The organism is Bacteroidota bacterium, assembly GCA_016718825.1.
Taxonomy (GTDB): Bacteria; Bacteroidota; Bacteroidia; order J057; family JADKCL01; genus JADKCL01.
The window spans coordinates 1-57,671 of sequence record JADKCL010000011.1; the positions used below are offsets into that span (position 1 = coordinate 1).

47 protein-coding genes and 2 pseudogenes (1 of these 49 running past the window's edge) are annotated in these 57,671 nt (G+C 54.1%); 27 read left to right on the forward strand and 22 right to left on the reverse strand.

Annotation, left to right across the window (positions count from 1 at the left end):
* A partial coding sequence (locus IPN95_13975) for a YegP family protein (GenBank protein MBK9450482.1) occupies positions 1-331 on the reverse strand: 331 nt, incomplete at its 3' end.
* A 239-nt stretch (positions 332-570) separates the two neighbouring features.
* On the opposite strand from IPN95_13975, the gene IPN95_13980 reads away from it, so the two are divergent.
* Complete coding sequence (locus tag IPN95_13980; protein MBK9450483.1) at positions 571-1,182, forward strand: NAD(P)-binding domain-containing protein; 612 nt, start codon at positions 571-573, stop codon at positions 1,180-1,182.
* Between the two features lie 9 nt (positions 1,183-1,191).
* On the opposite strand, the gene IPN95_13985 is transcribed toward IPN95_13980, so the two are convergent.
* Positions 1,192-1,884, reverse strand: a complete 693-nt coding sequence (locus IPN95_13985) for a hypothetical protein (GenBank protein ID MBK9450484.1) — start codon at positions 1,882-1,884, stop codon at positions 1,192-1,194.
* 140 nt (positions 1,885-2,024) lie between these two features.
* Between IPN95_13985 and IPN95_13990 the strand changes: the two genes are divergently transcribed.
* Positions 2,025-2,267, forward strand: coding sequence for a hypothetical protein (locus tag IPN95_13990; GenBank protein MBK9450485.1), 243 nt, complete (start codon positions 2,025-2,027; stop codon positions 2,265-2,267).
* Positions 2,268-4,869: 2,602 nt separating this feature from the next.
* Positions 4,870-9,330, forward strand: a complete 4,461-nt coding sequence (locus IPN95_13995; GenBank protein ID MBK9450486.1) for a DEAD/DEAH box helicase — start codon at positions 4,870-4,872, stop codon at positions 9,328-9,330.
* Between the two features lie 177 nt (positions 9,331-9,507).
* Here IPN95_13995 and IPN95_14000 read toward each other — a convergent pair whose 3' ends face one another.
* The 3 genes from IPN95_14000 to IPN95_14010 all read right to left on the reverse strand — a co-directional run bounded on the left by IPN95_14000 (position 9,508) and on the right by IPN95_14010 (position 11,876).
* Positions 9,508-9,771: a hypothetical protein gene (locus IPN95_14000; GenBank protein ID MBK9450487.1), complete on the reverse strand. Its 264-nt coding sequence runs from the start codon at positions 9,769-9,771 to the stop codon at positions 9,508-9,510.
* A gap of 345 nt (positions 9,772-10,116) precedes the next feature.
* Positions 10,117-11,175: a saccharopine dehydrogenase NADP-binding domain-containing protein gene (locus tag IPN95_14005; GenBank protein MBK9450488.1), complete on the reverse strand. Its 1,059-nt coding sequence runs from the start codon at positions 11,173-11,175 to the stop codon at positions 10,117-10,119.
* A gap of 74 nt (positions 11,176-11,249) precedes the next feature.
* Positions 11,250-11,876, reverse strand: coding sequence for a hypothetical protein (locus IPN95_14010; GenBank protein ID MBK9450489.1), 627 nt, complete (start codon positions 11,874-11,876; stop codon positions 11,250-11,252).
* Positions 11,877-12,065: 189 nt separating this feature from the next.
* Here IPN95_14010 and IPN95_14015 point away from each other — a divergent pair, with 189 nt between their 5' ends.
* Positions 12,066-12,884, forward strand: a complete 819-nt coding sequence (locus tag IPN95_14015; protein MBK9450490.1) for an SDR family oxidoreductase — start codon at positions 12,066-12,068, stop codon at positions 12,882-12,884.
* Between the two features lie 9 nt (positions 12,885-12,893).
* On the opposite strand, the gene IPN95_14020 is transcribed toward IPN95_14015, so the two are convergent.
* Positions 12,894-15,392, reverse strand: coding sequence for a T9SS type A sorting domain-containing protein (locus tag IPN95_14020; GenBank protein ID MBK9450491.1), 2,499 nt, complete (start codon positions 15,390-15,392; stop codon positions 12,894-12,896).
* Positions 15,325-16,206 carry a hypothetical protein gene (locus IPN95_14025; protein MBK9450492.1) on the reverse strand — a complete coding sequence of 294 codons (882 nt, stop codon included), beginning with the start codon at positions 16,204-16,206 and terminating at the stop codon, positions 15,325-15,327. The genes IPN95_14020 and IPN95_14025 overlap by 68 nt, the downstream gene beginning before the upstream one ends.
* A 171-nt stretch (positions 16,207-16,377) precedes the next feature.
* Between IPN95_14025 and IPN95_14030 the strand changes: the two genes are divergently transcribed.
* The 3 genes from IPN95_14030 (at position 16,378) to IPN95_14040 (ending at position 21,006) form a co-directional block, all read left to right on the forward strand.
* Positions 16,378-17,808 (forward strand): hypothetical protein, encoded by a 1,431-nt coding sequence (locus IPN95_14030; protein ID MBK9450493.1) that lies wholly within the window; start codon positions 16,378-16,380, stop codon positions 17,806-17,808.
* Positions 17,809-17,938: 130 nt separating this feature from the next.
* The gene (locus tag IPN95_14035; protein ID MBK9450494.1) at positions 17,939-18,334 is read left to right on the forward strand and encodes a hypothetical protein; all 396 of its coding nucleotides are present in this window, start codon (positions 17,939-17,941) and stop codon (positions 18,332-18,334) included.
* A 221-nt stretch (positions 18,335-18,555) separates the two neighbouring features.
* Positions 18,556-21,006: a TonB-dependent receptor gene (locus IPN95_14040; GenBank protein MBK9450495.1), complete on the forward strand. Its 2,451-nt coding sequence runs from the start codon at positions 18,556-18,558 to the stop codon at positions 21,004-21,006.
* A gap of 51 nt (positions 21,007-21,057) precedes the next feature.
* On the opposite strand, the gene IPN95_14045 is transcribed toward IPN95_14040, so the two are convergent.
* Both IPN95_14045 and IPN95_14050 read right to left on the reverse strand, forming a co-directional pair.
* Entirely contained in the window at positions 21,058-22,062 is a 1,005-nt protein-coding gene (locus tag IPN95_14045; GenBank protein ID MBK9450496.1) for a glycosyltransferase family 9 protein, read from the reverse strand.
* Positions 22,055-23,248, reverse strand: coding sequence for an amidohydrolase (locus IPN95_14050; protein ID MBK9450497.1), 1,194 nt, complete (start codon positions 23,246-23,248; stop codon positions 22,055-22,057). The genes IPN95_14045 and IPN95_14050 overlap by 8 nt, the downstream gene beginning before the upstream one ends.
* 67 nt (positions 23,249-23,315) lie before the next feature.
* Here IPN95_14050 and IPN95_14055 point away from each other — a divergent pair, with 67 nt between their 5' ends.
* The 8 genes from IPN95_14055 to IPN95_14090 all read left to right on the forward strand — a co-directional run bounded on the left by IPN95_14055 (position 23,316) and on the right by IPN95_14090 (position 33,873).
* On the forward strand, positions 23,316-23,909 hold the full coding sequence (locus tag IPN95_14055) for a hypothetical protein (protein ID MBK9450498.1): 594 nt from the start codon (positions 23,316-23,318) through the stop codon (positions 23,907-23,909).
* A gap of 28 nt (positions 23,910-23,937) precedes the next feature.
* Positions 23,938-24,513 (forward strand): LPS export ABC transporter periplasmic protein LptC, encoded by a 576-nt coding sequence (gene lptC, locus IPN95_14060; protein MBK9450499.1) that lies wholly within the window; start codon positions 23,938-23,940, stop codon positions 24,511-24,513.
* Between the two features lie 9 nt (positions 24,514-24,522).
* Positions 24,523-25,848 carry an HlyC/CorC family transporter gene (locus IPN95_14065; protein MBK9450500.1) on the forward strand — a complete coding sequence of 442 codons (1,326 nt, stop codon included), beginning with the start codon at positions 24,523-24,525 and terminating at the stop codon, positions 25,846-25,848.
* Positions 25,849-25,963: 115 nt separating this feature from the next.
* Positions 25,964-28,099 (forward strand): SurA N-terminal domain-containing protein, encoded by a 2,136-nt coding sequence (locus tag IPN95_14070; protein MBK9450501.1) that lies wholly within the window; start codon positions 25,964-25,966, stop codon positions 28,097-28,099.
* 126 nt (positions 28,100-28,225) lie between these two features.
* Entirely contained in the window at positions 28,226-29,764 is a 1,539-nt protein-coding gene (locus IPN95_14075) for a hypothetical protein (protein MBK9450502.1), read from the forward strand.
* 151 nt (positions 29,765-29,915) lie between these two features.
* Positions 29,916-30,596 carry a phosphoribosylformylglycinamidine synthase subunit PurQ gene (purQ, locus tag IPN95_14080; protein MBK9450503.1) on the forward strand — a complete coding sequence of 227 codons (681 nt, stop codon included), beginning with the start codon at positions 29,916-29,918 and terminating at the stop codon, positions 30,594-30,596.
* Positions 30,597-30,629: 33 nt separating this feature from the next.
* Complete coding sequence (locus tag IPN95_14085) at positions 30,630-31,121, forward strand: hypothetical protein (protein MBK9450504.1); 492 nt, start codon at positions 30,630-30,632, stop codon at positions 31,119-31,121.
* Positions 31,122-31,140: 19 nt separating this feature from the next.
* On the forward strand, positions 31,141-33,873 hold the full coding sequence (locus tag IPN95_14090) for a thioredoxin family protein (GenBank protein MBK9450505.1): 2,733 nt from the start codon (positions 31,141-31,143) through the stop codon (positions 33,871-33,873).
* Between the two features lie 191 nt (positions 33,874-34,064).
* Here IPN95_14090 and IPN95_14095 read toward each other — a convergent pair whose 3' ends face one another.
* On the reverse strand, positions 34,065-34,334 hold the full coding sequence (locus IPN95_14095) for a hypothetical protein (protein MBK9450506.1): 270 nt from the start codon (positions 34,332-34,334) through the stop codon (positions 34,065-34,067).
* Between the two features lie 99 nt (positions 34,335-34,433).
* On the opposite strand from IPN95_14095, the gene selD reads away from it, so the two are divergent.
* The 7 genes from selD to IPN95_14130 all read left to right on the forward strand — a co-directional run bounded on the left by selD (position 34,434) and on the right by IPN95_14130 (position 40,834).
* A complete protein-coding gene (selD, locus tag IPN95_14100) occupies positions 34,434-35,474 on the forward strand; it encodes a selenide, water dikinase SelD (GenBank protein MBK9450507.1) in 1,041 nt (346 codons plus the stop codon).
* Positions 35,475-35,536: 62 nt separating this feature from the next.
* Entirely contained in the window at positions 35,537-36,277 is a 741-nt protein-coding gene (locus IPN95_14105; GenBank protein MBK9450508.1) for a glycosyltransferase family 2 protein, read from the forward strand.
* A gap of 463 nt (positions 36,278-36,740) precedes the next feature.
* A complete protein-coding gene (locus tag IPN95_14110; protein ID MBK9450509.1) occupies positions 36,741-37,223 on the forward strand; it encodes a methylated-DNA--[protein]-cysteine S-methyltransferase in 483 nt (160 codons plus the stop codon).
* A gap of 195 nt (positions 37,224-37,418) precedes the next feature.
* A complete protein-coding gene (locus IPN95_14115; GenBank protein MBK9450510.1) occupies positions 37,419-37,565 on the forward strand; it encodes a hypothetical protein in 147 nt (48 codons plus the stop codon).
* A gap of 264 nt (positions 37,566-37,829) precedes the next feature.
* Complete coding sequence (locus IPN95_14120; GenBank protein MBK9450511.1) at positions 37,830-38,723, forward strand: endonuclease/exonuclease/phosphatase family protein; 894 nt, start codon at positions 37,830-37,832, stop codon at positions 38,721-38,723.
* A gap of 118 nt (positions 38,724-38,841) precedes the next feature.
* On the forward strand, positions 38,842-39,744 hold the full coding sequence (locus IPN95_14125) for an alpha/beta hydrolase (GenBank protein ID MBK9450512.1): 903 nt from the start codon (positions 38,842-38,844) through the stop codon (positions 39,742-39,744).
* Between the two features lie 283 nt (positions 39,745-40,027).
* Positions 40,028-40,834: a class I SAM-dependent methyltransferase gene (locus IPN95_14130; protein MBK9450513.1), complete on the forward strand. Its 807-nt coding sequence runs from the start codon at positions 40,028-40,030 to the stop codon at positions 40,832-40,834.
* Here the strand turns inward: IPN95_14130 and IPN95_14135 are convergent.
* The 4 genes from IPN95_14135 to IPN95_14150 form a co-directional block, all read right to left on the reverse strand.
* Positions 40,831-41,700 (reverse strand): hypothetical protein, encoded by an 870-nt coding sequence (locus IPN95_14135; protein ID MBK9450514.1) that lies wholly within the window; start codon positions 41,698-41,700, stop codon positions 40,831-40,833. The genes IPN95_14130 and IPN95_14135 overlap by 4 nt on opposite strands.
* Positions 41,701-41,746: 46 nt before the next feature.
* A complete protein-coding gene (locus tag IPN95_14140; protein ID MBK9450515.1) occupies positions 41,747-42,232 on the reverse strand; it encodes a hypothetical protein in 486 nt (161 codons plus the stop codon).
* A 66-nt stretch (positions 42,233-42,298) separates the two neighbouring features.
* Positions 42,299-43,345 (reverse strand): hypothetical protein, encoded by a 1,047-nt coding sequence (locus tag IPN95_14145; GenBank protein ID MBK9450516.1) that lies wholly within the window; start codon positions 43,343-43,345, stop codon positions 42,299-42,301.
* A gap of 63 nt (positions 43,346-43,408) precedes the next feature.
* Complete coding sequence (locus IPN95_14150; protein MBK9450517.1) at positions 43,409-43,909, reverse strand: acetyl-CoA carboxylase biotin carboxyl carrier protein subunit; 501 nt, start codon at positions 43,907-43,909, stop codon at positions 43,409-43,411.
* An 82-nt stretch (positions 43,910-43,991) separates the two neighbouring features.
* Here IPN95_14150 and IPN95_14155 point away from each other — a divergent pair, with 82 nt between their 5' ends.
* Positions 43,992-46,574 (forward strand): M1 family metallopeptidase, encoded by a 2,583-nt coding sequence (locus tag IPN95_14155; GenBank protein MBK9450518.1) that lies wholly within the window; start codon positions 43,992-43,994, stop codon positions 46,572-46,574.
* Between the two features lie 10 nt (positions 46,575-46,584).
* Here the strand turns inward: IPN95_14155 and IPN95_14160 are convergent, their stop codons facing one another.
* Positions 46,585-47,238, reverse strand: a complete 654-nt coding sequence (locus IPN95_14160) for a hypothetical protein (protein MBK9450519.1) — start codon at positions 47,236-47,238, stop codon at positions 46,585-46,587.
* Between the two features lie 233 nt (positions 47,239-47,471).
* Here IPN95_14160 and IPN95_14165 point away from each other — a divergent pair, with 233 nt between their 5' ends.
* Complete coding sequence (locus tag IPN95_14165) at positions 47,472-47,855, forward strand: hypothetical protein (GenBank protein MBK9450520.1); 384 nt, start codon at positions 47,472-47,474, stop codon at positions 47,853-47,855.
* A gap of 6 nt (positions 47,856-47,861) precedes the next feature.
* On the opposite strand, the gene IPN95_14170 is transcribed toward IPN95_14165, so the two are convergent.
* Together IPN95_14170 and IPN95_14175 are read right to left on the reverse strand one after the other, a co-directional pair.
* Entirely contained in the window at positions 47,862-48,707 is an 846-nt protein-coding gene (locus tag IPN95_14170; GenBank protein ID MBK9450521.1) for a ZIP family metal transporter, read from the reverse strand.
* 108 nt (positions 48,708-48,815) lie between these two features.
* Positions 48,816-49,430 carry a thioredoxin family protein gene (locus IPN95_14175; protein MBK9450522.1) on the reverse strand — a complete coding sequence of 205 codons (615 nt, stop codon included), beginning with the start codon at positions 49,428-49,430 and terminating at the stop codon, positions 48,816-48,818.
* A gap of 148 nt (positions 49,431-49,578) precedes the next feature.
* Between IPN95_14175 and IPN95_14180 the strand changes: the two are divergent.
* The 3 genes and pseudogenes from IPN95_14180 to IPN95_14190 all read left to right on the forward strand — a co-directional run bounded on the left by IPN95_14180 (position 49,579) and on the right by IPN95_14190 (position 53,267).
* Positions 49,579-50,017, forward strand: a pseudogene (locus tag IPN95_14180) (peptidylprolyl isomerase).
* Between the two features lie 243 nt (positions 50,018-50,260).
* Positions 50,261-52,471, forward strand: coding sequence for a M1 family metallopeptidase (locus IPN95_14185; protein ID MBK9450523.1), 2,211 nt, complete (start codon positions 50,261-50,263; stop codon positions 52,469-52,471).
* Between the two features lie 189 nt (positions 52,472-52,660).
* Positions 52,661-53,267: pseudogene (locus tag IPN95_14190) on the forward strand (M15 family metallopeptidase).
* On the opposite strand, the gene IPN95_14195 reads toward IPN95_14190, so the two are convergent.
* The 5 genes from IPN95_14195 to IPN95_14215 all read right to left on the reverse strand — a co-directional run.
* Positions 53,268-54,692: a hypothetical protein gene (locus IPN95_14195; GenBank protein ID MBK9450524.1), complete on the reverse strand. Its 1,425-nt coding sequence runs from the start codon at positions 54,690-54,692 to the stop codon at positions 53,268-53,270. It lies immediately after the preceding pseudogene.
* A gap of 108 nt (positions 54,693-54,800) precedes the next feature.
* Positions 54,801-55,955 (reverse strand): DUF4272 domain-containing protein, encoded by a 1,155-nt coding sequence (locus IPN95_14200; protein ID MBK9450525.1) that lies wholly within the window; start codon positions 55,953-55,955, stop codon positions 54,801-54,803.
* 57 nt (positions 55,956-56,012) lie between these two features.
* A complete protein-coding gene (locus tag IPN95_14205; protein MBK9450526.1) occupies positions 56,013-56,678 on the reverse strand; it encodes a hypothetical protein in 666 nt (221 codons plus the stop codon).
* Positions 56,675-56,932 (reverse strand): WG repeat-containing protein, encoded by a 258-nt coding sequence (locus tag IPN95_14210; GenBank protein MBK9450527.1) that lies wholly within the window; start codon positions 56,930-56,932, stop codon positions 56,675-56,677. Before IPN95_14210 ends, IPN95_14205 begins: the two co-directional genes overlap by 4 nt.
* Before the next feature lie 32 nt (positions 56,933-56,964).
* On the reverse strand, positions 56,965-57,671 hold the 3' portion of the coding sequence (locus tag IPN95_14215) for a WG repeat-containing protein (protein MBK9450528.1). 364 nt of this gene lie beyond the right edge of the window; the window shows 707 of its 1,071 coding nt (coding positions 365-1,071); the start codon falls outside the window, past its right edge — the gene reads right to left on this strand; it ends in the stop codon at positions 56,965-56,967.

Below are 57,671 nucleotides of genomic sequence, written 5' to 3' on the forward strand. Positions count from 1 at the left end.
TCAAGTCAAAGACACGGCCATACGAAACGGCGCGTTTGACAGCCAGGATTCCCAAGTCTCTGTTTTGACGGGAAATGTACATTTCGCTCCAACCCAGGATGCGGCCGCTCGGGGATTTGATCTGAAAGAAAAACTGGCCATTGGCACTTTCGCGCCGAACGATGCAGCTTTCGAGTTGGCCGTAGCGCATCACGGAGGCGATCGCATGAATCGTTTCCGACTTGGTTTTGAAGCCGCGACCGGCCAAGATGATCTCGCCGTTGGCAGCTTTGAGGTGGAAATAAATCTTGCCGTCCTTGCCGGCAAGGATTTCGAATTTTGGTTTACGCATAAGACTCTCTTGATTTTTTTGGCGGGGAACAGCCCCCATTTCCTATACTCAAATGTACGTTTGGCCTTTGACATCTCGTGTCAATCCGGCAGGGGTATTTTGGGGTATTTTATTGCATTTCCTGCGAATCAAGGCCGTTTTTCATTCTCCAATTAGGCAACGAAAATGTACATTCGAAGGCGACTTTTTCATGTGTACATCCGCCCATTTTCCTATCTTGGCAGTAAATATCACTCAGGATGAAAATCGCGGTTATTGGAAACGGAAATGTCGGAAATGCCCTCGCCATGCGCTTTGGAAATGCCGGCCATACAGTCACCCTCGGCGTGCGGAAACCCGACGATCCCGAGATCAAAAAAATCGAAGTCTTCCCCAACATCCGCGTCGCCGACATCCGCACGGCGGCCGATCGCTCGGATGTGATCGTGGTCGCCACGCCCGCACACGTCGCCATTTCGGTTGCCGAACAACTCGGCCCGCTCACAGGCAAGGTGCTCATCGACGCCACCAATGCCGTGAGGCAACGGCCCGAACCCTATGCGACGGCCTTCGACGCCTTCAAAGCGCTCACCCAAGCCGAATGCATGAAATGCTTCAACACCACCGGCGTCGAAAACATGCAAAATCCCTTCTACAACAATGTCCCGATCGACCTCTTCATGTCTGGCAGCAGCGCCAAAGGCAAACAAGTGACCCGCGAACTCGCCCTTAGCGCCGGCTTCGGCGAATGTTACGACTTCGGCGGCGACGACAAGGTGGCCCTGCAGGAGCAATTTGCCCTTGCCTGGATCAACCTCGCGATCATGCAAGGGCATGGGCGCAACATTGCGTTTAAGTTGTTGAAGCGGTAGGGGGAGGTTTTACCAAAATTTCCACCAGGGCTTTGGTGGTGTTTGGGGAGGATCGCCAACAGGCGACAACTTTGGATTTGTCCCATCTTGCGCTGGCGCGGGTCCAAATTGCTGGAGCTTCGTTTCAAACATCAATTCATCCGCAGTGTTCAAAGGTTCATCGAAAAAACGCGCGGTCAAAGCAAAGACAAACTCCTCACCCACTTGGTCTTCGGTCATCGGCTCTTCCGGATCATAGTCGTCAGGGTAAAGTCGGCTTCCATCGGGTTGCAGGATGGACTTTGAAAGCAGCGACATTTCCTGCGACAACGGCGCCCCATGGTCAAGGAATGTCCCGTCATCTGAGCTCCCTGCGCGCGCACGGATTTTTTGGCCATCGGCGAGCAAGGCATAACCCCAAAAATTGACCGTGCTTTGCAAGACAAAAACCCCGATTTCCGTATTGGGAAAGGTCTTCATCAGGAACGCCTCCTCGGGCGAAACCTCCTCCGAGAGGCAAGCGCTTGAGAGCATCACATCACAGATGAGGAGGCAATCACCGAATTGACCAATGTACACGGCATCATCGTCAGGGTAAATTGCCCGCTCAAAGGGGGCCTCGCCAACGGGGACAAGGTCGCCGTAGCCCAAGCCCTCCAACAAAGCCACACGATCAAATTCGACGACCGGCTTCACAACGATGAAAAATGATTTCCAACCCATAGTGCAAAATCTAGATGGTTTTGAGGAGAAGCCTCCAGTGCCTCATTGCAGGTGGTGAAGATAAAGCGAATCAAGGCTTGGGCCAAACCTATCCTGCCACCCCATTGAAAAACCCAAACTTTCCCCCGAATTTGGTTCCCATGAATGCCCTCACTCCTTTCAAGCAAAACCTTCTGATCCTTGGCTTCCTCCTCGGTCTGTCGAGTTGCGCACCCAAACCCGCGATCTTCCGCGCATTTTCTGATGGAACCATGTCTTGGTGGTCCCTGAACCTGTACGCGGATAGCAGCTTTGACATGCACCTCGGCGGCGGAGACTTCGAAGGCCAATACCGGATTCTTGGCGACACGATCTTGTTGGGGTATCCTGAAGGAGCCGGATAATGGCCCTCGGCCTTTTTTTATCGACCAAGAGGGGGGGGGGGGGGGGGGGGGGGGGGGGGGGGGGGGGGGGGGGGGGGGGGGGGGGGGGGGGGGGGGGGAGGGGGGCGAGGGGGGCCCCGGGGGGGGGGGAGAAAAGGGAAAAAAGTACTTTGGGAAGGCCGGAATTTGGGGGGGTAGGGGAAGGGGGGGGGGGGGGTAATTAAAAAAAAAAAGGAAAAAGAAGCCAAAAAAGGGGGGGGGGCGGGCGCGGGAAAGGGGCGGGCGGGGGGGGGGGGGGGGGGGGGGGGTCCGGGGTCGGGGGGAAAGGGGGGGGGGGGGGGCCTGGAGGGAGGGGGCGGGGGGGGGGGGGGGGGGGGGGGGGGGGGGGGGGGGGGGGCCTCCCGCGCGGGGGGGGGGGGGGGCGGGGGGGCCGGGCGAGGGAGAGACGGGAGGGAAGGAGGGGGAAGAAGGGGGGGGGGGGGAGGGGGGCGGGGGGGGGGGGGGGGGGGGGGGGGGGGGGGGGGCCGGGCGGCGGGCCTCCCGGGGGGGGAGGGGGGGGGGGCCAGGGGCACGGGGGCAGGGGCGCGGGGGGACAGAAGGGGAGAAGAGAAAAAGGGGGGGGGTAGGGAGAAGGGGGGGGGGAGAGAGAAGAGGGGCCGGGGGGGGGGGGGAGAAGGCCCCGCCCCGCCCCGCCCCCCCAGGCCGGGCCCGGGGGGGGGGGGGGGAGGGGAGGGGGGGGGAAAGGGAGAGGAGAAAGGGGGGGCGTACGCCGGGGGGGGGGCCGTCCCCCCCAGGGCGGTTCCCGAGAGGAAGGCAATTTTGCCACGGCCACGCGAGCCAGAAGCAGAGAGCCGGAAGGAGAGGCGGAGAGCACGACGAAACCGCCCCCCGGCGGGAGGGTGTCTCCGGGGGGGCCGGGGGCGGGGGGGGTTGGCCCCGGACGCCGGGGGGGGGGGAGGGGGGGGCGCGCAGGAGGGGGGGGGGGCCGGAAGCCCAAAAAGGAAAAAAAGGAAGACCAAAAAAACCCCAAAGGGGAGCCCGGGAAGAGACCCCTTGAGCGGCCCGGGGGGGGGAAGGGCCCGGGGCCCTGGGGGGCCGGGGGGGGGGCGCGCGGGGGGGCCGCGGCGGGGGGGCGCGGCGGGGGACAAGGCCCGGCGGGCCGGGGGGGGAGGAGCGGGCCGGGGGGGGGGGGGGAGAAGAGGCGCGGCGGGGGGGCCCGGGGGGAAGGGCCCGTGGAAAGGCCAGCGGGGGGGGGGGGGGGGGCGCGGGGGGGGAGGCGGGCGGGCGGGGGCGGGGGGCGGCAACCGCCGGGGGGGGGGGGGGGGGGGCGGGGGGGGGAAGAGGGGGATGTTTGGGGCGGGGGGGGAGTGGCGCGGGGGGGGGGGGCACGCCCGGCCCCAAAGGAGGGGGCCGCGCGACCCAACCGTCCCCGCCGCCGGGGGGGAAGAGGAGGGGCCCCCGGGCGGCCCGGCCGGCGGGGGGGCGGGAGGAGTGGGGGGCGGGGCCAGAAAATAACCGGGGGGGCCCGCTTTTGTGCCCCCCCGGCCGCCGGGGGGGCGGGGGGTTTCACCCCCCGGGGAGGGGGGGGGGAAGGGGGGGGGGCTTTTTTGGTGGGGGGGCGGTGGTTTGGGTTTTTTCGTTGTCCGCCGGGCCGCGGCGCGGGGGCGCCCCGCCCCGCCCCCCGGCCCCCCCACGAGGAACACGGGAGGGCCGGGGGGGGAAAAAAAGGAGGGGGGGGGGGCGGGGGGGAAGGGGAGGAAGGGGAGGAGGCCCGCCCGGGGCCCCCCGGGGGGGCTCCGGGCGGGTCCCGGGGGGGGGGGGGGGGGCAGGGCCGGCGCGGGGGGCGAGGGGGGGGGGGCGCCGGGGGGGGGGGGGGGCGGCGCGCTTCCCCGGAAGGAGAGCGGAGCGACGGAGACGGGAAAAGGGAAAAGAGGGGGGGGGGGGAAGGGGGGGGGGGGGGGGGGGGAGGGGGAGTGCAGCGCAGAAAAAACAGAGGCGGGGCAAGCGGCGGGGAGAGGGGGGGGGGGGTAGCCCCGCCGATTCGGAGGGCCCCCGGGGGGCCGCAACCACGGGCCGACCCAGGGGGGCGGACCGAACCCGGAAGGGTTGATCCCACCTTCCCCCCCGGGGGGGGGGGGGGGGGGGGGCGGGGGGGGGGGGGGGGGGCGGCCCGGGCGGGGGCGGGCGCCGGCGGCGACCGCGGCGAAAGGGCCGGCCCCCCCCAACACCCAGCACCAAGGAGCGGCCGGCGGGGGGGGGGGGGCGGGGGGGGGGGGGGGGGGGGGGGGGGCGGCAAGGAGCGGGGGGGGGCGGGGGGGCGGGCCCAAAACCGCGGCCCCCCCCGGGCGCGGCCCGAGGGGAGCGAAGCGGGCAGGCGGCACGGAAGGCGGCCCGCCGCCGGGGCCCGGGCGGGAGAAGGGGGGGGGGGGAGGGCGGGGGGAGGAGGGGGGGGGGGGGGGGAAAAAAGGGGGGGGAGAAGGGCGGGGGGGAAGAGGGGAAGGAACCCGGGGAAGGGCGCCGGAAAGAGGGGCGAAGGAGAACGGCTTCCTCCCCACGGGGCAACAGGGGGGGGCACAACTCCCCGCATTTTCCCTAAATTCGCCCAACAAGGTCGCGAATAAAAATGCCCCTCCGCCACTTCCATCCCGCCACGCGCCAATGGTTCGAAGCCGCATTCGAATCCCCGACCGACATCCAACTCGGCGCATGGCCGGCCATTCAAGCGCATGAGCATACCCTCATCGCCGCGCCCACGGGCTCGGGCAAGACCTTGGCAGCCTTCCTCTCCGCCATCGACGAACTCGTCCAACTCAGCCTTGAAGGCCGGCTCGAAGACCGCACCTACGTGGTCTATGTCTCGCCGCTCAAGGCGCTGAGCAATGACATTCACCGGAATCTGCACCGCCCGCTCGACGGCATCGACCAGGTGCTCCAAGCCTCCGGCTTGGCGCGGCACGGGATTCGGGCAAGGGTGCGGACCGGGGACACGACTGCGAATGAGCGCGCGTCCATGACCCGCACCGCGCCGCATATCCTCGTCACCACGCCCGAAAGCCTGTACCTCCTGCTCACAAGCACCGGCGGACGCAAGATGCTCTCCGGCACCCGCACCCTGATCGTGGACGAAATCCATGCCATGGTCGGCAGCAAACGCGGTTCGCATTTTGCCATCAGCGTCGAGCGCCTCCGCAATCTCGTCGGTCGGCCCATCCAACGCATCGGCCTCTCCGCCACACAAAAACCCATCGACTTGGTCGCCCGATTCCTCGTCGGCAATGCGGAGGTGACCCCCGATGGCCAACCCCTCTGCCGCATCATCGACACCGGCCACCGCCGCCACCTCGATCTGGGCATCGAGATTCCGCCGTCGCCCCTCAGCGCGGTCTTGGCCAATGACCAATGGGAGGAAATTTACAATATCCTCGAGCAGCGCATCCTGGAGCATGCCACGACGCTGATCTTCGTGAATACGCGCCGCCTCGCCGAGCGCCTTTCCCACCATCTCAAGGAACGGCTCGGCAAACAGGCCATCAGCGCGCACCATGGGAGCCTGAGCAAGGAGCAGCGGCACGATGCCGAACAACGCCTGAAAAACGGGCAGCTTCGCGCACTCGTGGCCACGGCGAGCATGGAGCTGGGCATCGACGTCGGGGAAATTGACTTGGTCTGTCAAATTGCTTCGCCCAAGACCATTTCGGCATTTTTGCAGCGCGTCGGGCGTTCGGGACACTTTGTCGGCGGCACGCCCAAGGGCCGGCTGTTTCCCCTTACGCGCGACGACTTGGTGGAATGCACCGCGATTTTGGATGCCGTGCGCCGCGGCGAACTCGACCGCATCATCATGCCGGAGCAACCGCTCGATGTCTTGTCGCAGCAGATCGTGGCCGAGGTCGCCAATCAGGAATATTCGGAGGATGCACTTTTTGCCCTGATGCGCCGCCCGTATCCGTTTCGCAACTTGACCCGCGAAACGTTTGACGAACTCATCGCGATGCTCTCGGAGGGATTCACCCTGCGCAATGGCCGTAGCGCGGCTTACCTGCACCGCGACGCTGTGAATGGGATTCTCCGAGCTCGGAAAGGGGCACAACTCGCGGCCCTCACAAACGGCGGCGCGATCCCCGACAATTTCAATTACGACGTGATCCTGCAACCGAGCGGCACCTTCATCGGCACGGTCGAGGAGGATTTTGCCATCGAAAGCATGGCCGGCGACGTCTTCCAACTCGGGAATGGATTCTGGAAAATCGAGAAGCTGGAGACGGGGAAATTGCTGGTGCAGGATGCCCACGGACAGACGCCGTCGATCCCGTTCTGGTTTGGCGAGGCGCCCGGGCGCAGCGACGAACTTTCGTTGGCGGTTTCGCGGTTGCGGGAAGAAGTCGCCTTTCGGATTCGGGAGGAGCTGATTTTTCCGGGGACGAATGCGGAGGAAAACGTCGCCGAATGGGGCGCGGAGGCCATGGCCTTCTTGCAGGAGACCTTGGGTTTGCAGACTTCGGCGGCGATGCAGATACTATTATATGTGGCCGCAGCGAAGATGGCTTTGGGAACATTGCCCGGGCCGAAGACCATCGTGATGGAGCGGTTCTTTGACGAGGCGGGCGACATGCATTTGGTGATCCATTCTCCATTTGGGAGCCGCGTGAACAAAGGCTGGGGACTGGCGCTGCGAAAACGGTTTTGCCGGAATTTCAACTTCGAATTGCAAGCTGCGGCGACCGAGGATGCGATCATCCTTTCGTTGGGGGCCACGCATAGTTTTGTGCTCGACGAGGTTTTCCATTATCTGCAGGCGGATTCGGTACGCGACATCCTGGTGCAAGCCCTGCTCGATGCGCCGATGTTTGGCGTCCGGTGGCGGTGGAATGCAACCCGCGCCTTGGCGATCCAGCGGCGAAGGGCAAGCGGTCGGGTCGCGCCGCATTTGCAAAGGATGGCTTCGGAGGATTTGATTTCGCTGGTATTTCCCGACCAACTCGCCTGCCTGGAAAACATTGTGGGCGAACGCGAAGTGCCCGACCATCCGTTGGTGCGGCAGACGATCGAGGATTGCCTGACCGAGGCCATGGACATTGTGCATCTCGAGGAAATCATCGGGCAGATCAACCGCGGCGAATTCAAACTCGTGGCCCTCGACTTGCGGGAGGCCTCGCCCTTGGCGCAGGAGATCATCAATGCGCGGCCTTATGCTTTTCTCGATCCCGCAGGCCTGGAAGACCGCCGCACCCACGCGATCAAAAACCGCCGTTGGATGGATCCGGCTGAGGCCGCCGAACTCGGGAAACTCGATCCGCTGGCCATCGAACAGGTGCGCTTGGAGGCTTGGCCGACCGTGCGCAGCGTCGATGAATTGCACGAAGCGCTGATGTTGCTCGGCTTTCTCACAGAGGAAGAAGGCCAATTGGGCGACGGCGAATCCGGTTGGGAGGGTTACTTTGAAACGCTTACAAACCTTCGACGGGCAGCTAGGCTCCTTCGTGGAAAGGACAAACCCGTGCTTTGGGTCGCTGCGGAAAGGCTGCCGGAATTTGAGGCGCTGTTTGGCGAATTGCAGCTCGAACCCAAGATTGTTTTTCCGGAAAGGCTGATCCGCAAGGAATACGAAGACACCGTGGCCCGCAAGGAAATCCTGCGCGGACGCATGGAGGCGCTTGGGCCCGTGACCTGCGCGACCTTGGGTGAATCGTTGGGCATTTCGGCAAATGAAGCGGAATACGCCATGATGGCCTTGGAAGCCGAAGGCTTTGTGTTTCGGGGAAGGTATTCTGGCGTCGAGGACGAGGAATGGTGCGAACGGCGGTTGCTGGCGCGGATTCACCGCTATACGGTCAAGACTTTGCGGGCCGAGATTCAGCCCGTTTCTGCGCAGACTTATATGCGTTTCCTGATCGACTGGCAAAAGGTCGGCCCGGAACATGACTTGCAGGGGCCGGAATCTTTGCTCGAAGTCGTCTCGCAAATGGAAGGTTACGAAGCCCCCGCCGTGGCTTGGGAAGGCGAAATCCTGCCGCTGCGGATGCGGCATTATGATCCGCTTTGGTTGGATATGCTCTGCATGTCCGGGCGACTTACATGGGGAAGATTGAGACCATCCAACGCAGATGGATTGGCAAAGTCAGGGCCGATCCGTTCGTCGCCGATCACATTGCTGAGCCGGGAGCGCTTCAGCACTTGGCGAAAGGCCGCAGGCCAACCGGAGTCCCCGGCCATTCTCTCCCACCGTGCGAGCGAAGTGGTGGCCTACCTGCAAAAACACGGCGCGAGCTTTTTCCACGACCTGCAACGTGCATTGAACTTGCTGCCGAGCTACTTGGAAATGGCCCTCGGCGAATTGGTAACGGCGGGCATGGTGAGTTCGGATAGTTTCACGGGCCTGCGGGCCTTGTTGCTGCCTGCGGATCAGCGGGCGAAAAGCGAGAAACAAGGCTTGGTGTTTGGGATGGAGCAGGCGGGGAGGTGGACGCTGAGAGCATCGTCTGAATCACAATTTTCAGACCCGATAGCTATCGGGTTCGCAGAATTTCCAGAATCTGGGTTGGTTGTGAATTCGAAAGGTGGTCGTCCTATGGGGCCTGATATTTCGGATGAAAACTCGCTTACGGACGAGGAGCGGGAGGCGATTGCGATGACTTTGTTGCGGCGGTATGGGGTGGTGTTTCGGAGATTGGCGGAGCGGGAGGCGAATATGCCGCATTGGCGGGAGATGGTGCGGGTTTTTCGGCGGCTGGAAGCGCGGGGCTTGATCCGTGGCGGACGCTTTGTGGATGGGATGTGGGGCGAGCAATATGCCTTGCCGGAGGCATTGGGGCTTTTGCGGAAATTTCGCTTGAAGCCATTGGATGGGCAGTTGGTATCGATCTCGGCGGCCGATCCTTTGAATTTGCTCGGCGTATTTTCATTGGGGCATCGGTTGTCGGCGATTTCGGGGAATCGGGTGCTCTATCGGGATGGGGAACCGATTGCGATTCTGGAGGGGAAGGATGTGCGGTTTATCGTGGACGTGCCGCAAGTGGAGCGATGGGAATTGCAAAAGGTCCTCGTTCAGCGGATGATTCCGCCGAAGGTTAGGGGGTATGTGTAGCAGTGCGGGTGAGGAGTGTGAGTGAGGAAGGCCCTTTAGAGTTTTCAAAATCTAAGTTACCGGACTTATTATTCAAAATTGACTGCGATGCCTACGTACCTTTTGCAGGATGAATCGTGATCGCACAATCCACAAGGTCAATGCAAAACTTCGTCCCGGCCAAGAAATCGAGTCCAATCACGCCGCGAAAGGTGGATTCTGGATCGTCGAAAGATAGGATGTCACTTCGAAGTTTTGCTTTTGGATCCCTAGCGCCGCGAGCAGCGCGACATCAAATCGATTCGCATGGATAATCCCGTTTGCCGTTTCCACGGGAACAAGCCCCTTGGTGTCTCCGAGCCGATAGCCCTCCTTGATCAAAATCCCAAAGTCGATAAATGTGTGTGAGGCTCCAGAATCCAGCACCAAATCGACGATGCTGTTCCCAATCCTTGCGCTCACAAGAATCAGATCGTCTTCGTTGTTCTGGTAAACGCGTAGCTTTGAGCCATTTGCGGTTAGAATTGGTCTGGCCTGTAAACAAGATGGTTGTCAATGTATTCTTTGGTGATTCGCTGCCTTTGAGGCAAAGCTCTAGATAGTCTTTTCCGTCTTGAATTTGCCGCACGTATCTCCCAGGAGGGCTTGGCAGCCTTGTCGTCAATCCGCATCAAGACCCATCCATCTGGCCTCGAATGATATTTTGTCAATTCTTCCATCGTCGCAATCGTTTAATCAAAAATACATCCTTTTTTAGATTTTGAATCTGCGAAGTTTGTAAGTGCATTTGCCATTTGTCAATCCCCCTCAGCAATCCTCCAAAACCGTCCCCTCCACTTCCAAGATCAGTCCCTTCCCGTAACAAGCCGCTGGGGTCTGGAACCCCGTTTTGAAGTCCCCTTTCAGGATGCGCTCGGTGATGTTGGCGCAGGTGAAGGCCGTGAGGGTATAGCCTTCGCGCGTCTTCAGGCGGGCGCGGGCGACTTTGCCGGCGGCATTTTTGACTTCGCCGATGAGGTAGGATTTTGCTTTCTCGCGGACCTCGGCATTCGGACCCGACATGAAGGCGCGGATGAGGCCGTGAATGGCTTTGGGGATGAGGTTTAGAACGGGGATTTTCTCCAGGCCGCCGATTACTTTGGAGAAGCCGCCGCTGCTTTTGGGCAAAACGGTGTACACGACAATGTTGGGAATGCCCGTGGTAAAGTAGGCCGTTGAGACGTCGCCCCAAGGAATGGCCGTGCAGATTTTTTTCTTCCCAAAGAATTCGAGCTCCTTGGTGCTGTAATTCATGGGGACAGGCATGATCTTGCCGTCCTTGCGAATGGCGCCTCCCTTGCCGATGCCGCGAACCATCGTTAGCGCGGTGCCGCGTGAAACGCCGCCGGTTCCGTAAAATGCCAGTTCCAAGGAAGTCGCGTCGGCCATGCGTTCTTTCAAATGCAACGCCAGGCAATCCGAAGGGACCACGTCAAAGCCGGTGCCCGGCATGAGCAAAATTCCGGCATCGCTTGCCTTTGCGTCCCAGGCGCACGCCTTTTCAAAAACTTCAATTTCGCCGGTGATGTCGATGTAATGCGCTTTGTGGGCGATGCAGGCAGATGCGACGCCTTCGAAGGTGTCCACAAATGGCCCCGCGCAATTCACCACCAATTTGATATCGGGATGCTGCCCCAAGACCGCCGCCACATCTTCCGCCTTGCCAGCAACAAATTCCAGACCATGCTCGGTTGCAACTTCCTTCAGCTTTCCCGCATTGCGTCCGCCCAACAGCGGACGGATGCCTTTTGAGAGGAGCTCAATGATGAGCAGTTTGGCCGTGTAGCCATAGGCACCGTAAAGAAAAACCGTTGTTGCTGAATCCATCCGGCAAAGTTAGCAGTTTTGGATACCGCCACCGGCGTCAAATAAACTGCTAACTGCTACTTTCTAACTGCTCACTATTTCTCCCTTTTCGTCTTGTCCTTCATCCGGTGCATGGTTTGTTTGAAAACTTTTCGGCTGAGGCGGGGAAGTTTGACCACGACACCGAGCTTTACAGAAAGATAATTCGGCACAAAATCTTCCAAGGTATCATCGACCCATGCCTTGTTTTGCTGCATCCGCAGGCCAATTCCGAAGGCGAATGCGGTGTTGTTGGTGAGCGGCACGCGACCACCCAGAGTCGGATTGATCAAAAATCCGCCGCGCTGCAGCGTGTCGAGGCTCAGGGCGTAACCGAGGTCGAGTGTCACGTAAGGCGTCCATTTCTTCTGCGGAAAATGCAACCGCGCGTCCACGAACATGGGGAGCAACAGCATTTCATCCGGCCCGTAGCCATGGATTCCTACGCCGACACCCAGCGTAAAAAGTTTGTTGATCTGATAACCGCCGATCAAATTGCCCCCGAGCGACAGCGGATATTTGAGTCCGCTGCCAGCCGGCAACCCAAAGTCAAAATCGGCAATCCCCACCAAGCTCGCATAAGGCGAACGCAACGTCTGCGAATCGGACTGCGCACCAGCGATCGTCGGGGACAACAGGAGCAGTGGCAGCACAAGGGCGAAGAATTTTCTCAGTTTTTGCATGGGCGGATCAGCGATCAATCGGTTTTCCCGCGAATCTGCATTCGAAGGTAGCCGCAAACTTATTCCCAAAGATATTTTAGAAGGGGCAGAATGCAATGCGTCGATTTCATCCGGACCGCATCCGCTGGAATCCAAGGTTTTCTTTCCGACATTCGCAGCCACTGTCCCCAAATGGCAGTTCGGAAGTCCATGAATTCATTTCAATCCAAAGTGGTCGTCGTCACAGGAGCCGGTTCAGGTATCGGACGGGCCTTGGCAATGGCATTTGCAGGGCAGGGTGCGCGGCTCGCTTTGAACGACTTCAACGAACAGACCTTGCAAGAAACGGTCGCTGCATTGCCTGCCGGGACGGGAGTTTTTGCTGCGACATTCGATGTTTCCAAAAAGGAATTGATGTTTCAGTTTGCAGACGACGTCCTGGAGAAATACGGCAAGGTCGATGTCGTCGTCAACAATGCGGGGGTGGCCATTGCAGGTTTCCGGACGGATGAGGTTTCCATTGAGGACTACGAATGGATCATGGGCATCAACCTTTGGGGCATGATTTATGGCTCCTTGGCATTTTTGCCACACCTTCGAAAGCAACAAGAATCGGCCTTGGTCAATGTCTCGAGCATCTTCGGCCTACATGGCATCCCCGTCCAAGCACCCTACGTGACGACCAAGTTTGCCATCCGCGGATTCACGGAATCGCTGGCGCTGGAGGAGCAAGTGCATGGGACCGGCGTGACAGTGTCAAGCGTGCATCCCGGTGGCATCAAAACCAACATTGCCCGCGCCTCCAAGGGTGCCGAAGTCGATCCGCAAGCCATCGCAGAATTTGAAAAGCAATTCAGAACGACGCCCGAACGCGCGGCCGCGATCATTTTGCGCGGCATCCGCAAAAAGAAGTCGAGGATCTTGGTCGGAACCGACGCGCACATTTTTCACTTTGCTGCCCATCGGATGCGGTTTCTGCTGCGCTATTTTCTGAAGCGGGGGCTGAAGAAGACGGTGGGGAAGGCCTAGGATGATTACTTAATCCACCTTCGTGACCTTGACTTGGAATTCTCCGGCTGCATTCGTCACTTTCAGGATGTAAACCCCTGCACGCAATGCTCCCAAATGGAGGCGCTTGTGCGCGGAAGCTCCAAATTCCTGTTCCAAAACCAGCTTCCCCGCCAAGTCAAACAGCCGCAACGCTGCAGGACTGTCACTCGCCGTCTGCACATAAATCTCATCACGGGTCGGATTGGGAAAAACTGCAGCTTGCTTTCCTGGAGAAAGGTGCGGTGCCGAAAGGGTGCCCTGGACCGTCAAAACCTTGTCGATGCCCTGCAAGGGCAGGTCTCTTCCGAGGGGATTGATCATCCTAGCGTCTGCTACCGTGATGGCAAGGGGTGAATAGGTCGTATCCCCCGGCATTTTTCCCGAAATGTTGTCGATCACCACGATGCCGATGCGGGAAATGATGCCTTCGCCGGAAATCGGCTGATGGTCCGTACGCGTGAGCGCCAGGTCGATGCGCCCGAGGGCATGCATCCGCTGCACGAGCGTGAGCAGGTTCACCCCCTGCTGCCCGACCCAGCAGGAGTCAAAATCCACTTCGACCGTGGCCGAATCCACGATCTGCGGATCATAAAACACCGACCAAGCAATGCCATAGACACTATCCGCCGGATGTTGTGGCGTCCCGAGGCGCACGAGCAGCTGCACATGACTACTGTCCAAGACGGTGTCATACAGGGACTCGATGGCGAGTTCGGGGTCATTGGTGGTGCCCATAAGTAATCCATGGGTCTTGTTATGGACGAGGCCATAATTTTGGAGAATGGCCAAGGTATCGTTGTCATTCACAGCTCCATCGCCATTGCAATCGGCATGGGCATGGTTGGTCCCGCCAACAAAACTAGAATCCCAAAGGGTGGCATCTTGGGAAATCCATTGCAGGGTGGCATTGGGCCTGACCGCCCCTGTATCGCCATAAGCGAGGCCGATGGCGAGCAGGTCTTGGTTGTTGGCAATCAGATCATCATTGGCATCCCCCGGCCAAACCTCAAAGTTGCTGCTGCGAAAATGGATACTCGGATCACCCAGGATGTTCATGCAACGCTGGTGATTGAGATAAACTTGGTCCGTCCAAATCTGTATGAAGGTGTCGCTTGCAGCCTGCACAAAATATCCCAAGGAGGCACTATCCTGATTCCGAAATGCTGCTTCACTAAAGAATTCGCCCCAGTTGCCCAAGGGAGTGAGATAGGCAAACGAACCATATCCTACTGCAGCAATCGCACCTTTGGAGGGCTCCAAAACCCAAGATTCGCCCATGGAGAGGGTATCATGGCCAAAGTCACAAAATAGCGGTGTCAATGCGAACAGAATCGGAAGACGCTCAACATTGGTGTAGGTCGCGGGATGGTCAATTCCCATATAGGTGTGGTGGATCCCGAACAGGTACACGACACTCGCACCACCATTGATGACGGAATCCTGATCGATCCCTGAACTATCCTCCAAAACAGCATTGAGCCAACTGTAGGACATGGCCCTGCCATTCATCGGGCCCATTCTAAAATCGGATGCGACGCTGTCCATGTAGTGATTGATGGGCACTAATGCTGTTGTATCCAAAGCACCGGAAACAAATACCCCATTTCTCATCCAAGGCGCATCGGCAATCCCTTCATAAGTGGCCAATTTGTCCAGATAGTCAAACCCTTGCTGATCCGATTGAATCGGAACCCTACCGATGACCGCTTGGGTAGTGGGATCCAGCGTCGTAAAACTGCTGACATACATGATGTCGCTGACGGGTTCGCCATAAGCGGGCACATGGTTGATGCCTCCACTTCGAATGTCCGCCTTGCCTTTGCCCCACAGCAAGAAATAGTCGGGCTTGACGGCCCATTGATCGATCGCGTATTTGCAAAAACGTTTGATAGCCAACGGGTGCGGGGAACCATTTCCAAATTCCTCGTAGATCTCATCGGTATAGACAATCTTGACATTGAGCGGATTGACGGTACTGCCTTGGCGATAGTTGCGGTAGCCCTGGGCACTTGCATCCAATTCGCGGGAAGTGATCAGCACCATGTTGGCCGAATTGCCCGTATTGCTCAAGTCGGATCCGATGCCAGACGAAATCGAAGGCGTCAGGATGCCCGCATCGGTTGAGAGATGAATCAATCCGGGGTTGGCTTGACCGGCAATCCAAATTCCAAGGCTGTCGCTGTGGATGGTATCGGTGTAGCGCACTTGGTTGACCAAGTCATAGGCCACGGCGATATTCCCCGGCGCGATATCATGGAATTGATAATAGACCATTGCTGGATTGTTCACGGGAAACGCCACGGTTGATGCCCCGTCCAAATCCGTTTGCGCATTGTAGGTGAGCGCAACAAAGTTTAGAAAGTTTTTGTCGCTGAGTTGACCGGTCTGCGGATCAATATGGATGCGCAACAACTGCGTATCACCGACGAAGGGGAATGGATATGCCAATTCGTAGCTGCGAATAAAGACACCCTGAATTGTATCCACTTGCAGCAAATTGCCATTCAACGAAATTTCGTACCCCTGATCGAACGATTGCAAACTTTCGATTCGCAGAAAAATCCTCGCCGGCGCATTGTTGAGTGCATGCGGGGTCGGGATTTGCAGAAGGAGATCGTTGGTCGAGGAAAAACGACTGGCCAACATATCCTTCCCCAGTCGTCCATTCAGGATTCAAGGCCTGAAAAATGTCATAAGTCCCGCCCCCATCGGATCTGAAAGTGGCTCCGTTGCCTGGCAAATACTCCACGACACTCGTTTTGGTGATCTCCTCGATCAACAACGGAGGCGGTACCGAACCCAAAAATGGTGTCTGAAGGCGCAACCCAGGCTGGTTATCGGCATGGAAATAATAGACCGCCGTATCTGAAAACGTTGAAATCAGCGGATTGGGGTGCAAGGAACCGTCCGACAGCCGCGAATACGGTTGGACATACATCAAGGTATCCAATCCGGCATCGTTGCGTCTGCCAAAAAATTCCAGGTATTCCCAATTGCCATTTTGCGCAGGCTCGATATGGATGAATTGTTCTATACCGCGGTAAAGCAAATGCAGATTCGCTGGATCGATGCCGGTGGTATCAAAGCCTGCCTGCAACAATTGCTGCGCCGAAACACGGTAGATGCCATCGGTCGCGACCTTGAACCGCAGATAATCAACATTGGAATTGTACCAAGCGTTGCCGTAGTCATAAGTCTGCGCATTGACGGAACCCGTGGGCCAAAGCAGGCCGATCAAGAGCAGGAAGGTCATCCCTGAAAAGGTATGTGCAAGGCGTGCGAACATTGGATACTGCTTCATAATACAAAAAAGCAGGGCTTATCGGGCAAATCATAAAACAAATAACTTACATTATCGGAACCAAAAAAGGGTAATGGAATTCCGCTTTTTATTCTTTGAATACATTTTAAAATACAAATCGATTCCATATTTGCATCACAAATGTATATTTATCGGAACTAAAATTATTGGATGGAAAAAGAGAGTAAACTTTTTCGCTACCTGCAAAGCTGCACAGGCTATGAACTGCGTCGCATCCGAGTGATGCTGGAATCTCCTTTTTTCAACCTGCGACCTGAATTGCTGCGTGCTTGGGATTGTATCCGTCCATTTTTTCCAAAGTCGGAATTGCCATTGCCGGGGAACGAGATTGTTTTTGCAGCAGCATACCCGGGCAAAGCCTTTGACATCGCCAAACTCCGGCACCTGCAAAGCGACCTCTGCAAGCAGATCGAAGCCTTTTGGCAACTGCAGCTCCTGCAGCAGCGCAGCGACTTGCGAAATCAGCTTTTGCTGCAAGCACAAACCGAGCGCGGCCTGCACCAAGACTTTGAAAGCACCGCTTTGACAGCGCAGACGCAACTTTTGGAACAACCACTCCGTGGAGCGGCCTTCCTTCGTCAGCGATTTGACCTCGCCTTGCTGCAGCACGACCATCGGGTGCGCCGTAGCAACCGCGGAGCACAGGCGGGCCTGCAAGCCGCCCTCGAGGCTTTGGACGAGGAATATTTTGCGCACAAGCTGCGTCTCGCCGCCGCCGCCATCAACCGCGCCAATGTCATTGGCGAGTCCACCGAACTTGCCTTGTTGCCCGAGGTGCTTGCACTGATCGACATCGCGCCTAAGTTCGTCTTCGAAGGCAGCCTCGTCGAAATTTACCGCCTCATCTTGCGGACTTTGCAATCAGGAAAGGACCACGAGGCATTTCTGGAGCTTCTACAATTGTTGCAGGCTTCGGAGCAACGGTTCGCACCGGAAACCTTGGCCGAGCTCTACAACTTCGCCTTGAATTACTGTGTGCGCATGGTGAATCTTGCCGAATCCGGCTTTGATGCGCGGTTATTTGATCTCTACGAATTGCTGATTTCCCGTGGTTACCTGCGCGAAGAAGGCCATTTGCCTGTGCAGCATTATAAAAACTTCGTGACCTTGGGCCTGCGGCTCGACTTTGTGCCCAAAATCGCGGCGCAACTGACCGCACTCACAGGTCAGTTGCCCACCGACATTCAGCCAAATGCACTTTTGTACAGCCAAGCTGCGATCGCTTTTCAATCAGGAGATCACAGAAAGGCCCTCCGGCTGCTGCAGCAGGTCGAATTTCTGGACGTCTATTACCATTTGGACGCCAAAAGCCTGTTGCTCAAGGCTTGGTACGAAGATGGCGAAGTGGAACCGCTGTTGTCCTTGATCGAAACCTTCAAGATCTACATTCGGCGCAGTCGCAAAATATCGGAGTATCAGCGCATGACGTATCGCAACCAAATCAAGGTCGTGCAGATGCTGGTGCGCCACCGACTGGGCAGCCGCAAGCCGATTCATGCAATCCGAAAAACGCTCGACGGGCTGCGGCCCATAGCTGATTTGGCTTGGTTGGAAAGGAAACTGGCCGAGTTGGAAATTTGAGCCCCTTTTCGAATGAATTTCCGAAGTATTGGCAAAATCAAACCCTCGCGAGATTTCATGCTGCAAGGGAATCCAAGGGAAAGAAATGGCAAGTCTGGGATCGAATCGTTTCAAGTTTTATATTCGTAGCATGAAAAAGCTGTCACTTCTTGTTTTGGTTTTGCTCACTGTGGTTTTCACTTCTTGCAAGCGTGAGGATCAGGTGCGTGTGGATTCCGTCGTCGGGGTCTATGACTGCTACGCGGATTGCAAACTGACAAATCTGGTCACGCAAGATCCGGCCGTCACGACGATGGACACGACTATTTTATATGTGACGCGTCCGGTAGACGACGAAAATGGCTTCATTTCACTGATGGGACAGGATGTTTACCTTGCAACCGACCTCAGCTTCCGCAAGAGCATCACCAACTATTCGCTGATCGGCGAATTTGACGGTGCCGGCGGGCTCACCTTTGAGATCGACTACATCGACAGCGATGCGCAAACGCGTTCGCAGTGTGGCTATATCTGCAAGCTGAATTGAGAATTGAGAATTGAGAATTGAGAATGCCCCCTTCATTCTCAATTCTCGATAATGAATGCTCCATTGGCTTGGACATTCTCCCTTTTGAATTAGCTTCGCTGATGTGCTTCGCAGTTCTCCATTCCAAAAAGCAATATTTTTCCCCTCGACTTTGTAACCTAAACGCATCTCGGGCGTTCTAATGGTTCGTTGCAATTTTTAAAATCGCCCACAGGTTCGTCATGGTTTCAACTTTACGCGTTTTTTTGTTTGCCCTTTTGATGGGCATTACGACGTTTTCCTTTGCTCAATCTTCCGGTCAAATCAGCGGCATCGTCTTGGATGCCGAGGGAAATCCGCTGCCATTTGCGAATGTTTTGCTGTTTTCGACGCAAGACTCTTCCATGGTCAAGGCTGGATTTTCCAACGAAGAAGGACGCTACATCCTGACGCCGATTCCAGCGGGGAACTATTGGCTCAAGACGCAATTCACGGGTTACGCCTCTGATACAAGTGCGCCATTTGCCTTTGCCGAAGGCGAACAACTCGAGCGCCCAAGCCTCAAAATGGCCGAAGTTGGCACGACGGTAAATGAAGTGCAGATCCAAGCCGAACGTCCGCTCGTGACCGTGAAGCCTGACATGCTGGTCTTCAATGTCGAAAACACCCCCAACGCCATCGGAGAGAATGCCTTCAACCTCCTGCGCAAAGCGCCAGGCGTGGTGATCGACAACAACGACAACATCATGTTGCTCGGCAAAAGCGGCTTGCGCATCTACATTGACGGCAAACCCTCACCCTTGAGCGCCAAAGACCTTGCCAACTTCCTGAAAAGCGTCCAAAGCAATCAAATCGAATCCTTTGAGATCATCACCAACCCGAGTTCGAAGTTTGACGCAGCTGGCAATGCAGGCATCATCAACATCAAAATGAAGCGCGACAAAAACCTCGGCGCCAATGCCACGGTGGATATCGGCTATGCCCGCGGCATGTTCAACAAATACAACGGCTCCATCAGTGCCAACTACCGCAACAAACACTTTAACGCATTTGGCTCCTATAGCCTCGCAACGGGGAAAAGCCGGAATTGGATGGACTTTTACCGCGTGCAGAGCGCAACATCCTTCGATCAATACACATCAATGATCGACGACTACCAGAACCACAATTTCCGCGCCGGCATCGACTTCTTTGCAGGCAAAAAGAGCACGATTGGCGTTTTGACCTCCGGATTCATTTCCAAGACAATCGGCACCAATACCTCCTCGACCTTCATCGCGCCCGAAAACACCGGCATTCCCACGAGCTTGCTCGAAGCGCGCACGGAAACCGACGGCGGCAATACGAACCTCAACTACAATCTCAACTATCGGTATGACGGCGGCAATGAAGTGACGTTAAGTGTCGATGCTGACTACGGCCTTTTTCGCATCTTCAACGACATCTATCAGCCTAACCGCTACCTCGATCCGATAGACACGACCATTTTGCAAGTCGACCGATCATTTACCAGCAACGCCCCTTCCAACATCGACATTGCAACCTTGAAAGTGGACTACGAACGCCCATTTTTGAAAGGAAAGCTGGGATTTGGTGCCAAAGGCACCTACGTCAAAACCAACAATATCTACGATTTTTTCAACCTGATCGGAGGCGTGGAGGAAGTCGATTCTTTCCGGACGAATACATTTGACTACACGGAAAATGTCAATGCGGCCTACATCAACTACCAGACAAAAATCAAAAAATTTGCCTTCCAAGCAGGTTTGCGCGCAGAACAAACCAATTCGAAGGGAGAATTGATGGCCTTGATTCCTACGAATGACAATACGGTGGAGCGCCATTACCTCAACCTGTTCCCTTCGGGCGGGGTAACGTATGACGTAAATCAAAAGAATTCGCTGAGCCTGACCTACAGCCGTCGCATCGACCGGCCGCAGTACCAAAACTTGAACCCGTTTGAGTTCAAACTCGACGAATTGAGCTACATGAAAGGCAATCCTTTCCTGAAGCCGCAGTACACCCACAACATCGAGTTGAGCCATACCTTCAATTACACCTTGAACACCAGCGTTTCCTACGCGCGAACGACCGACTTTTTTACCGAAGTCATCGATACCGTGGAGTCGATCCGCAACTTCCTCACGACCGACAATCTCAGTACCAAAGAGGTCGCCACCATCAACGTCAGCTACCCCTTCAACATCACCAAATGGTGGAGCACTTACACCAATGTCAGTGCCTACACCATCAGGCAACGCGCCGACTTTGGTGTGGGCAAGGTGATCGACATTCAGCGCAGTTCGGCGTCGGTGTTCCATCAGAGCAACTTCAAGATCACCAAAGACTTCTCCGCGCAACTCGGCGGATTTTACAACAGCCCTGGCATTTGGGGCGCCAATTTCCGCACGAATGACTTCTGGGGAATCGACATCGGCGCACAAAAAAGCTTCTTCAAAGGCAAAGGGAATTTGAAATTGACTTTGAGCGACGTGCTCTACACCATGCAATGGAGCGGCGACATGCAGTACGGCGGATTGTATTCCAGAGGCAGCGGCGGATGGGAAAGCCGTCAGATCAAAGCCAATTTCACCTACATGTTTGGCAACAGCGCCGTGAAAAACCGCAAGCGCAGCACAGGACTTGACGAAGAAAAAGGCCGCGCAGGTGGCGGCGGTGGGATGGGTCGATGAGGCGCTAGCCTCATCCTCGCTCTCACACTCAATCTCACACTGAAAGCGTGCTCACACTGACTTCACGCTGTCCACAGCAATCTCCGCACATCTGAAATGCCCCTTGGGGCAATCCCTAAACCCATGCAGCCCGCAGGGGCGGCAGTCAAGTAACGCCGCAGTTTCCACCACACGGCTCACCGTACTCAGCGGTCCAAATCCAAATTCAGGCACGGTCGAGCAGTAAATCGCCGTCACCGGCGCATCCATCGCGGAGCAGAGATGCATCGGCGCGCTGTCGTTCACATAGTTCATGATGGCCCCGCGCATCAGCGCGGCCGATTGCAGGAGCGAGAGCTTGCCCGCAAACACACGCACCTGCGGATGCCCGCTCGCCTGCGCGATGCTTTCGCAAACTTCGCGGTCGGTTGCAGCGCCCAACAATGCAATGCTTATCGTCGGTTCGATCGCTTGGATGAGCGCCACCCATTTCTCGGCCGGCCATTGTTTGGTGAACCAAACGCTCGTCGGCGCAATACATATATAAGGTGCGTCGTTACGGACGGCATCAAAGTCGTCTCGCGAAGGATAAAGCCTAGGCTTTGCTGCATTCGCATCCGTCAGGTGGGCGATCACCGATTGGTTGCGCTCCACTTCATGCGGACTGCCGGGTTGCGTTCCGATGACATGCGGCACCTTGCAGTCATACCGCCAAGCGAATGGGTTTTTGTCAAATCCACAAACATGGCCTGCGCCCGAAAATGCCGCAATGATCCCCGAACTGGCAAAGCGGTGGAGGTTCACCACCACATCATAGCGTTGTTGCCTGACAGCTCGCAGGACCTTCCACAAGCTTTTGCCCTTGCCTGATTTTTTGTCGCGCACCAAAACACTCCGCAAAAACGGATGGCCTACAAACAGGCTCTCATTCCCCTTGCGCACCAAAAAATCGATGGCCGCCTCCGGATAATGGGCATGCAGCTTCTCCAAGACGGCCGTCGCAAGGATCGCATCCCCGATAAAGGCCGTTTGAATCACCAAAATCTGGCGGATGTTTTGGGGCTCAAGTTCAGCCATGCTGCAATTCCTGGATGGCCAACCACGCCATGAGGCCTGTGCTGAGGCTCAGGGCCGATTCGTCGATGTCAAACTGCGGGGTATGCACGCCATGGACGATGCCACGGGATTCGTCACGGGTGCCGAGGCGATAGAAGCAACCCGGAACTTGATGGGTGTACCAAGCAAAGTCTTCGGCGGCCATCCACAGGTCGAGGTCCTCGACATTTTCGGCGCCGACGTAGGCCTCGGCCCATTCGCGGGCGCGGGCGCCGAGCACATCGTCATTGACGAGGACGGGATAGCCCTTTTTGATTTCGATTTCGGCATCGCCACCCATGCTGCGGGCGATGTCGACGCACATTTTCTCGATCATGGCATGCGCCTTGGCGCGCTGCGGTTCGTCCATGCAGCGGTAAGTGCCCTCGAGATAAACCTCGCCTGGGATCACATTGGTCGCGCCGTTGGCGATGACCTTCCCGAATGTCAGCACCGAAGGCAGTCGCGGATCGGCCATGCGGCTCACCACTGTTTGCAAGGATGTGAGGATCTGCGCCATGATGGCGACCGGGTCGATACAGGCTTGGGGCATGGCGCCGTGGCCGCCTTTGCCTTTGATGCGCAGGTAGATTTCGTCGGCACTCGCCATGTAGATGCCGCGGCGCATGCCGATTTTGCCAGCTGCGATGCCGGGCATCACATGTTGCCCGAAGATGGAGGCCACCTTGGGGTTGTCGAGCACGCCTTCGGCGATCATGACCGAGGCTCCGCCTGGGAGTTTTTCTTCACTGGGCTGGAAAATGAGCTTGATGGTGCCGGCAAACTGGTCGCGATTCTCCTGCAAGAGACGGGCAGTCCCCAACAGCGAACTCGTATGCACGTCATGACCGCAAGCGTGCATTTTTCCAGGAAATTTGCTGGCATAGGGCACATTGTTGGTTTCGAGGATCGGCAAGGCATCCATGTCGGCGCGGAGCGCGATGGTTTTTCCGGCCCCGAGACCGCCTTCGACAAAGCCTACCACGCCCGTTTGGGCAATATTTTCCTGGAAAGCGATTCCCGCTGCTGTCAATTGGGCTTTGACGAGGGCACTTGTTTCATATTCTTCGAATGCCAATTCGGGATGGGCATGGATGCGACGGCGGATGTCGACCGTTTCCTGCCAGATTTCTTGGGCGCGGCTGCGCAGCCTTGTTTTCAGATCCATGCTTTCGGTTTCATGATTTCAGGCCAAATATCGTATTTTGCGGCGAATCACGTTGTGATTGAAAGACATGGCATTCGGGAATCCTTCTTCAAAATCTATTTCACGCGCTGGCTGCCTTTTGGCTTTGTTGGCGTTGGTGCTCGTGGCTTGCCAAAAGAAGGCCGACAGCAAGGCTGGGGCAGGCAACCCGACTTCGGCTGGTGCTGGCCAAATAGTCTGGCATTCTAGTTTGGATTCGCTCGAATTGAACGTGGAAATCGGCAGGCTTCTGAAGACAGGGCCGGATTCAACGGCAACCATTCATTTTCTGGACAGCCTTGTGCTTGTTGCAAATGACAAACACGGCAAACGGTTGGCACATTTCAAATCACGCGAAGGTGTGACAGCTCCGCCTTATGATTTGATCAGCTTTCGTGACTTTTTGTGGGAATGCGAGGACAGTTCGCAAATTGAAGGATCCGACCTTTTCTGGCACAATACGGCACAACCCGGCATCGAGGTCGAAGGCGAATTGCAAATCGTGACCAAAACGGGACTGATTACAGGCGAATATCTTCTGGGAGACATGTTGATGCGCCATTATGAAATCGGGAAAGTTTTTACCGCGGTTCGCTGGGACGAACTTGCAGGTGGGCGCGACGGCTTTGAGCATGGAGATTGAGATATTTCGTAACTTTGTCACCTTGTTTATGAGAACCCTTCTCGGATTATTCCTCTTGATCTTTTGCCTTCTCGGATGCACCCGCTCCAAGGAGGAAGAGGCGCATTTGAAGCTATTCGATGAAACCACGCCCACCAAGGAAGCCTTTCAAGTGCGGTTTGTGTTCTCTGAGGATGCGGTTGTGCAAGCCGAATTGGAGGCTCCGCATGCCATCGAGGCCACGGAAAACGGGCAAGACATTCGCATTTTTGACAAAGGGCTACACATGATCTTCTATACCAAAGAAGGACAAAAGGAAAGCGAGTTGACCTCCAAACATGGCACTTTCAAAAACCAATTCAACGATGCCTTGCTTTACGGTGACGTGGTGATGCTCAATTCGAAGGGAGACCGGCTCACTGCGGACACACTTTACTGGAACAAAATCAAGAACCGCATCAAAGCAAAGCCGACCATCAAAAACAACCGCGTGACGCGGCCGGTGATGATTCATACCGCCACGGAGATCATCTACGGCGACAGTTTGGATTCCAATACAGACTTCACGGAATACAAGATCTTCGGCATCACGGGATCGGTCAATGTCAAAGACGAGGAATTGTGATACGCTACATTGAATACCTTTATCTCGCGGCCGCCGTTGGCGTTTCGTATTGATATTGTCTTGATCGTAGTGATGCTGTTGTTTTCGGCATTGTTTTCGGGAATCGAAACGGCATTTCTCTCCGCCAACCGACTGAAAATCGAGCTCAAAAGCGCCCAAGGCGACGAGGTCGGAATTTTGCTTTCAAGCTTTGTCAAACAAACCCCACGTGTGCTATCGACGATTTTGGTGGGCAACACGGTCTCGTTGGTCCTGTATGGCATTGCGATGGGGCGACTTTCAGGCTCGATCTCCTCGGGTTTGAACTGGATCGATCCGGTGCGGCAGCCTTATTTGATGTTGCTCGTGGAGACGAGCATCGCGACTTTGGTGATCCTTTACTTTGGCGAATTCCTCCCAAAGGCATTTTTCAAGCTCAAGGCCGACCAAATCATGCTTCACGGCGTCACCGCCAAATTGTTGCAGTTTTATGTGCGGATTTTGGCCCCGTTTGTGGTGGCGATCAATGCCTGCGCGAGATTCATCCTGCGACGCATCCTGGGATTGAAGTACAAAGAAGAGGAATTGGTCTTCAGCAAAGAGGATTTGAGTTTCTATTTGCAGCAAACCTTTAATGTGGAGACAGATTCCGAAGACAAGCCGGAAATCGACGAGGAAATGTTTACCAACGCCATGACCTTCAACGAGGTGCGCGTAAAGGAATTTATGGTTCCGCGCACGGAATTGAGTGCGATGCAAGTTGACTCCTCCATCGATGAGTTGCTGGACTATTTTGTGGAGCAGGGCCATTCGCGGGTGATTATTTACAAGGACAGCTTGGACGAAGTTTTGGGTTTTGTGCATCACAGCGCATTGTTCAAGCGCCCCAAGGCAATTGTCGACATCCTGCAACCGGTCTTGATGGTGCCCGAAACCATGGCTGCCAACCTGCTGCTTTCGGAATTCACCAAGCACCGCAAGACGATTGCCGTGGTGGTGGACGAGTTTGGCGGCACAGAAGGCATTGTCACGGTCGAGGATTTGGTTGAGGTCGTTTTTGGCGACATCGAAGACGAGCATGACGAGCCGGAGGAAGAGGAATTGTTGGCCAAACAAATGAACGAAAACACTTGGTTGCTGAGTGCGCGACATGAGGTTGAGGACTTGAACGAACGTTGGAATCTCGGCCTACCCGAAGGCGATGGAGACTATTCCACATTGGCAGGGCTGATCATTCACCACTTGGAGGCTATCCCGGGAGTGAATGAAACCGTCGAAATTCCAGGCTTCAGACTCGTGATTACGGATGCCTCCGACAACAAGCTCAACATCATCCAACTGGAGCGGATCCTTTAATTTGGGATGAATGTGTCACCACTTTTTCACATTTTGGTTTTAGGGAGAATCAATTTAACTTGCACCCCTATTTTCAACGACGATTGAATTACGCGTAAATTAGTTTTCTAGCAATATGTCCGTTCTAAAGAAAATTCGCGACAACGTAGGTTTGGTGATTGGTATCATCGCGCTTTCGCTCTTCGCTTTCATCTTCAGCAGTGTATACGACAACTTTGGTCCCAGCCAAGACAACACCATCGGTGAGGTCAATGGCAGCGACATCGATTACCAAGCTTATGATGGCAAGTTTGAGCTGGCACAACGCAACAACCCCAATGCCTCCACCACAGCCGAGCAATATCAGCTGAAGGAGCAGGCTTGGCAGAGCTTGGTGCGCGAGGCTTATTACTCACGCGAGTGGGCCGAGGCAGGCATCGGCGTCAGCGACGACGAGCTGATGATGATGTTTACCGGCAAAATCTACCATCCTTATGTGCAGCAGTCAGGCTATTTTGCCGACAGCTTGGGTCAGTACAATCCCGGCATGGTGCCGTTGGTGTTTCAACGCGCCGATGAAATCGACATCAATGACCCGCGCACCGATCCTAACTGGGTGAAATGGAAATTGGGATTGCTCGATCTCCGCAACATCTTGAGCTTGGATCGCCAAAGCAACAAATGGCAGTCGGCGATCAAAGGCAGCGCCTTGGTCTCTGACAATGAAATCAAGGTGAGCTATGAGAATCAGCAGCGTGCTGCCGACATCAGCTATGTTTATGTGCCTTACGCCAGCATTGCTGACGAGCAAGTGACCGTCACGGATGCTGATCGCAACGATTACTACAACAAGCACCGCGAATCCTATCGTTTGACTGAAGAGGTTGCACGTTTCAAGTACACCTTCTTCAAGATCCGCCCGAGTGCCGCTGACAGCAGCAAGGCGCTTGCCGATCTTAACAAATTGATCACCGAGTTCCGCAACAGCGAAACAGCGTTCCAATTTGCGAAAACCAACTCTGATGACCGCACCATGGACACCGTTGCGAAGCCATTGGCTGAATTGCCAGCTGCGCTTTCCGCCATCGGTGGACGTACCGATACGGTCGTCGGACCGATCGTCGGCACCACGGGTTTCCAGTTGTTGCGCGTCGTCAAAGTCGAGCAAGACAGTGCCAATGCCAACGTTCAGTTGCGCCACATCTTCGTGCAATTCCAAGCGCAGTCCAAGGAAGACAGCACACGTGCCAAAGGCAAAGCAGACTCTTTGTTGGGAATTGTAGCTGCTGACCGCACCAAGTTCGGCCAAGTGGTGATGGAATCCTCCGACGATCAACAGTCCAAAATGACTGGCGGTGACCTCGGATGGAGGGCAGAAAACTTTGCTGGCGACGTATTTGCAGCAGGTTTGAAATCCCACAAACCAGGTGACCTTTTTGTAACATCCTCGGCAGGTGGCTACCATGTTGTCGAGTTGCAGGATCGCAGCAACAAGATGTACAGCTTTGCCACGATCACCCGCGAGGTGCATTCGGGTACCGAAACCAATGACTCGATCTTCAAGCGTGCATCTTTGTTCCATGGCGACGTGCTTGCCGGCGGCAACATGGATTCGCTGACTGCCAAATACCCTGACGCTGTGACTTTGAGCAGCGGCAACGTCGGCCCAGGTACCTTTACCTTGCCAGGTGTCGCAGCCGGACGCGCCGTGATCGCTTGGGCATTTAACAGCGACAAAGATGCCATCACGCAAAAATTGATCGAAGCTGAAGATGCTTTTGTGATTGCCAAAGTCGAATACAAAGGCGCAAGGGGTTATGCTACCATGGAAAGCCAAAAGGAAACCATGGAATTTGAAATGGCTGTGCGCAATGCGGTTAAAGCAAAGCAGATCAAAGCCAAACTCAAAGGCAGCGACATCCAAGCCATCGCAGCAAGCTATGGCCCTGGCGCAACCACCGGCACGGCACGTGACTTGCACATGTCTTCCAGCGAGGTGAGCGGTCTTGGCAATGAGCCTAAAGTCGTCGGCCGCGCATTTGGCTTGAAGCAAAACGCTGTCAGTGCGCCGATTGCAGGCAACTCGGGCGTGTTTGTGGTGAAGCTTGATGGCATCCGCGAACCAGCACCTTTGGAAGACATGATCAAAATGTTCACTGCACAGACTTTGAAGCAAAGCAAGGGCGAAGCAACCGTCAATGCGCTGTTCCAGGGAATGCGTGAAAATGCAGAGGTCATCGACCAGCGCTACAAAGCTGAGAAAGTCCTCTAAGTTACCCTTCGGGTAAATCATCCAGACGTTCCACCGTGCATTGCCGCGATGGAACGTCTGCTTTTTAAGGGATTGTTGGTTATCTCTCTTTTCCGTGGTTAATTTGGTTTCGCGTTTCGCTTGCTCATGCTAAGGCTGCTTTCATACAACCATCTTTTTGCCTATGTCGTGGTGTTTCTCATCACGGTGGCTGTGAGATTGCCTTCGTTTCATCCCAACTACTTTGAGCAAGACGAAAGCTTCTACCTCACGTGTGGCCAGAAAATCGTCGATGGCGGCGTGCAATACGTCGACACTTGGGACAACAAACCTCCGATTCTCGTTTGGTTGTATGCCGGATTCGTTTGGGTATTTGCCAGCAAAGCCATTATCGCCATTCGGGTCTTTACGGTAATTTATGTCTTTATCACAGCCATCATGCTCAACCAATTTGTGGTTGACAACAAGCTGATTGAGAAGTTTTCATTGTTGCCGGCGTTTCTTTACATTTTTCTCACGTCGGTACCGTGGTATGCCCAGGAATTGAATGGCGAATTGCTGATCAATCTTCCGGTGATGGTCGCCGTGTTCCAAATCTTGAACCTCTCCGACCGAAGTTCGAAAAACAATGTCTTTTTGTTTTGGTCCGGTGCGCTGCTGGGACTCTGTTTCATGATCAAATACCAGTCGGTATTCCTGTTTCTGGGACTCATCGGCGGCTATTTGACCCTGCAACCCCCGAAATTGACGGAGATCTTCTCGATTTTGGCCGGATTCCTGCTTTCATTGGGGATCACGATCGGCATCATCTACCTTACGGGCGCCATCGAAGCTTATTGGGATATCGGATTGCTTTACAATCTGGACTACGTGATGATCGGGCATGACGACAGCGACGATTCTTCAGTTCTCTTCAATCTCGGCCAATACGTGCAACTCTGGGGACCATTTTTGCTTGCAGCCTTGATTGCAGCAGCCCATTTCCGGTTGAGCTATTTCACCAACAGCATACGCCTGCGCAAGGTTGAGGTGTTTTTGTTGTATTGGTTTGGTGCAGCGTTGCTCACGGTGGTCATCGGCGGTGGACGTTTGTATCTGCATTATTTCTACTTGATGGTGCCGCCCATTGCCATTTATGCTTCCAAGTTCTTCGAAATGCGCATCAGTCCTTGGCTGCGGCAACTGGCATTTATCGCCGCCATGGCGGTTCCGATGTACACTTTTGGCATCTTCCTGATCAGCGCCTTTCCGGAGACGTTCAATCAGGCGGATGAATACTTGGAGCCCAATGGCTGGGTCGATGGTTTCAGGCAGCGCCTCAACAAACCGCATCCGCTGGAGCAATACATCGACAAGTCGCGGGTCCAAAATGGCATTTTGGTCATGGACTATGAGCCGGTCATCTATGCGCGCCTGGGCTTGCCCTGTGCGACACGCTACACCAATTTTTCGATGGCCAAATACAAGCTTGCTGCCTTCCGCGCACACACGGAAACGGGCCTGATTTCGCATACGGAAAGCCTCGTGGAAACCTATCGCGGTTTTCAAGACGAACTTCCAGAATATATCATCGACCCCAAGGATCTTTTCCCGATGTTGCGGGAACAGATTCCCATCCTTTTTGCGCCGTATGAAGCGCGTTTGGTGACCGTCGATGATCGGAGCTACCGCATCTATTACCGATGAGGAAAGCTGAACGCATTGGATTGGCATCGCGGCCCTTTGGTAGCAAAATGTCAGCACAAGACACGGAAACCCTCCTTTGTCCGCCGCGAGCTTCCCAAACTCATCCACTTTCCTTACTTTTACCGATTCAGTTCAAAAAACGCATTTCCGCATGAAATTTGGTGTTGTTACTTTTCCTGGCAGCAATTGTGACGCTGATTTGGTCTATGCATTGCGCAACAATCTCGGTCAGCGCGTCGTCGAACTCTGGCACAAGGACCATGATCTCCAAGGTTGCGACTTTGTTTTCCTTCCCGGAGGATTCAGCTACGGCGATTACCTGCGTTCGGGAGCGATTGCGCGGTTTTCCCCGATCATGAACGAAGTCGCTGCCCATGCCAAAAAGGGCGGTTATGTGATGGGCATTTGCAATGGTTTCCAGATTTTGACCGAGGCAAGCCTCTTGCCCGGCGCATTGATCCGCAACACTTCCTGCAACTTCATTTGCAAGAATGTCTTCATTCGCCCGGCAACGAGAAACACGATTTTGACTGCGAAGCTGATGCCCACCAAAGGCTATAAGATTCCGATCGCGCATGGCGAAGGCAACTTCTACGCATCCGAAGAAGACCTTAAGAAAATCGAAGGCAACGACCAAGTCATCTTCCGTTACAGCAACGAAAAAGGCTTTTCTTCTCCGGAATTCAACCCGAATGGCAGCCTGAACGAGATTGCAGGTGTCTGCAACGAAGGCCGGAATGTCTTTGGAATGATGCCCCACCCCGAGCGTGCCGCCGACAATTTGTTGGGCAACCTCGAAGGCAGCAAACTCCTGGAAAGCCTTTTGGCCTGATGTTTGAATTGGTTTTGGACTAAAATCCTGAAGATGAAAACTCCGAAATTCGCATTCGTTTTGATGCTGACGCTTTCCCTTGTTACCGCCCTTCAAGCGCAAAAGAAGGTCGAAAGTGAAGCCGCGACCCTGAAATTCAGCATGGAGGAAGGATCCGAACTCAAAGTCGGCAGCAAGGCAAAGTTCACGATCGAAGCTACACCCAAGGCGGGTTGGCATGTTTATTCGGCGATTCCGAGCGAAGACGGTGCCTATCAACCCGCGGTTTTGGGTTGGGACATCACAAGCCGCGGATTTGAAACCGAAGCCAAGCTGGAAGAAAAAGGTGGCCTGATCGAGGCATTTGATGAAATCATGAACGGTACGGTGCGGTACTATAAAGGTGTGGTTGTCTTTTCGCAGGAAATGAAACTCACCGAAAAGGAGGTCCTGCTCGAAGGCTTCTTTGACTACATGGCCTGCAACGACGAAAAATGCATTCCCCTCACAGCCGAAATAAAATTCGAAGCAAAAGCCAAGGAATAAGATGATTGCAACCTCTCGCATGAAGACACCATTCTCCAAAATCTTGCTCCAATCGGGCCTCCTGCTCGGATTCTTAATTTCTGCGTTCGGGCTTTCCGCGCAGATGCCGGCGTTCAATGGCAAGGACAAGTTCACCACCGAGGCCGAATTTGCCTTGGTCACGGCGGTCCCGAAGGAACTTTGCGTAGGCGATGTGGTCACCTTCACCTTCAAAGGCAAAATCAATACCGACGGATGGCATCTCTACTCTTCGCGGACGGATGGCAACATTGCCTACAATCCGACGATGTTGGAGATCTTCATGGACGAGAGCAAAGGCATCAAGCTCAAGGGCGCGATGTCTGAAAACCACAAAGCCGACGAAGTCGATGACAAGCTGATGGGTGGTTATATCCGCAGCTTTCATGAAAAGCAGGTCGATTTTACGCAGAAGCTGGAAATCACCGGACCCGACGTGGTTTTGGTCGGTCAATTTTCTTCGCAGACCTGCACCGAGGAAGGCATGTGCAAATTCCTCAAGTTGCCCATCGAATGGCGCATCAAAGCCAAAGCCTGTGGCACGGGTGCCGTGGTCGAGCCGGGTGTCGATTCTGCATTGACCGCTTCGAATGATACCCTTTCTGGAGTCGGCGCCATGCCAAGCTTCGATTTCAAGCCCTACGACAGCACCAAAACCTTGAGCGACAACATCAAGGCGCAAAACAGATTTTTCCCGGACCTATCGATGACCAATGGTGAAACTGGTGTCTGTGGATTTGCCCATTTGGAGCAAGCGAGGAAGTATGCGGAGAAAGTCGGAAGGCCGCTGTTGCTGTATTTCACCGGCCATACCTCTGCAAGCACGAAGAAAATGGAAAGCCAAGTGTTTCCCAACCCGGCCGTGGATTCCATCCTTAGAAACCGTGTCGTCATCGTGAATCTCTGGGGGGATGACCAAACGAAGGAAACGGGAGGACTTAAACTTTCCGATGGTACCCCTGCCAAAACACTTGGCGATTTTGTTATTGACTATCAGAGCAAAACCTATGGGACAATTGCACCGCACTTGTTCGCATTCCAAGATCCCCAAGGTGTTTCCTACGGCTCCTCCATGGGATTCAACCCTGATCCGGTCAGCTTCAAGTCTTGGCTCGACAGCGTCATCACCGAATACTACAAAGACAAGGGCATCAAAGAAGCCGCTTGGTTGCCCAAGGCTTCCGCTTCTACCCCAGAAGGACCGGGCGACGAAATTGCCGACTGCAGTCCTTCCACACTTTGGTCGAGCTTTTTGATTGCCTTCCTCGCCGGCCTGATCGCCATCCTGACACCTTGCGTGTTTCCGATGATTCCGATGACGGTGAGCTTCTTTGTGAAACAAGGCGAAGGCGCCGAAAACCGCAGCAAGGGCATCCGCAACGGCTTGATCTATGCCGGTTCGATCATCTTCATCTACGGTTTTGTCGGCTTTTTGATCTCCGTGATCTTCGGCGGCAAGGCTTTGTACATTCTGGGAAGCCATCCGATTCCGAACCTGATCTTCTTTGGGATTTTCTTTGCGTTCGCGCTCTCTTTCCTTGGCATGTTTGAAATCACCCTGCCAAGCCGCTGGAGCACGGCCGCCAACAACAAAGCCACAGCCGGCGGATTGCTCGGCCCCTTCTTCATGGCACTCACCTTGGTGATCGTGTCCTTTTCTTGCACCGGTCCGATCCTCGGCGCCGCCTTGGTACAGACGACACAAGGTGCAGAATGCGGCTGGAAACCCTTTGCGGCCATGCTCGGCTTCGGATTTGCCTTCGGCATTCCGTTTGGCTTGATGGCCATGCTGCCCAAACTCATGGAAAAGCTGCCGATGGCCGGCGGATGGATGAACACCGTCAAAGTGGTCTTCGGCTTCCTCGAATTGGCGCTTTGCATGAAATTCCTCAGCAATGCCGACCAAGTCATGCAATGGGGATTGCTCGACCGTCAGATTTTCATCGGGATTTGGATCGTCATTTTCCTCTTCCTGACCTTCTATTTCCTCGGATGGATCTTGCTGCCACATGATGAAAAGAAGGAAAACATCAAGGTGCCGCGTCTGATCATGTCGATTGCCGTGATGAGCTTTGTCGTGTACTTGATCCCCGGCCTTTGGGGCGGTCCGCTTCCGATGATGGAGGGATTGATTCCACCGATGAACAAAGAAATCGGGGTAAAATTGTTGCCGCATCAATTCGCCGAAGAAGGCACGATCAACGACCAAATTTGCAAGACCGAACGCATCAATGCCCAAATCGGGATCGAAAACGAAGCCCATGGATTCTGCATGTTCTATGACTTGAAGCAAGCCATGGAATTTGCAAAGAAGGTCAACAAGCCTCTGTTTGTGGACTTCACCGGGCATACATGCGCCAACTGTCGCAAGATGGAGCAACAAGTTTGGCCCGACGACCAAGTGCGCAAATTGTTGCTGAATGAATTTGTGATGGTTTCCCTTTATGCGGATGATGAAACGAGGCTCGATTCCGTGATCACTGGATTCAATGGCAGCAAAATCAGGAAAGTTGGCGACTGGGTGGTGGACTACCAAAGCCATTATTTCGGCACAATCGCGCAGCCTTTGTATGTGTTGATGGACCACGATGAGAAGGCCATGGTAGCGCCAAAAGGCTTTGACTTGAAAGTCAAAAACTATATCGACTTCCTCAACAGTGGCATCGCCGAGTTCAACAAGCGCCACGGCATCGTGGCCGACGCGCCGGTTGCCGAGGCACCTGCAGGACACTAAGCAAGGTTTTCAGAAATACAAAAGGCACGAAGCGGGAAATCTGCTTCGTGCCTTTTTTTTGATGACTTCGTGCCTTTGTGTCTTCGTGGCCAAAAAAGAACACCGACTAAAAAAACAGCCCCGGCATTCGAGCGAAGCCGGGGCATCTATTTGGGGTGTTGGAAAAAAAACGAGTTTGGAAAAACAGTCGGCTACATCGCCAACTTATGTATCGAAGGCTTCGTGCGGCTCACCTTGTGCAAGGACTTGAAGTCCTTCAGCTCACCAACAAAAAGCTTGTCGTCAAAGGTAAACAAAGGTTGCAATTCTACAAAAAGCTCATCTGCAGAATCGAAGGTATCGATCAAAATTGTGCCTTCGGCAATGTAATTCAACCCGCCGCCATAACGCGCTTTGAGGAAATCAATCAATTCATTGGCCTTGAAATCCGAAAACTGAAACCTGACGATGATGGCACTCATATTCCTTCGGGTTGATTTTTGCAAAAGTTAAACTAGCAACCTTTACGTAACTTTGAGGCTGGAGTTTTTCCACTTTTACACAAGTTGGAGTTTATGGAGATGTTGAAAAGCAGTGTTAAGCTGACCCAGTTCAGCCACGGCGCAGGTTGCGGCTGCAAAATCGCGCCGGCAGTTCTGGATAAAATTTTGCATTCGACGATCGCACCGATGCCCGATGCCCGTCTTCTGGTCGGCAATGACAGCCGCGACGACGCAGCCGTTTACGACCTCGGAAACGGAACGGGCATCATCAGCACCACCGACTTCTTCATGCCGATTGTCGACGACCCCTACGACTTTGGGCGCATTGCCAGCGCCAACGCGCTTTCCGACGTCTATGCCATGGGCGGCACGCCGCTCGTCGCCATTGCCATCCTGGGATGGCCCGTCGGCAAGATTCCGGAAGAGGTCGCCGCACAGGTGCTCGAAGGCAGCCGCTCCATTTGCCGCGAAGCAGGCATCAGCCTCGCAGGCGGACATAGCATCGACAGCCCCGAACCGATCTTCGGTCTCGCGGCAACGGGCATCCTCGACCTGCCCAACCTCAAGCGCAACGACACCGCCAAGGCGGGCGACATCCTCTACCTCACCAAGCCCATCGGCATCGGTGCGATGAGCACCGCCCAAAAACGTGGCCTCATCAATGACCTCGACCTCGCCACCATCGTGGCACTCATGACCACCCTCAACAAACCGGGCGCTGCCTTTGGCAAGTTGCCCTATATCCATGCGATGACGGACGTGACCGGCTTCGGGCTGCTCGGCCACCTGAGCGAAATGTGCCTGGGCGCAGGCTTGCATGCCGAAATCGATTTTGATGCGGTGCCCAAGATTCCGGCAGCGCCGGGATACATTGCCCAAGGTTGCGTGCCTGGCGGCACCAAGCGCAACTGGGACAGCTACGGCCACCGCGTAGAGGCGCTTGCGCCCGAGGTGCGCGACTTGCTCGCAGATCCGCAAACAAGCGGAGGCCTGCTCGTGGCCGTCGACCCGGCCCACGCTGCCGAATTCGAAGCATTTGCCAATACCCTCAACCTCCCCGCAGCGCCACGCCCCATTGGCAGGATGCTTGCCGGAACTGGACTTATCATCGTGAAATGAGTTCGGAAGGCAGCGTTCAGGAGACAGTCGGAACCCTGCCTTTTGAACTCTGAACTCAAAAAATGATTTCAGCAGTCATCATTACGTTTAACGAGGAACGCAACATCGGGCGTTGTTTGGCCTCCTTGCAAGGCATTGCCGACGAGATATTGGTGCTCGACGGACATTCAACGGATCGCACCGTCGAGATTTGCAACGAATATGGTGCGCGGGTGATCGATCAGGATTGGCTGGGCTACGCGGCAACCAAAAATCTCGGGAATGATCTTGCCTCCTATTCCTACATTTTGTCCATCGATGCCGACGAAGCGATCAGCCCGATTTTGCGGGTTTCGTTGCTGTCGATCAAGGGTGAATTGACGGGTGCCTACAGCTTCAACCGATTGGCTTTTTACTGCGACAAGCCGATCCGCCATGGCGGATGGTATCCCGATGCAAAGGTCAGGCTGTTTCCCAAGGGGCAAGCCAAATGGGTCGGCAAATTCGTTCACGAGGAATTGCGGCCCGATGGTCGGTTGGCACTTCACCACTTGCCCGGCGATTTGTTGCATTACACCTACTACACGGTCGCCGAGCATCGCACGCGCGCCAAACGTTACGCAAGGCTTGCCGCCGACAAACTCAGCAAGAAGGGAAAACTCGGCTTGTTGTTCAATGCGCTGACGAGTCCGACTTGGCGGTTCCTGCAAATGTTTGTTTTTCGCATGGGTTTTCTCGACGGATGGCGCGGATGGTGCATTGCGGCGATCACCTCCAAGGAAGTTTGGCTGAAATATTGGTGGGCGGTGCGTACGAAATCGTAGGGAAGATTCGTTAGGATGAGGTATGGTTCGACGGATTGGAATCGGATTGGTTCTCCTTTTATTCGCTTTCAGTGCGAAGGCACAGGAGGATACTCTAAATCCTGAAAAGGCTGGTAATTATTTTTATTGGACGCTGATCGTTAGGAATGAGGGGGAAATGGAAACGAGGGGAGGTCGCCTTCTGTTTGATACCCCCAATCGAATTTTCAAAATGGAAAATTAATCGCCGGAGTATGGACAAGAAATTTCGGCGAATCCTTCAATTGAATTAAATCAGGTTTCGAGCATGTAGAAAAGAGGCCGATTGCTGGTACATTATGGGGTGGGTGCCGGCTGAATAATTTTACAATAAATCGAAGGAATACGGGACTTTGCCGAGCGGAAATGGAGCATTGAAGTCTAATTTCAAATGATATTTGAACGTATTAATTTGAAAATTGCGGTCGATCCATCAAGATTCAAAATGCAATTCACCTCCCTCCACAGCCCAATCGGCTATCTCAAAATTGAAGGCGATGCTTCCGGCGTCTCCGCAGTCAGTTTTGTCGAATCGGATCCGGGGCAAAGCGAGGAAGTACCGCAGGAATTGGTCGAATGCGCGCTGCAGTTGCAGCAATACTTCGAAGGAAACCGAAAAACATTTGATGTGAAGCTGCGGCCGAAAGGAACGGATTTCCAGGTTTCGGTTTGGAATGCGCTTTTGGGAATCCCGTTTGGGGTGACGCGCAGCTACAAGGATGTCGCCTTGGCTTTGAAAAACGAAGGTGCGATTCGGGCAGTGGGTGCTGCGAATGGTCAAAATCCGGTGGGGATCATCATTCCCTGCCATCGCGTGATCGGCAGCAATGGTGACCTTACCGGTTACGCCGGCGAACTTTGGCGCAAAAAGTGGCTGTTGCAGCACGAGCAGGCACATACCTACGGGCAGCAGGGTAGCCTGTTTTGATCGGTGTCTCTTTCGCCCCGAAAGAAACTTCATCAGAAAGACATCGACCAATTCCGCCTCAAATTGCGCATTCGCAGTCCCGATTTCGCGTTCATTCGAAGCAAAGACATTCCGTTCCTTACAACCTCCCAACTCAACGTCCGGACCTCCGTACACAACCACAGGCGCAGCAATTTTGCTTTGTTCATCTAAAAAATGGAGGATCAAATGGGAATGGCACACGAAGGTTCGGATCCAATCAAAACCGATCACCCCACCAAAAAAGGCACAACGCCCGACAGGCGTCTGATCGAGGAGAAACTCCGCGAAATCAAAGCGACACGCATCGCATTCAGCCGCTAAGACTGTCTACCGTCAGTCTCGCGTTTCGAGACACCTCAATAGAAGCAGTTTGAATTTAGCCGGGCCTCGGATTCAGTTTCGGGGCCTTGGTTTTTTTGTGGAGGCGGTGCAACCGCCACCCCGTTCTCGGTATCTCTTCCAATGTGTGCGATGTCCATCACCATCAAGATTCCTTTTGCGAGCATGGGTGATCTTGACGGTCTACTGAAACCGCACGCTTTCTTTCCCAACTTCAGCGGACGTTTTTTGATTCTTCCGGGCTTCATGAATAAAATCACCACCTCTCTCTGCTCGCTGTTGCTCATTTTCTACATCACCTCCTTGGCTCCGGCCAAGGCGGCACCGGCTGTTCAGGACACGACGGCACAGCCGTTGCGCATCCTGTCATGGAACATTTTCATGCTGCCGCGCTTTGTGCACATCACCGGCAAACGCACCCGCGCCTACCACATCGCCGAGGAACTCAAAGCAAGTGACTACCAAGTGTTGGTGTTTCAAGAGGCCTTCCTCAGCGATGCCCGCCATATCATTCGCAAGTACCTCAACGGTGCATTCCCGTTTGAATATGGTCCGGCGAATAATCAAGGCGGAATCAAGACAAGCAGTGGGATCTGGGTTTTGAGCAAAATCAAGCTCCGGCAACTGGAAGAGGTCAAATTCACACAGTGCTACGGGATCGCTGACTGTTTTGCCCGAAAAGGAGCTTTGTTGCTCGAGGGCGATTACGAGGGGCAAACGTTCCAGGTTTTAGGAACGCATTTGCAAGCTGCCGGTCCGCACGCAACCCGCCACACGCAGTACCGCGACATGCGCGCGATGTTGGATCGGCATCAACGACCCGGTGTGCCACAAATCGTTTGCGGGGATATGAACACCGCCAAAAACCAGGAGGAAAGTTACAACGACATGCTGGCATCGCTGGATGTGGAAGATGGCCCACTCGACATTCAGGTGGCAGGCGCTCGCGACGTCTATCCCAATGACCTGCGCAATTGGGGCAATGAGCGGTTTGAAGTGATTGACTATGTTTTTTACCGTCACAATTCGAAGCCGGCCAAGAAGATGACGCGGGTGTTGCGGAGCATCCGCAAACCTTGGTGCAAGAATCACGAAGACTTGAGCGACCATTTTGCGGTGGACTTTTCCATCTGGTGGTAGGGCTGCGCAGTGTGAGTGCGGAGTGTGAGAGCGAGAACATTGATTCTGGTCATTTTTGGGGCGGTTTTAGGTAGAATGCTCTGAAAAAGCTTTAAATTCAGGGCTGGGGAAAGAGGATATGGCATTGAATTTTTTTAGTCTGATCACAAGGGCATTTGACACCTCGATCAGGATCAGTGGTTTCAAACGGGAATTGGTGGAGGCGAATGGTTCGTGGCAGCATTATTATACTGCCACAGGGAGAGGAAAATTGCCTCCCGTGGTGGTGATCCATGGATTGAGTGGAGACGCTACCGACCTTGCTCCCATGTTTAGCACGCTCCGCAAGCACTTCAGCAAGGTGATCGTCCCTGATTTGCCCGGCCACGGTAGGAGTCAACCGCCGATTGAGGGGATGAAATCAGGCCCGACATTCGACACCTTTGCCCGCGGACTTGATCAGATGCTGAAAGAGCCCGCTATCATTCTCGGGAATAGCCTTGGGGGACTTGCGACGATTCGGTATGCGAATCGCAATCCTGCCATGGTGAAAGGCATCGTACTCTACAGCCCTGGCGGGGCGCAACTCAGCCTCCGCGAATTGTTTGTCTTCAAGGGCAAATTCCGCACCGAATCCCGCGAAGACGTGCGGCGGTTTCTGAACATGCTTGTGACAAAGGCACCTTGGTACCGTCGGCTCGTTGAAAACGTTGTGCGCAACCGCCTGTTGCACCCCCATGTGCATGAGCTGCTGAGCAGCGTGACCCCTGAGATCCTGCTACAACCCGAGGAATTGTCTGGAATCCCATCCCCGACGCTTTTCATCTGGGGAAAAGCGGATACGCTCATGGGCAGCCAAGTCAACTTTTTCAAGCAGCATCTCCCGGCACATGCCGAGATTGCCGAACCCGATCATTTCGCTCATTGCCCATTTCTCGATCAGCCCAAAGACTGTGCCCGCTACGCCATCGAATTTGCAACAGCACTGCAAATGCGGGAAACGGCGGGGAATGAGGAATTAGAAATGAGAAATGAGAAATGATCTTGGGGTTGAAGTTTTGAGTTCACTTAGTTGGTAAACACTCGTGTTTGACATTTGATGAGGCGATGGCTCAATGTGGCCAACTTTCAAAGGAGTCCGCCGTTTGCTTTTCATTTGCTGACACGATTACTCAGGGGTGTTCGTTTCAAAGGTCTTCGTGATGTGCTTCGCAGTTGCCACGCAGTTGCTTCTCATCTAGCTACGCTGAACTTCATTTTTCATTTCTAATTTCTAATTTCTCATTCTAAAAACCATCCACGGTAAACCCTATCTTTGTGGCCTGATGGCGATTCATTTTCATTCCAACAAGGAATTGTATTTCCAGATGCAGCGCGAAAATGCTGCCGAATACGTGATTCCATTCATCGAGCAGGTGCTTCCTGTTTTGCCGGGCCTCAATGTATTGGAAATCGGCTGCGCCGAAGGCGGAGTTTTGCTGGCTTTCTTGGAGCGCGGCTGCAAAGGCGTCGGCGTCGAATTGAGCGATTCAAGGGCCGTCTTGGCGGCAGAGTTTCTCAAAAGCTATATCGACGAAGGCAATTGCCGCATTATTTCGAAGAATATTTACGACCCGACCTTCGAGACCGAATTCAGGGGTCAGTTTGATTTGATCCTCCTCAAGGATGTGATCGAACATATCCCCGACCAACAGAAGTTGATGGGATTCATGAAAACCTATCTCAAACCCGGCGGACAAATCTATTTCGGCTTTCCACCTTGGCAAATGCCCTTCGGGGGGCATCAGCAAATCTGCCGCACCAAACTCGGGAAAATGCCTTGGCTGCATCTTTGTCCAAGAGGAATGTATAAAGGCTTGCTCAAACTCTTCGGCGAAAGCGAACCGACCGTGAACGAGTTGATGGACGTGCACGACACCGGCATTTCTTTGGAACGGTTTGAGCGAATCGTCGGCAAAACCGATTACACAATCAGCAACAAGTTGCTGTACTTGATCAACCCGATCTACAAGTACAAATTCAAATTGAAGCCACGCAAACAGTTTGGTCTCATTGCGGCCATCCCCTGGGTGCGGAATTTCTGGACGACTTGCGGGTATTATTTGATCACGCCCACAAAGTCCAAGGACTAAGCCTCCGGCATCGCCTCCAAAGTCTTCAGGCGTTCGGCCTCGGCTTGCTTTTGCAGAAATTTGGGCTCGAGATAGCGTTTGTAGATTGCGAATTCAATGATCGGAACGAGGCAAACGATCAAAAACCACATGCCGATGGAGGCCGTCCTGTACTTGGAATATTGCTTGTAGAAGATGCTTTCCAATGTTTCGTTGAGCTTCTTCTGAATGGCCACTTCCAATTGCGCGGCCTGGGTTTGCATCAGCAGATCTACCACCCTGCTCGATTCCGACCACGAAAGCCCTTCGGAGACACCCGCCTTTTCTCCCGCCATGGACAGCGCTCCAAAAACTACCGCACTGAAAATATCATCCTTGAAGGTGTCGATCAGCCAAGATGCTGCGCCATTTTTCGCCTGATCCAAAAGACCTACCCCGACGGACTTGTTCACGATGTCGGCTTTCAAATGCTCGGCAAACTCGGAACTGGAATGGCTGTACGTGGCCGCAAGCACCTTGAGATCGTTGAGATAGGCATCCTTTTCCGCCTGGGATGAAAACAGCTGGTCGACTGTGAGCCCATAGATACCGTCGGTCATGACCGGAGCTTCATTGTGCATCACTTTGTAGATGCCTCGAAAAAATCCGATCTGAAGGGCAAAATAGACCGTGCCGAGGATCACGAGCGGAATGTACAGCTTCACTGCCCAGTTGTAGTATTTGGGAATGCGCGTAAAAACCTTGTAGCGGGATCCAAGCACCAAGATCAATATCGTCACCAAGATTCCCAGAAAACCATACACGATCACGCTCCATATCACCGTCCACGACTCGGGCAAAATGATGTCGCGACAGACAGACCAAAAATCACTCCAGGTAATTTTCATGTTTGCATTGCGTTTGATTCAAAAATAATTCGGAGGAAACACCGTCTCACCAACCATGAAAGGCTTTGAAACGCATTTCCTCTTCCTCGGCTTTCCAATAATTGCTGAGCGGATAGGCCCAAGAAGTCTCTGAATTGTCTTCGTTTTCCGCGCGCCAACCCAGCGCGAGCTTGGGCCGTGCAATAACCCCACTCGCCAAATCCCAAGATTCCGCCGTACGGAGCCGGTCGCCTTCGCCGTACAGAAAATGGATGTCGTAGCGCGGACCGGAATAGGGTTCGCCGATCTCGATCTGCAAGACTGGAGTGCCGTAGTTATCCAATTGATATACACCGGGCAGACGCCTCGTACTGTGGAATGGCCCGGAAATCAGCGGAAAAAAGGCGGATTGGATGCCGGCGGCAAAGCTTACCTCGAGTTGCCGTTCACCCAAACGATGGATGAACATGACCCTGCCTCCAGGGTCTTTCCAAAGCCCGCACCATTCCGAAGGAAAGGGGGGCGGTGTATGCGTGGCACGTCCAGGCTCCATATCTGACGAGAGACACAAGTTAAGAAATTTTGTGGACTGCCCAAGGGCCCGGGCTTTTCAAAACTATCACCAGAACTTCCACCAAGGCTTTCCGCCGTTGTTGGCGCGCTCCGAGTTTGATCGCGGATTGGGCGTTGCAGAATTTTCTTCCGCGGGCGGTGGAGCAACAACTTCTGCCGTTGGAGCAGCTTCCATCTTTGTCAAAGCCAATTCGCCGTCTTCAAAAATGAGTTTGACCAAGCCGGCACCTTTTCCAAAATAATGCGTGGTCGTCACGCGCTTAAATGCCCGGTCGGCATCATCGCCGCCATAGCGGTCTTCGTCGGTCGGCAGGAAATACAGGTCCACCCGCACCTTCATACAGCGCCTGAATTCTCCGAATGGGGTTTCTGCATCTTCAAATCCTTCGTGGGTGTAGAGCCGAAAGCTTTCCGTGCCGGGCACGTAGGAAAAGAAGGTCTGTCCCGGCTGCGCCGCGCCATCCATGATCAATTGGATTTCTTCGTCGGCTGGGTCGCTCAATGCCTGCGCATCCAAATCCGTCGTAACGCTGTACCATTTCGCGCCTGACTTGAGAAAATAATGCCCATCCCACCAATCGTTGAGGGGATCGTCAGAACCCAACGCTGGAAAGCAGAGGTAGTCGTACTTCCCGAATTTGCGGATGCGCGCGATCCAAGCGACCGTGGCATCACGACCTTCGGAATGATAGCGATACTCCAGCAATGTGTCGGCAAGCCTTGGAAAATAATCGGCAGCCGGTTCCGGGTCGGATTGTGCTTTGTACGGATCAATCACAGGGTGGCTCATCGCCGCCATCGCCACCTGCACCTTGGGGCGCGCGTCGCGCAAGACCCCGGCGATATAACCCCGGCCGGCAAATTCGGAGAGCAAATAGGCCTCCGACATCAGCCTATCGTAGAAATTACCTGACAGCTTGGAAGTATGCCGCAAAACCATCAGGGTTTCGCTCACCATCGCTTCTTGAAAAATCGGAATGAGGGATTGTTGCTCCGAATAGGTTTCCTCGGTGCGCAGCGCTTCCAAGGCTTCCTCAAAAAGCGCGCGGCTTTGAAATTGCAGGATTCCTGCCAGAAATATGGTTCCGCTCATGCTCGTGAAGCTGCGTCAAGGGTGAGTTCCGAAATTAAGGATGAATTCGGAAATTGGTCCAGATCATTTCAGGGTAACAAGGACGGCTCCTTTTTCCACGTTTTGGCCTTGCACGATGCTGATTTTACCGACCACGCCATCCGCCGGGGATTTGATGACATTTTCCATTTTCATCGCTTCCAAAATCAGCAGCGCATCTCCTTTGGCCACTTGCTGACCCTCAGCGACTTTGATCGAATGAATCAAACCCGGCATCGGTGCTTTGATATCGCTGACCTTTACCTTGCCAGCGCCTTCAAGTCCGAGTTTCTTGAGCAAACGGTCCATTTCCGTGCTCAAAACCACCTCGGCGCGTTTGCCATCGACTTTCAAAATGACTGTTTTGGCTTCGCGGTCCACACTTACGATATGAACCGTATGCGAAGCACCTTGATACAAGACTTGGTAGGAATGCGCATTCAGCTGCTGAATGTCTGCCGCAGCAGGTTCGCCATTGAGCGAATAGGTCTTTCCGGTGAGTGCGACCTCAAAAACTTGTGCTCCATTAACCTTTGCTTCAAACATTGCGTTGCGCTTTCGTTGTGAATGGTGGGGAAGTTCCGCACCTTTGCGGCGGAAAATTGCCGATTTTATCATTGATTCCCAAATGCAAGGCCGTTCCCTCATTCCATTCCTGCTATTGTTGTTGTCGTTGGGCTGCAAACATCAAACCCCCAATGCTGGTCCGGTTAAGGGTACGAGCCCAATCTCCAACGTTCCGGCAGCATCCCGCAGCACAGGTCTGAAGCCGCAGAACCCCAATTTTCCTTACCGCCCCTCGGATACCAAATACTTTGACCTGCTGCATACACAGTTGGATGTCTCCTTTGATTGGGAACATGAAGAATTGGACGGCAAGGCAATTCTGACGATCAAACCTTGGTTTGAGAGCCAAGACCAAGTGGTCCTCGATGCAAAGGGCTTTATCATTCATGACATTTCCTTGGCGTCAGGGAGTGGTCGAAATGCGTTGAAATACGGCTACGACAATACAAAAATCACGATCAAACTGGATCGCACCTACACACGCGACGAATCGTTGAAGGTTGCCATTCGGTACACGGCGCGCCCGACGATGCTGGATAGTTTGCTTACCGAAGAAGATGCGGCCGACCAAGGTCTTTACTTCGTCAATCCCCGGGGTGAGCAGAATGGAAAGCCCCGGCAGGCTTGGACGCAAGGAGAAACCCATGGCAGTCCCGCATGGTTCCCCACTTTTGACAGCCCCAATCAGCGATGCACCGCCGAAATCTCGATCACGGTTGCGGACTCCTTTGAGACGTTGTCCAATGGCTTGCTTGTACGCTCCGAGCCCAAGTCAGACGGCATGCGCACCGATTTCTGGGTGATGGACAAACCGCATGCGCCCTATCTTTTTATGATGGCGGTGGGCAATTATGCGATTGTGAAGGATCGCTGGCGCGACCGTGAAGTGAGCTACTATGTGGAGCACCAATATGAGCCTTATGCACGCTTGATTTTTGGGAAAACCCCGGAAATGATGGAGTTTTTCTCCAACAAACTCGGTGTTGAATACCCTTGGCAGAAGTACGCACAAGTTGTCGTGCGTGATTTTATCTCGGGTGCAATGGAAAACACGAGTTCGACCACGCATTTTGACCGGCTACAACACGATGCAAGGCAACACCTCGACAACAGCTATGAAGACATCATTTCCCACGAACTCTTTCACCAATGGTTTGGCGATTTGGTGACTTGTGAAAGCTGGGCCAATCTCAGCTTGAATGAGGGCTTCGCGACCTACGGGGAATATCTCTGGATCGAATACAAATACGGTTACGACGACGCAACGGCACATTTGCTCGATGACCGCATGGCGTACATGCGCAGTGCGATGCGGCAAAAACATCCGATCATCCGGTTTCACCATGGATTAGCAGATGATTTGTTTGATGCCCACAGTTACCAAAAAGGCGGACAGGTGTTGCACATGCTGCGCAAGCTGATCGGTGATGAGGCGTTTTTTGAAGCGCTGAAACAGTACCTCACAAAACATGCATACCAAGATGTTGAGATTCACGAATTGAGGCTGGCCTTCGAAGCGGTCACAGGGCAAGACCTGAATTGGTTTTTTGACCAATGGTACCTTTCCGCAGGGCATCCCGAATTGAAACTGGGGCACTCGTTTCAAAATGGAGAGTACCGCCTGCGCATTCAGCAGGTGCAGGACCAGACCCGAATCCCGATTTTTCGGTTGCCCTTGACGGTTGAGTTGGTGACCAAGGGCGTACCCGAGCAAACGCTGGTTTGGCTTGAATCCGCCGATACGACATTCAGGTTTGCGGCTTCCAAGGCACCGGACTATGTCATTGTCGATCCAGAGCAAGACTTGCTCCTTGAGATCAAAAGTGACACAGGCCAAGCTGAAGCGGCATTGATGCGACAGGCGATCACCTCCAAGGGCTATGCACGCAAGGCAGCGGCGTTGGATGGGATCGATTTTAACCAAATCACCGACTCGGCATTGCAAGCCTTGGTCATCCTTGCACAAGATCCTTTTTGGGGCACCCGGACCAAACTTCTCGAGGAAATAGAGGGCGGACTCGCAGGGGGAAAAGCCGCAGCTTTGAACATGGGAATTGGATTTCTGGGCGATCGCAACACCCACCTGCGCATCAGCGCTGCCTTGTTTTTACACAGCAATCTCGGCAACATGCCTGCAACTTTGAAGCCGGCCGCCGCCGCTGCCTTGCTTGCCGGGATTCAAGACAGCAGCTATACCGTCAGTCAATTTGCCCTTGAGACCTACTACGCGCTTTCCCCGGACGAAGGTCTTGCCCATGCCAAAAAACTGATGTCCCAACCTGAACCGCATCTCGTCGGCATGATCTCCAAAATCCTGAAGGATGCCGGAGTTGCGGAGGCTTTGCCGTTTATTCAAACGCATCTCTTTGATTCCAATACCGACGGAGGTGCCAAAATAGCCATGCTGCGTGGGATGGGAGAGTATTTGAATCAGCGACCTGCCGAGGAAAAGGAGTCGGGAACCAAAATGCTTCAACGGATTGTCGATGAAAAAAATGGGCGTTGGCTCAGGTTTACTGCCTTGCAGACTTTGAGCGAACTGAACAAAACCGAGGCATTGAAAAGCTATTTTGAGGAGCGATTGAAACAGGACAAGGATCCCATGTTCCAAACGCTGATACAGCGATACTTGGCCGAAAACTAAAATCTTTCCATCATCCGCGCTGATCCCAAAGGGCGTAGCCAAAATTCAAGAAGAAATAAAGCGGCTTGGGTCCAGGATTGATATGTGCGTTAAAGGCACGAGGAAAAAAATATGCTGCTCCCGGATGAATGAACCATGACTTCTTTTTTCCGATCGGCTGCCGAAACTGCATGCTCAATTCGATGCCGGGCAAAATGCGGCTAACGCTGGAGGTCGTGCTTGCCAAGCTTCCTTGCCCCACCTCATTGGAATACCTTGCGAGCAAGGGCACTTGCAATCGCGGCCCCAAGAAAACGGCCCATTCCCTCGGACGATGGTATTCGTGAATCCGCAATTTTCCCAATACTGCGACGTCCAGACTCACAAATGAAAATTGCATTTTGGAGGTGGAGAGTTGGTCGGTCATCGTGGAGCCATCTGCGGTCGAAGGGAACATCGCCGTTGCACCGGCATTGATATGGAAGCCATAACCCTTCCCACAGGCATAATGCGAAAAAAATGCATTTGCATTGGCTGCAGGGCCGATGGCATTCCCCGTTCCACTCATGAGCATGGACAATCCAGGCCCGGCCTCGACCCCAAATTCTTCCAAATTGTATTGTGCTGCCAGCAGGCAGGGAAACCCAAACAGGGCCGACAACAGGAAAGTGCGCAGCAATTTCATACTCCAAAGTTAATCCCTCTCGGTTACAAATGAGATTGTTGCCGCGTGAATCCAAGATTCCCGCACCGGTTTCAGCTGAAATTCAAATAAAAAACCTTGCCTCGCGGCTTCTCCTTTTGCCGCAAAAAGTTCTAACTTCCATCAGAAATATTCCCTTTTACCTTGAATGATTGACAATGGAAGACAATACCCTCCCCAGACCCAGGCCGATCCTTGTTACACTCTTGGCAATTATGACCATAATCGGAGCCGTTTTTGCATTTGGCCTTGCCGGATTAAAAGAGCTGATTCCGGACCTAGGTCGTAACGATGTCCCGTTGCCGCTGTGGATTTCGGCGACAGGTTATGTCATGAGTCTGGGAAAGTTGGTTGCGGCCATCTTTTTGCTGGGCATGCGTCGAATCGGCTTTTTCCTTTACGCTGCCTTTGAAACCATTTCGGCGATCATGTCGATCATCGGAGGGAAAATCGGGATGGACTACCTGGATACCAGCTTCAGCAATCCCGACGTGCCGATCGACCCAAAGGTGTTGATGATGTTTGTGGTCGGATTGGGAATCGGATTGTCGATCCTCTTCATTGGTGGATTTGCCGCGCATCTCAGCAAAATGAAATAGGCAAGGCTAGCCCAAAGCCACGTCCAATACCATCATCACGGTGAATCCAACCATGGCACCCATGGTCGCCAAGTCCGTATTTCCTTTGCGATGCGACTCCGGGATCAATTCTTCGACGACCACAAAGATCATGGCGCCTGCAGCGAAGCTCAAAGCATAAGGCAGCAGTGGCTGCATGACAAGCACGGCAATGGCGCCCAATACGCCTGCGATCGGCTCGACGACCGCCGAAAGCTGTCCGTAAAAAAAGCTCTTGCGACGGCTGAAACCCTCGCGCCGCAAGGGCATGGACACCGCCAAGCCTTCGGGGAAATTTTGTAGGCCGATCCCGATTGCCAGCGCTATGGGGGCAGCCAACATCTCGTAGGTTATAACATCGTGATAGGCGAGTGCACCAAATGCCACACCGACTGCCAATCCTTCTGGAAAGTTGTGCAAAGTGATCGCAAGCACCAGCAAAATTGAACGGTGCCAAGTGGTCTTGATGCCTTCGGCCTCCTCCGTGCGAAAACCGATGTGCAAGTGGGGCAAAACCTTGTCGATCGCAAAGAGAAACAATGCCCCGGCCATAAAGCCAACTGCGGCAGGAACCCATGACGGAACCGTTGATTCGCCTGAAAGAAATGCCTCCTCTGACATCTCAATGGCGGGAGCCAACAGGGACCAATAGCTCGCGGCAATCATTACACCCGCAGCGAAACCCAGCATGGCATCCAGCAGCTTTTGGTTCACTGTGCGCGTGAAAAACACCGTCGCAGCGCCCATTGCGGTAATTCCCCAAGTAAAGGTCGTGGCAATCAGCGCCATCCAAATCGGACTCATTCCCAATAACCAATCTCGAATGCTTCCCATATCCTTGCGTCTTTAAGGCAACTAAACAAAGAATTTAGACAAATCTAAACTTTTTCAGAATACCCAGCAAACCGAATTCATTGGATGCGGAAGAATTTTCGTACACGCCTAATCTTCAGCCGACTCCAAAGAAAGCACCAATGCGCGCAATTCGGTTTGAAGACTGCGCGTATGGTCTTTGGAATACCAAAGTTGCATGTCAATGATAAACTCGGCGTAGGGCTTGCGATCGGGCAAAGCCTTGTAGTCGATGATCAGTTGTTGCGCGGCCTGCGGTCTCGGTCCCCAAGTGGCGACAACTTGACCAGAAGAGAGGTCCGTGACAATCAGTTTGGGGATCGATCGACCTCCATTGGTCAGGTATTGATCCATAAAATCGAGATTATCGTCACGCAAGATCATTTCCAGTTTAATCTGTGGATGGTCTTTGACAGCTTTTGCGATAACCGGCAAATTTTGTCCTACGTCACCACACCATGCCTCAGAGATCACCATCCAATGATATTTGCCTTTGAGGCCATTCAATGCAGCCGTAAGTGCAGGATCGATTTCGGTTGTCTTAAAAATGCGGTGCATCCGCTGTACGCTCATTTTGGTGTACTCAACATACTCAGGCGTTTGTATTGCGCCTGTGGTTTTGTTTTCAGCAAGCAATGCTTCGCACAAGGCGACATAATCTTCGTAGCTGTAAACAACCCTAGAATTTTCGATTACATTATCCATACTTCTCCATTCAATTCTAAAGGGTTAAAACCCATAGCAGGTTAAAATAGTTCAAAAAAGGATGGTTTAGGCAGCATTTTGTATTAATTCTCATTTCACGCTGCCAATCGTTTCCTCCTGTGGACAGGGTTTGCTAATTTTGCCTCCTATGAAAATTGCTGAAATACATACTGCGAAAGGTCTGCTGAAGGCGGAGCTTTACGAAAAAGAGGCGCCGAAGACCGTTCAAAACTTCGTTGATCTTGCCAACAAAGGCTTTTACAATGGTCTGAATTTCCACCGCGTATTGCCAGGTTTTGTGATCCAGGGTGGATGTCCCGAAGGTACAGGCCGCGGCGGTCCCGGCTACCGCATTCCCTGCGAAACCCATGGCGAGAAGCAATTCCATGACCGTGGCGTTTTGTCAATGGCCCATGCAGGTAAAGATACCGGCGGTTCCCAGTTTTTTATCGTATTGAGCCGCAGCTCGACTGCCCACTTGGACCGTCAACACATGCTTTGGCAAAGTGTTTGAAGGTTTGGAATTTCTGGATGGCATCAAGCAAGGCGACAAGATCGAAAAAATCGTGATCGTCGAGCAAGCTTGACCCGATACCCGTTGACGCAGCATTTGTTGCGCTAAACAGAACGATGCAATTTCTGCGAATTGGCTTGGAAGGCTGATCCCGCAGGGAATTGCATCGTTTTGATTTTGTCGTTGTAGACCGTTTGGACACTACTTTCACGCATTCAATAAAATTCTTGGCCCATCATTGGCTGCAACCATTCCAAAACGCAGTAACTTTGTTGTGTAGATGAATGGGAAGCGGCAAATGTTGAACGATGTGCAAATGAGGCACTTATGTGTCTTGGTTTGGGCCACCTCCTTGTGCTTCGAATTACTGCCTGCCCAAAACGCAAATCCCTTCCAGCCTTTTTCCTGGGAATGGCCTACACCGAGTGCTTCGCGCTTGGCGTCCGGCGCACCCGGTCCCTCCTATTGGCAACAATCCGCCGATTACAAAATTGATGTGGTGCTCGACGACGTGCGGCAGCGCCTCACCGGGGACGAATCCGTGACCTACCACAATCGGAGTCCGCATACCCTCACCTACCTGTGGATGCAGCTCGATCAGAACCTGCGCAAACCCGATGCGATGATCCGGCAGATCACCCAAGGCAAGAGTTTCTCCAATCCCTCCCAATATGACCGGCACTTTACCCAGGAACCGACGTTTGTGGGTGGAATCGAAGATTTGCAGGTTACGAGTGGTGGTCGCCCCGTGACGCATACGGTCGTGGAGACCAACATGCGCGTGGACCTCGCCAAGCCGTTGGCCCCTGGCGATTCCGTGCAATTGCAGCTCCATTGGAGCTTTGCCATCAACGACGCCCGTGCCGCCGAAGGCCGCAGCGGCTATGAATTTTTTCCCGAGGACGGAAACTACATCTACGAAATCGCGCAATTCTACCCCAGAATGTGTGTCTACGACGACGTCAAAGGCTGGGAAAACCAACCTTTCGTCGGTCCCGCCGAATTCGGCTTGGAATTTGGTGACTTTGATTTGCGCATCGATGTGCCCGAAGACCATGTGGTGACGGCGAGTGGTAGCCTGCAAAACCCCAAAGAAGTGCTTTCCAAAGAGCAACAGGAGCGATTGGCAAACTTGAATGCCCAACCTGGCAAGCCGCAGTTTATCGTCAAGCCCGAAGAAGCCAAGGCCAATCAAAAATCCAAGGCCAAGGGCCGCAAAGTCTGGCATTTCCAAGCGTCGAATGTCCGTGACGTGGCATTTGCAAGCTCCCGGAAATTTGCCTGGGACGCGGCCTATGTCCAAATCGGCGCCAACAAGGTGCTTACGCAGTCGCTTTACCCCAACGAGGCCATTCCTCTTTGGGACAAGTATGCCACGCATGCCATCATCCACACCTTGCAGACCTATTCGCGGTTGTCGATCGACTACCCCTATCCAGTAGCGACGGCGGTGCATGGGCCTGTCTGGGGAATGGAATATCCGACCTTGGCATTTTGCGGCGGGCGTCCGACCTCGTCGGGCTATTATTCGCGACAGGCCAAATACCTGATGATCGGCGTCGTGATCCACGAAGTCGGACACAATTTTTTCCCGATGATCGTCAACAGCAACGAGCGCCGCTGGGCTTGGATGGACGAAGGGTTGAATTCGTTTTGTCAGATCATTGCCGAACAAACCTTTGAAAAGGGTTTCCCGCTTCGTCGCGGACCGGCAGACAACCTTGCGGACTTCATGCTGAGTTCCGACCATCAGCCGATCATGACGAACCCGGAGTCGTTGCGCGACAATGCAAGCATCAGCTATGAGAAGACTGCGGTCGGGCTTTATATCTTGCGAAATGAGGTCATGGGGCCGACAGCATTTGACATGGCTTTCAAGGAATATGCCCGTCGATGGGCCTTCCGGCATCCGGAGCCGGCTGACTTTTTCCGCACCATCGAAGATGCCTCGGGCCATGCTTTGAGTTGGTTTTGGCGCACGTGGTTCTACGAATCACAATCCCTGGAAATGGGGATCGGGAAGGTCAAGCATTTCCTGCTTTCCAAAAACAGGGCAGCCAAAGGATATGTCGATCCACATCAGATTGCGATGCCGGGACCGACCTCTTGGTCCTGCTATTCCGACGACAAACCGGAACTGACCGACCACTATTCAGGCATGGAAAGCACGAGCGCCGAGGCCAACGACGAATTTTTGCGGGACTTGTTGCAGCAGGCAAAGGCCAAGCCTGACACCTCCACCGCCCTTCATGCCTATCAAATAGTTGTCGAGCGGAATGGCGGCTGCATTTTGCCCGTGCAAGTACAGGCGCTCTTCGCCGATGGTAGCCGCGTGCGGTACCGCCTGCCTGCCGAAGTTTGGATGCAGGGCAATCCGACATTCGTCAAGGAAATCTATTCTGACCGTCCGATTTTGGCCTTTGTCTTGGATCCGGATCACCTCATTCCCGACACTGACCGCAGCAACGACATCTTCCCGCGGGAAAATGGCCGGCAACAGTTTGAGACGGCCGACCTCAGGAAATAGCCAAGCCGTAAAATTTTTGTAACATTGGCCTCGATTGAGACCACATCCATGCGTTACCAACGATTTGCCTTCCCGTTTGCCTTTGCCCTGTTGCTGATTTTTTCATGCAATCCGCCTGCACAGGAACCGAAAACCATTCCGACGGAACCGCAACCACCCGTTGAAAAGCCCGTGGAGCAACCCAAACCGATGTCGGAATACGAAAAAATGTTCCGGGATTCAGGCTTGGTCGATCTCGAAGAATACATTCCGGGAATCAAGATCGACCTGAAATACACCACCCTCGACAACTTCGTGAAGGCCGATGTCTATGGCGACTTGGAAAAATGTTTCCTTCGAAAGGAAGCCGCTGAAAAATTGAAAAAGGCCCAGGAACTGCTCCACGAACAGCATCCCAACTATACTTTGCTCGTTTTTGACGGCGTGCGTCCGTTTCGTGTGCAGCAGTTTATGTGGGATTCGTTGCACATTCCCAACAAACGGAATTACCTCGCGCCGCCTTCTGAAGGTTCGATTCACAACTATGGCTGCGCCGTGGACTTGAGCATCGCCGACAGTCTCGGTCAAGGAGCTGGACATGGGAACGCCGTTTGACTTTTTTGGCGAATTGGCGCAACCGCAGTTGGAAGGTCAAATGCTGGCGAATGGCAAACTCACCCAGGAGCAACATGCCAACCGGATGCTACTGCGCTCCACCATGCGCAAAGCTGGATTTTTTGACATCAAAACGGAGTGGTGGCATTTCAACGCCTTCGGCAGTAGTGCGGTCAAGCGCACCTACACCCGTTTGCCCTGATCAGGCGGCAGGTTTCAGCAGGAAATTGAGCAAGAATTGCATCGAATCGGCGGCCGGTTGAGGTCCGTCGGGGCCGTCCAATCCGAAGTATTCCTTGAGGCGCAATCCGAATGCAGCATTGACCAACAAACGGGCATTGCCATTCTCATCCAAGACGGGTTCCATTTGCGCTGTCACGTCGAGCGGTACTTTGACCGACATGAATTCGAGTTGGCCGCGGACCGCAAATTGGGTGAGCACCCCGAAGGCAAGCTTGGGATTCTCCATACTGATCATTTTCTCGAATGTAAAAAATGCCTTGGGGTCCTTGAGGATGCCGATCATTTCATGGACGTGCGCATCCAAGCCTTGATCACCCATCGTCAGCGAACCGGTCTCAATGCCAAATTTGCCCATCGCTTGTTCGATGCCGGGTCCGGCGGACAATTCGAGGTTGCCGAACAGTGTCTTGACTTCGCCGGCATAGTAATCCATTGGCGCGAGGAAGCTGAAGTTGAGCACCGACCCGCCCGCCTCTACGGGACCCGCGAATTCCCACTTTGTTCCCAAGCTGACGTTGGTAGCAGGAGTAGCAGCTGCTCCCTCGGGCGCTTTCGGAAGTTTCAGGCCCAGTTCTTCCCAAGATTTTGTGATCGTATTGGCAGGAACGGGCAACATGCCATCGCCTTTGGTGGTACTCGCCAATTGTGCCGCGATCTCCGCCTGAAGCACCTTTCCGGCTTCCTCCACGACTTTTTCCCAGCTTTTCCAGGTGCCTTCGAATGGTTTTTCGAAACGTTTGTAAATGGGCTCGATGCAATTGAACTGGGAATACATTTCGGCGGAGAGGAAAAATTTGCCGTCGGTACCGTGGTACGGATAAATCGCAAGGTACATCGCGCGGTCACTGCGTTGGGCGGTGTAAAGCGTCTGAAGGGTAAAATTGTTCGCGCCTCTTGCCAAGGCTGCAAGTGCAGCTTTTTGAAAAGCAGCTGCATCGTGACCCTCAGGTACCACGCCAGCGAGGGCGGTAATTTTCACTGGCGAAAACACCGTTGCGCGGTCTCTTTTCCAAACGAGCACATCATGCTTTTCATTGGTTGCTAGCGGTTGCGGCATGCGGCTCACGGTGCGGATGAAGGTCTTGAGTTTGTCGATGTATTGGTAACGGCCGATGTACAGCGAGCGCCCCAGGTGATTCTGAAAGTAAATGCTGGGCGTAAATGTGACCTCGGCGGGCGCACCTTTGGAAATGTTTTTTTCCGTCAATGTTATACCTTGGCTTTTGGCCATTTCCTTGATCTGCGGCAGGAACTTTTCCTTGAAATCCTTGGTGACAGCCGCCTCGGCATCACCCGTGAAGACGATCAATTCGCCGCCGCCGGCAAATGCGGTTTGCTGAAAAATGGCCACAATGGCCAACAAGAAGATGATTCGAATTTTCATTTTTCCTTTGTGCATGGAAACCGACCAACAGGAAGTCGGAACCGCTACATCCTAAACGCAGCTACAGATTAAATGTTGCAACATGTAATTTTTAATCGGCCTCCGGAATCAAGTATCCGTCCTGACGTTGTCCCATTCCTGGTCGAAGTAGCAGCGCAGCCAATTGAGTGCATAGTGGCGTTCGTAGACCACACCGGATTCCATGTTGGCCGGGGCAGCCTCTCCGCGGAGGCGGGCATTCACCACCGCCCAGTTGAGGCGGTAAGCCAAGTCGCATTGGTCCAAAATCTCTCCGACCGATCGCAGCGTGCTTTTGGCGAGGAAAGCCTCAAAGCTACCCGCTTCATGGATGACCTGTACAGATTTGGGGACATCGCAGATTTTGTCGGGGAATTCGAGCGAATCGATGTGCCCGAGGACCCAAAGCAGGGTCCAAAGGCTTTCGTAACGCCAGATGAAGTTGATTTTGTCTTGCTGCGAAGGATTCGGATTTTGTATAAACGCACTTTCCTGCGGGCTGAGGAAGGGGGCGATCCCGAAGGCGGCGATGACTTGTTGCACGATTTCGTCTTCCAAGCCTTCGGCTTTGACTGCGACAATCATGAGGGCCAAGGCCCTTTGCGCCACCTCGGCTACCGGCCGGATGCGGGCAATTTCGTCGCCTTCGATCGGCGGCAGCGCCGAAGCCACCGGAATTTTTCGCGCGATCAACAACGCATTCGTCTTGCTTTTGCGTGCACTTCCGGATTCGGTCACAGGCGTCAAAGCGTCAAATTCGGAGGAATCGACCTGAACTGGTAATTCAGAGATGCCGCTCCGACCTTGAAAGTCCATGATGAGTTTGCCGGTTTTGTCGAGCATCTTGCTGCCTTGCCAGAAAATAATGGCGTCCAAGGACTCGGCTACAGCAAAAACAGCTTCCTCAAGACCACGCAATCCGCCAGGGGCTTGCACATCGATCGCCAAACGGCTCGTCGCAATTTTGGTGCGCAACCGCGCCAAAATATCCGGATTGTCGGCCGGAATGCTCTGGTACACGTGCTGCAGTCGTTTCTTGGCTTCTACCAATTGTCCTTCATCCAGCGGCATAAACGTCACGGTTGCCTTGGTAAACAGCTTGCGCCGCGTCACGGAAACCGTTCGCCAATTCTCAGCGGTGCCTTCGGTAGAAAAGCCGTCCGCACCGTAGGCGATCGTCAGGCGTTGATGAACCAGCGCCAGATCAGTAACGTTGCTCAGGAGAATGCAATTTTCGTTGGCCATAGGGAAGTGAAAAGTGATTAGTGAAAAGTGAAAAGTGCTTTTGAGCCTAATTCCTTATTAGCTGAGTTGATGGTGGGTTTGGAAACGGTTGGCGCCGCCGTATTCTTCGAGCAGGCCTACGGCCATTTGCATGGCTTCGCTAAGATGTGCACTGCCGCCGAATGCGTAGAAGGCCATCAGGAAATTTTTGGTTTCGGGGCGCACCATGGTGCGTTCCGAGTCGCTCGTCGGGGTGCCAAAGGCGCCGAGGTCATCACGCATCACCGGGAAATATTCGATGTTCATCTCGCCACGGCCGATGGTGATATAGGGTTCGTCGGCGCGGCCGATGCCCAAGATCGGTTCGCCCACGATCTTGTCGGAATCCCATCCACCGATCGAGAAGCCGGTACGGATGGAGACCAAGTTGAGCAGATCCACGACATTGTTGACTTGGTAAATGCCCTTGCCCTGCAATACGCGTCGGATCAGTGCCTCGGCACTCGGACGGTAGCGGCTGGGCTCCTTGCCCAGTGCGCGGTAGGCGTCGCGGGTGTCGGCGATCGTTGGAATTTCGTGAATGCCTTCGACTTTGAGATTGGCCATACGCTCTGCGCAGGCTGCTTCGATTTCAGCCAGCAATTCGGCAGGGGTGTCGGTGACTTCGACATTGCATTGAATGCAACCCAAAGTAAGCCGCGGACAAAGTGCTTGAATTTCGGGGGAGACGAGCGGTACAATCATGGCTTTTTCCGGTATTCTTTTCCGTTGCGGTCCACAAAAAAGCGTTCGCCCGTAACGGGGTCGAGGACAGGCGCGCCATGCGCCTCCATGAAGACGTAGTCGTAGGCGGACCCGTATTTGAACGGAATCACCGTCTTGCCAGACTTGTCAATGAATCCGTAGCGATCCTTCTTCTGTACCCAAGCCAATCCGTTTTTGAAAGCACAAGCCCATTCGTAGTCAAAAGGAATCGCCATCCGGCCCGTGGAGTCCACAAAACCGAACTTCTCCCCTTTTTGGGCGACGATCAGGCCTTCGGAGAATTCGTCCCAAAGCCCGTAGTGGGTTTCGCCGACTTTGTTTCCTTGGCGGTCGTAAATAAACCACGTGTTTGCCTCCTCGGTGATGCCTTTGCTTTCCAATTCGTAGGGATCGTAGGCGGCACAGGCGACAAACCTTCCCGTGAATGTCCCCGCGATGCGGGCAAATTGAAACGGAACGATGGTTTTCCTGTCGAGTCGATGACCCCGTATTTGCTGCGGCCCACAGGATCGGTCTGAATGCCGACTCCAAATCCTTCCTGCAACGGGTACATCACCTCAAAACGATCTGCGCCGAGGGACTTTCCGTTCCGGTCGATCAGCATCCAAGCCTTTTGTCCGGCCTTGCGAACCGGCGCGACGCCGTGATAAAAGGGGAAAACTTGATCCATGTCTGCGGCAATCAGGGTCTGACCCTTGCTGTCTAAATAGCCCCATCGCCCGTCTTGAAAGATGGCCAAGCGATCTTCATGGCAATCGGTCATCACCTTCTCTACCTGTCCACGGTCGATCCGTTTGCCTTGTTTGTTGACCAAAGCGAAGCCGTTTGTCTGTTGGAAGCCATAGACGCCGCAGCCACAGTCGAGAATGCGGTTGGGCAAAATCGGGGGCACGACCTCCACTCCATTTTTGTTGAGCAAGCCAAAGCCGGTACCTGTCTTGACCACGGTGAGCCCATTGTCAAGAAAGGCAC

Excerpts from the sequence above, each read along its gene's own strand:
- IPN95_13980 (MBK9450483.1), top strand. The coding sequence starts at position 571 with ATGAAAATCGCGGTTATTGGAAACGGAAATGTCGGAAATGCCCTCGCC.
- IPN95_14015 (MBK9450490.1), top strand. The coding sequence starts at position 12,066 with ATGAATTCATTTCAATCCAAAGTGGTCGTCGTCACAGGAGCCGGTTCA.
- IPN95_13990 (MBK9450485.1), top strand. The coding sequence starts at position 2,025 with ATGAATGCCCTCACTCCTTTCAAGCAAAACCTTCTGATCCTTGGCTTC.
- IPN95_14095 (MBK9450506.1), bottom strand. The coding sequence starts at position 34,334 with ATGAGTGCCATCATCGTCAGGTTTCAGTTTTCGGATTTCAAGGCCAAT.
- IPN95_14200 (MBK9450525.1), bottom strand. The coding sequence starts at position 55,955 with ATGGCCAACGAAAATTGCATTCTCCTGAGCAACGTTACTGATCTGGCG.
- IPN95_14160 (MBK9450519.1), bottom strand. The coding sequence starts at position 47,238 with ATGAAATTGCTGCGCACTTTCCTGTTGTCGGCCCTGTTTGGGTTTCCC.
- selD (MBK9450507.1), top strand. The coding sequence starts at position 34,434 with ATGTTGAAAAGCAGTGTTAAGCTGACCCAGTTCAGCCACGGCGCAGGT.
- IPN95_14090 (MBK9450505.1), top strand. The coding sequence starts at position 31,141 with ATGAAGACACCATTCTCCAAAATCTTGCTCCAATCGGGCCTCCTGCTC.
- IPN95_14150 (MBK9450517.1), bottom strand. The coding sequence starts at position 43,909 with ATGTTTGAAGCAAAGGTTAATGGAGCACAAGTTTTTGAGGTCGCACTC.
- IPN95_14050 (MBK9450497.1), bottom strand. The coding sequence starts at position 23,248 with ATGGATCTGAAAACAAGGCTGCGCAGCCGCGCCCAAGAAATCTGGCAG.
- IPN95_14035 (MBK9450494.1), top strand. The coding sequence starts at position 17,939 with ATGAAAAAGCTGTCACTTCTTGTTTTGGTTTTGCTCACTGTGGTTTTC.
- IPN95_14155 (MBK9450518.1), top strand. The coding sequence starts at position 43,992 with ATGCAAGGCCGTTCCCTCATTCCATTCCTGCTATTGTTGTTGTCGTTG.
- lptC (MBK9450499.1), top strand. The coding sequence starts at position 23,938 with ATGAGAACCCTTCTCGGATTATTCCTCTTGATCTTTTGCCTTCTCGGA.
- IPN95_14010 (MBK9450489.1), bottom strand. The coding sequence starts at position 11,876 with ATGCAAAAACTGAGAAAATTCTTCGCCCTTGTGCTGCCACTGCTCCTG.
- purQ (MBK9450503.1), top strand. The coding sequence starts at position 29,916 with ATGAAATTTGGTGTTGTTACTTTTCCTGGCAGCAATTGTGACGCTGAT.
- IPN95_14135 (MBK9450514.1), bottom strand. The coding sequence starts at position 41,700 with ATGAAAATTACCTGGAGTGATTTTTGGTCTGTCTGTCGCGACATCATT.
- IPN95_14025 (MBK9450492.1), bottom strand. The coding sequence starts at position 16,206 with ATGAAGCAGTATCCAATGTTCGCACGCCTTGCACATACCTTTTCAGGG.
- IPN95_14055 (MBK9450498.1), top strand. The coding sequence starts at position 23,316 with ATGGCATTCGGGAATCCTTCTTCAAAATCTATTTCACGCGCTGGCTGC.
- IPN95_14115 (MBK9450510.1), top strand. The coding sequence starts at position 37,419 with ATGGAGGATCAAATGGGAATGGCACACGAAGGTTCGGATCCAATCAAA.
- IPN95_14045 (MBK9450496.1), bottom strand. The coding sequence starts at position 22,062 with ATGGCTGAACTTGAGCCCCAAAACATCCGCCAGATTTTGGTGATTCAA.
- IPN95_14030 (MBK9450493.1), top strand. The coding sequence starts at position 16,378 with ATGGAAAAAGAGAGTAAACTTTTTCGCTACCTGCAAAGCTGCACAGGC.
- IPN95_14145 (MBK9450516.1), bottom strand. The coding sequence starts at position 43,345 with ATGAGCGGAACCATATTTCTGGCAGGAATCCTGCAATTTCAAAGCCGC.
- IPN95_14170 (MBK9450521.1), bottom strand. The coding sequence starts at position 48,707 with ATGGGAAGCATTCGAGATTGGTTATTGGGAATGAGTCCGATTTGGATG.
- IPN95_14120 (MBK9450511.1), top strand. The coding sequence starts at position 37,830 with ATGAATAAAATCACCACCTCTCTCTGCTCGCTGTTGCTCATTTTCTAC.
- IPN95_13985 (MBK9450484.1), bottom strand. The coding sequence starts at position 1,884 with ATGGGTTGGAAATCATTTTTCATCGTTGTGAAGCCGGTCGTCGAATTT.
- IPN95_14105 (MBK9450508.1), top strand. The coding sequence starts at position 35,537 with ATGATTTCAGCAGTCATCATTACGTTTAACGAGGAACGCAACATCGGG.
- IPN95_14140 (MBK9450515.1), bottom strand. The coding sequence starts at position 42,232 with ATGGAGCCTGGACGTGCCACGCATACACCGCCCCCCTTTCCTTCGGAA.
- IPN95_14085 (MBK9450504.1), top strand. The coding sequence starts at position 30,630 with ATGAAAACTCCGAAATTCGCATTCGTTTTGATGCTGACGCTTTCCCTT.
- IPN95_14205 (MBK9450526.1), bottom strand. The coding sequence starts at position 56,678 with ATGATTGTACCGCTCGTCTCCCCCGAAATTCAAGCACTTTGTCCGCGG.
- IPN95_13995 (MBK9450486.1), top strand. The coding sequence starts at position 4,870 with ATGCCCCTCCGCCACTTCCATCCCGCCACGCGCCAATGGTTCGAAGCC.
- IPN95_14040 (MBK9450495.1), top strand. The coding sequence starts at position 18,556 with ATGGTTTCAACTTTACGCGTTTTTTTGTTTGCCCTTTTGATGGGCATT.
- IPN95_14165 (MBK9450520.1), top strand. The coding sequence starts at position 47,472 with ATGACCATAATCGGAGCCGTTTTTGCATTTGGCCTTGCCGGATTAAAA.
- IPN95_14195 (MBK9450524.1), bottom strand. The coding sequence starts at position 54,692 with ATGAAAATTCGAATCATCTTCTTGTTGGCCATTGTGGCCATTTTTCAG.
- IPN95_14185 (MBK9450523.1), top strand. The coding sequence starts at position 50,261 with ATGAGGCACTTATGTGTCTTGGTTTGGGCCACCTCCTTGTGCTTCGAA.
- IPN95_14130 (MBK9450513.1), top strand. The coding sequence starts at position 40,028 with ATGGCGATTCATTTTCATTCCAACAAGGAATTGTATTTCCAGATGCAG.
- IPN95_14075 (MBK9450502.1), top strand. The coding sequence starts at position 28,226 with ATGCTAAGGCTGCTTTCATACAACCATCTTTTTGCCTATGTCGTGGTG.
- IPN95_14005 (MBK9450488.1), bottom strand. The coding sequence starts at position 11,175 with ATGGATTCAGCAACAACGGTTTTTCTTTACGGTGCCTATGGCTACACG.
- IPN95_14070 (MBK9450501.1), top strand. The coding sequence starts at position 25,964 with ATGTCCGTTCTAAAGAAAATTCGCGACAACGTAGGTTTGGTGATTGGT.
- IPN95_14110 (MBK9450509.1), top strand. The coding sequence starts at position 36,741 with ATGCAATTCACCTCCCTCCACAGCCCAATCGGCTATCTCAAAATTGAA.
- IPN95_14175 (MBK9450522.1), bottom strand. The coding sequence starts at position 49,430 with ATGGATAATGTAATCGAAAATTCTAGGGTTGTTTACAGCTACGAAGAT.
- IPN95_14125 (MBK9450512.1), top strand. The coding sequence starts at position 38,842 with ATGGCATTGAATTTTTTTAGTCTGATCACAAGGGCATTTGACACCTCG.